This is a genomic window from Pseudomonas sp. 3MA1, assembly GCF_029237275.1.
Taxonomy (GTDB): domain Bacteria; phylum Pseudomonadota; class Gammaproteobacteria; order Pseudomonadales; family Pseudomonadaceae; genus Aquipseudomonas; species Aquipseudomonas fluorescens_AP.
Genome location: NZ_JAACFX010000007.1, coordinates 341,053 through 382,323 on the forward strand (window position 1 = coordinate 341,053; position 41,271 = coordinate 382,323).

At 64.8% G+C, this 41,271-nt stretch carries 34 protein-coding genes, 1 rRNA gene and 1 pseudogene (1 of these 36 only partly in view); 15 read left to right on the top strand and 21 right to left on the bottom strand.

The genetic code is table 11. From position 1 onward, the window contains the following. The 5 genes from GWQ44_RS20505 to GWQ44_RS20525 form a co-directional block, all read right to left on the bottom strand. Positions 1-472: the start of a gluconate:H+ symporter gene (locus GWQ44_RS20505; protein WP_103740536.1), read on the bottom strand. 878 nt of this gene lie to the left of the window's left edge; 472 of the gene's 1,350 nt are visible here — the first part of the coding sequence; the start codon lies at positions 470-472; its stop codon lies beyond the left edge, outside the window. A gap of 215 nt (positions 473-687) precedes the next feature. Beyond that, positions 688-2,133 carry a SulP family inorganic anion transporter gene (locus GWQ44_RS20510; RefSeq protein WP_199009458.1) on the bottom strand — a complete coding sequence of 482 codons (1,446 nt, stop codon included), beginning with the start codon at positions 2,131-2,133 and terminating at the stop codon, positions 688-690. A 212-nt stretch (positions 2,134-2,345) separates the two neighbouring features. Then, positions 2,346-4,013 (bottom strand): gamma-glutamyltransferase, encoded by a 1,668-nt coding sequence (gene ggt, locus GWQ44_RS20515; protein ID WP_275928163.1) that lies wholly within the window; start codon positions 4,011-4,013, stop codon positions 2,346-2,348. Between the two features lie 246 nt (positions 4,014-4,259). Next, entirely contained in the window at positions 4,260-5,171 is a 912-nt protein-coding gene (locus GWQ44_RS20520) for a LysR family transcriptional regulator (protein WP_275928164.1), read from the bottom strand. 74 nt (positions 5,172-5,245) lie between these two features. Then, on the bottom strand, positions 5,246-5,836 hold the full coding sequence (locus GWQ44_RS20525) for an NAD(P)H-dependent oxidoreductase (protein WP_275928165.1): 591 nt from the start codon (positions 5,834-5,836) through the stop codon (positions 5,246-5,248). A gap of 205 nt (positions 5,837-6,041) precedes the next feature. On the opposite strand from GWQ44_RS20525, the gene GWQ44_RS20530 reads away from it, so the two are divergent. Then, positions 6,042-6,356 (top strand): putative quinol monooxygenase, encoded by a 315-nt coding sequence (locus GWQ44_RS20530; RefSeq protein ID WP_179598298.1) that lies wholly within the window; start codon positions 6,042-6,044, stop codon positions 6,354-6,356. 9 nt (positions 6,357-6,365) lie between these two features. Here the strand turns inward: GWQ44_RS20530 and GWQ44_RS20535 are convergent, their stop codons facing one another. Further along, positions 6,366-7,130 carry a sulfite exporter TauE/SafE family protein gene (locus GWQ44_RS20535; RefSeq protein ID WP_275928166.1) on the bottom strand — a complete coding sequence of 255 codons (765 nt, stop codon included), beginning with the start codon at positions 7,128-7,130 and terminating at the stop codon, positions 6,366-6,368. A 239-nt stretch (positions 7,131-7,369) separates the two neighbouring features. On the opposite strand from GWQ44_RS20535, the gene GWQ44_RS20540 reads away from it, so the two are divergent. The 3 genes from GWQ44_RS20540 (at position 7,370) to GWQ44_RS20550 (ending at position 9,319) form a co-directional block, all read left to right on the top strand. Then, positions 7,370-8,251 carry a LysR substrate-binding domain-containing protein gene (locus GWQ44_RS20540; RefSeq protein ID WP_275928167.1) on the top strand — a complete coding sequence of 294 codons (882 nt, stop codon included), beginning with the start codon at positions 7,370-7,372 and terminating at the stop codon, positions 8,249-8,251. Between the two features lie 56 nt (positions 8,252-8,307). Next, the gene (locus GWQ44_RS20545) at positions 8,308-8,883 is read left to right on the top strand and encodes an NAD(P)H-dependent oxidoreductase (protein WP_275928168.1); all 576 of its coding nucleotides are present in this window, start codon (positions 8,308-8,310) and stop codon (positions 8,881-8,883) included. Between the two features lie 64 nt (positions 8,884-8,947). After that, complete coding sequence (locus GWQ44_RS20550) at positions 8,948-9,319, top strand: MerR family transcriptional regulator (RefSeq protein WP_016964413.1); 372 nt, start codon at positions 8,948-8,950, stop codon at positions 9,317-9,319. Here the strand turns inward: GWQ44_RS20550 and GWQ44_RS20555 are convergent. After that, positions 9,316-10,744 (bottom strand): annotated as a pseudogene (locus GWQ44_RS20555) (amino acid permease). The gene GWQ44_RS20550 and the pseudogene GWQ44_RS20555 overlap by 4 nt on opposite strands. A 110-nt stretch (positions 10,745-10,854) precedes the next feature. Further along, positions 10,855-12,105, bottom strand: coding sequence for a kynureninase (gene kynU / locus GWQ44_RS20560; RefSeq protein WP_275928169.1), 1,251 nt, complete (start codon positions 12,103-12,105; stop codon positions 10,855-10,857). 188 nt (positions 12,106-12,293) lie between these two features. Here kynU and GWQ44_RS20565 point away from each other — a divergent pair, with 188 nt between their 5' ends. Beyond that, on the top strand, positions 12,294-12,767 hold the full coding sequence (locus GWQ44_RS20565; protein WP_016964416.1) for an Lrp/AsnC family transcriptional regulator: 474 nt from the start codon (positions 12,294-12,296) through the stop codon (positions 12,765-12,767). Positions 12,768-12,773: 6 nt separating this feature from the next. Here the strand turns inward: GWQ44_RS20565 and GWQ44_RS20570 are convergent, their stop codons facing one another. After that, complete coding sequence (locus GWQ44_RS20570) at positions 12,774-13,787, bottom strand: helix-turn-helix domain-containing protein (RefSeq protein WP_047301592.1); 1,014 nt, start codon at positions 13,785-13,787, stop codon at positions 12,774-12,776. A 338-nt stretch (positions 13,788-14,125) separates the two neighbouring features. On the opposite strand from GWQ44_RS20570, the gene antA reads away from it, so the two are divergent. The 5 genes from antA to GWQ44_RS20595 all read left to right on the top strand — a co-directional run bounded on the left by antA (position 14,126) and on the right by GWQ44_RS20595 (position 19,920). Next, entirely contained in the window at positions 14,126-15,514 is a 1,389-nt protein-coding gene (antA, locus tag GWQ44_RS20575; protein WP_275928170.1) for an anthranilate 1,2-dioxygenase large subunit, read from the top strand. 2 nt (positions 15,515-15,516) lie between these two features. Continuing rightward, complete coding sequence (gene antB / locus GWQ44_RS20580; protein ID WP_275928171.1) at positions 15,517-16,008, top strand: anthranilate 1,2-dioxygenase small subunit; 492 nt, start codon at positions 15,517-15,519, stop codon at positions 16,006-16,008. Positions 16,009-16,026: 18 nt separating this feature from the next. Beyond that, on the top strand, positions 16,027-17,049 hold the full coding sequence (antC, locus tag GWQ44_RS20585; RefSeq protein WP_047301588.1) for an anthranilate 1,2-dioxygenase electron transfer component AntC: 1,023 nt from the start codon (positions 16,027-16,029) through the stop codon (positions 17,047-17,049). Positions 17,050-17,128: 79 nt separating this feature from the next. After that, positions 17,129-18,529 (top strand): amino acid permease, encoded by a 1,401-nt coding sequence (locus GWQ44_RS20590; protein WP_016964421.1) that lies wholly within the window; start codon positions 17,129-17,131, stop codon positions 18,527-18,529. Between the two features lie 182 nt (positions 18,530-18,711). Further along, positions 18,712-19,920: a benzoate/H(+) symporter BenE family transporter gene (locus GWQ44_RS20595; protein ID WP_275928172.1), complete on the top strand. Its 1,209-nt coding sequence runs from the start codon at positions 18,712-18,714 to the stop codon at positions 19,918-19,920. 14 nt (positions 19,921-19,934) lie between these two features. Here the strand turns inward: GWQ44_RS20595 and GWQ44_RS20600 are convergent, their stop codons facing one another. The 3 genes from GWQ44_RS20600 to kynB form a co-directional block, all read right to left on the bottom strand. Beyond that, on the bottom strand, positions 19,935-21,434 hold the full coding sequence (locus GWQ44_RS20600; RefSeq protein WP_275928173.1) for a PLP-dependent aminotransferase family protein: 1,500 nt from the start codon (positions 21,432-21,434) through the stop codon (positions 19,935-19,937). A gap of 317 nt (positions 21,435-21,751) precedes the next feature. Next, entirely contained in the window at positions 21,752-22,603 is an 852-nt protein-coding gene (kynA, locus tag GWQ44_RS20605) for a tryptophan 2,3-dioxygenase (RefSeq protein ID WP_016965441.1), read from the bottom strand. 106 nt (positions 22,604-22,709) lie between these two features. Then, positions 22,710-23,351, bottom strand: a complete 642-nt coding sequence (kynB, locus tag GWQ44_RS20610) for an arylformamidase (RefSeq protein WP_103742426.1) — start codon at positions 23,349-23,351, stop codon at positions 22,710-22,712. A gap of 296 nt (positions 23,352-23,647) precedes the next feature. On the opposite strand from kynB, the gene GWQ44_RS20615 reads away from it, so the two are divergent. From GWQ44_RS20615 to GWQ44_RS20625, 3 genes are all read left to right on the top strand, one after another. After that, positions 23,648-23,992, top strand: coding sequence for a cupin domain-containing protein (locus tag GWQ44_RS20615; RefSeq protein ID WP_016965439.1), 345 nt, complete (start codon positions 23,648-23,650; stop codon positions 23,990-23,992). A gap of 125 nt (positions 23,993-24,117) precedes the next feature. Further along, positions 24,118-24,603 carry an antitoxin Xre/MbcA/ParS toxin-binding domain-containing protein gene (locus tag GWQ44_RS20620; protein WP_047301581.1) on the top strand — a complete coding sequence of 162 codons (486 nt, stop codon included), beginning with the start codon at positions 24,118-24,120 and terminating at the stop codon, positions 24,601-24,603. After that, positions 24,600-25,118, top strand: coding sequence for an RES domain-containing protein (locus GWQ44_RS20625; RefSeq protein WP_016965437.1), 519 nt, complete (start codon positions 24,600-24,602; stop codon positions 25,116-25,118). The genes GWQ44_RS20620 and GWQ44_RS20625 overlap by 4 nt, the downstream gene beginning before the upstream one ends. A gap of 151 nt (positions 25,119-25,269) precedes the next feature. Here GWQ44_RS20625 and mmsB read toward each other — a convergent pair whose 3' ends face one another. Next, on the bottom strand, positions 25,270-26,157 hold the full coding sequence (gene mmsB / locus GWQ44_RS20630) for a 3-hydroxyisobutyrate dehydrogenase (RefSeq protein ID WP_275928174.1): 888 nt from the start codon (positions 26,155-26,157) through the stop codon (positions 25,270-25,272). A gap of 10 nt (positions 26,158-26,167) precedes the next feature. Continuing rightward, a complete protein-coding gene (locus tag GWQ44_RS20635; RefSeq protein WP_016965435.1) occupies positions 26,168-27,694 on the bottom strand; it encodes a CoA-acylating methylmalonate-semialdehyde dehydrogenase in 1,527 nt (508 codons plus the stop codon). Positions 27,695-27,842: 148 nt separating this feature from the next. On the opposite strand from GWQ44_RS20635, the gene GWQ44_RS20640 reads away from it, so the two are divergent. Then, positions 27,843-28,793, top strand: a complete 951-nt coding sequence (locus GWQ44_RS20640; protein ID WP_275928175.1) for a LysR family transcriptional regulator — start codon at positions 27,843-27,845, stop codon at positions 28,791-28,793. Between the two features lie 38 nt (positions 28,794-28,831). Beyond that, complete coding sequence (locus GWQ44_RS20645; RefSeq protein ID WP_041115802.1) at positions 28,832-29,269, top strand: hypothetical protein; 438 nt, start codon at positions 28,832-28,834, stop codon at positions 29,267-29,269. Positions 29,270-29,306: 37 nt separating this feature from the next. On the opposite strand, the gene GWQ44_RS20650 is transcribed toward GWQ44_RS20645, so the two are convergent. From GWQ44_RS20650 to rrf, 7 genes are all read right to left on the bottom strand, one after another. Then, positions 29,307-29,801 carry an OmpA family protein gene (locus tag GWQ44_RS20650; protein ID WP_042941316.1) on the bottom strand — a complete coding sequence of 165 codons (495 nt, stop codon included), beginning with the start codon at positions 29,799-29,801 and terminating at the stop codon, positions 29,307-29,309. A gap of 14 nt (positions 29,802-29,815) precedes the next feature. Further along, positions 29,816-31,084: a diguanylate cyclase gene (locus GWQ44_RS20655; protein WP_275928176.1), complete on the bottom strand. Its 1,269-nt coding sequence runs from the start codon at positions 31,082-31,084 to the stop codon at positions 29,816-29,818. After that, on the bottom strand, positions 31,081-31,662 hold the full coding sequence (locus tag GWQ44_RS20660) for a YfiR family protein (protein ID WP_199009494.1): 582 nt from the start codon (positions 31,660-31,662) through the stop codon (positions 31,081-31,083). Before GWQ44_RS20660 ends, GWQ44_RS20655 begins: the two co-directional genes overlap by 4 nt. Positions 31,663-31,778: 116 nt before the next feature. Next, complete coding sequence (recD, locus tag GWQ44_RS20665; RefSeq protein ID WP_275928177.1) at positions 31,779-33,860, bottom strand: exodeoxyribonuclease V subunit alpha; 2,082 nt, start codon at positions 33,858-33,860, stop codon at positions 31,779-31,781. Continuing rightward, positions 33,857-37,549 carry an exodeoxyribonuclease V subunit beta gene (recB, locus tag GWQ44_RS20670; RefSeq protein WP_275928178.1) on the bottom strand — a complete coding sequence of 1,231 codons (3,693 nt, stop codon included), beginning with the start codon at positions 37,547-37,549 and terminating at the stop codon, positions 33,857-33,859. Before recB ends, recD begins: the two co-directional genes overlap by 4 nt. Next, entirely contained in the window at positions 37,546-40,998 is a 3,453-nt protein-coding gene (gene recC / locus GWQ44_RS20675) for an exodeoxyribonuclease V subunit gamma (RefSeq protein ID WP_275928179.1), read from the bottom strand. Before recC ends, recB begins: the two co-directional genes overlap by 4 nt. Positions 40,999-41,163: 165 nt before the next feature. Next, positions 41,164-41,271: ribosomal RNA gene (gene rrf, locus GWQ44_RS20680) — 5S ribosomal RNA — on the bottom strand; the annotation flags it as partial.

The following is a 41,271-nucleotide window of genomic DNA, read 5'->3' on the forward strand; positions in this document are numbered from 1 at the left end:
GGACCACCGACAGCCCAGCGACCATGGGCAGGCCCACCATCAGCAGCGACACCCCGACCCGACGGGCCACGGTGAAGGCGATGGGGATAAGCAACACAAAGCCCACTTCGAAAAACAACGGCAGGCCCACCAGGAAGGCAATGCACACCATGGCCCAGTGCGCGTTGCGCTCGCCGAAACGATCGATCAGGGTCCGCGCCACCTGTTCGGCGCCGCCGGATTCGGCCATCAGCTTGCCGAGCATGGTGCCCAGGGCCACCACCAGGGCGATGTGGCCCAGGGTCTTGCCAACCCCGGCTTCATAGGCGCCCACCACCCCGGACGGCGGCATGCCGGCCATCAGCGCCAGGCCAATGGACACCAGGGTGATGACAATAAAGGGGTTGAGCCGGTAGCGGGCGATCAACACGATCAACGCAATGATGGCGACTGCGGCGTAGCCCAGCAGCCAAAAACCCGATGCGGGAGCCATGGGACCCTCCTTGAAGACAGCGTCACTTCGAATGGTTGTGAAACGCTTTAATCACTTAAGGAGGCGGGTTTCAAACCCAGTGAAACTCATTTTCGTAAAGAGACAGGCTTTGTCGTGAACAGCTAAGCAAAAGCGCGAGCGATGAAAATCGGTAGTGGGTATTTTCATCCCTGCTCACTGAAAAACGGGCGAGCGTTGGCGCTCGCCCACTGGCCTCAGTCGTGTTGCACCCGGGCTCGTTTCAGTAGCGTCTTGCACCGCTCCGACAGGTGCAGCACCCGCAACTGCTTGCCGGCCTTGGCATAACGTTCGCGCAAGGTCTTCAGCGCGGCGATGGCCGAGTAATCGACAAAGCTCAGGTGACGACAGTCGATGGTCACCTGCTGCGGATCGCCCGCCGGGTCGAACTGGTTGAGAAACGGCGTGGTGGAGGCGAAGAACAAGGTGCCATGCAGCTGATAGCGCTTGCTGCCATCGGCCTCCAGGTGAGCATCGGCGTACAGCTCGCGGGCCTGCTGCCAGGCGAAGTTCAGCGCCGCGATCACAATGCCGCAGAACACCGCCATGGCCAGGTCGGTGAACACCGTGATCACGCTCACCGCGAGGATCACCAGCACGTCGTTGAGCGGCACCTTGCGGATCACCCGCAACGAGGCCCAGGCAAAGGTCTGCTGTGACACCACGAACATCACCCCCACCAGCGCCGCCAGGGGAATGCGCTCGATCAGCGGTGAAAGAAACAGCACGAACAGCAGGATCAGCCCACCGGCCACCACCCCGGACAAGCGCCCGCGACCGCCGGAACTGAGGTTGATCACGGTCTGCCCGATCATCGCGCAGCCGCCCATGCCGCCGAACATCCCCGACACCATGTTGGCCGCCCCCAGGGCCACGCATTCACGGTCCGGATGGCCGCGGCTCTCGGTGATTTCATCGGTGAGGTTGAGGGTCAGCAGGGTTTCCAGCAGGCCGACCATGGCCATCAGCAGCGCGTAGGGCGCGACGATCGAAAGCGTCTCCAGGCTCCACGGCACCTGGGGCAAGGCCAGGCGCGGCAGACCGCCGGCGATGTGCGCCATGTCGCCCAGGGTGCGGGTCGGCAGGTCCAGCAGGTACACCAGCAAACCGACGCCGAGGATTGCCACCAACGCCGGCGGCACGGCGCGGGTCAGGCGCGGCAGCAGATAGACGATGGCCATGGTCAATGCCACCAGCCCGGCCATCAGGTACAGCGGCTGGCCGCTGAGCCAGTGTTCGCCGCTCTTGAAATGCTCCAGCTGAGCCAGGGCGATGACGATCGCCAGACCGTTGACGAAGCCCAGCATCACCGGGTACGGCACCATGCGCACCAGCTTGCCCAGGCGCAGCAGGCCAAACACCACCATGACCAGCCCGCCCAGCAGCACCGTGGCCAGCAGGTACTGCACGCCGTGCTGCACCACCAGGGCGACGATCACCACCGCCATGGAGCCGGCCGCGCCGGAAACCATGCCCGGCCGCCCGCCGAACAGCGCGGTCAGGGTGCAGATGAAGAAGGCGCCGTACAGGCCCATCAACGGGTTGAGGTGGGCCACCAGGGCGAAGGCGATGCATTCGGGGAGCAAGGCAAAGGAGGTGGTGAGTCCGGCCAGGACATCGGCGCGCAGACGTTTTGCTTTCATGATTGACCTGATAGACGGACCGGCAGGCGCGGCCCTGGGAAGAGCGGAAAGAAGGCGGGGAATGTTACGGAATTGAGCCATCGACGACCAGCCGGCCGTCGGCGCCTGCACAACGAAGGTAGGAGCTGGCTTGCCAGCGAAGGCGCCTTCGCGGCTGGCGCAAGACCCGGAGGCCTCTTCGCCGGCAAGCCGGCTCCTACAGGGGGCTGCGGTTACTTGACGACCTTGCCGACACCACGGCCACGGGGGTCGGAAGCGGTTTCAAGCGCGGTGCCATTGACCCGGATCGCCTGGATATCGCCCATCTCCCAGCCCTGGTCTTCCAGGGTGTAGCCCATGGCTTTGAGCTCATCGGCGACCTTGCCGGTCAGCGGCGCATAGGCGTCGTAGTAGATCGTGTCCTTGGGCAGCAACTGGTGATGCACGCGCTGCGCGGCCACGGCCTTTTCCAGGGGCAGGTGGTAGTCGTAGAGGTTGTTCAGCACCTGGAAGATCGAGGTGAAGATCCGCGAACCACCGGGGGTGCCCAGCACCAGGGTGACCTTGCCATCGCGGGTCACCAGGCTCGGGCTCATGGACGACAGCATGCGCTTGCCCGGGGCGATGGCGTTGGCATCGCCACCCACCACGCCGAAGGCGTTGGCTACGCCGGGCTTGGCACTGAAGTCATCCATCTCATCGTTGAGCAGGAAGCCCGCGCCCTTGACCACCACGCCACTGCCGTAATCCCAGTTCAGGGTATAGGTGTTGCTCACCGCGTTGCCCTGGGCATCGACGATGGAGAAGTGGGTGGTCTGGTGCCGCTCAAGCCCGGGACGCACGTTCTCGGTGGCCGAGATGGCATTCGGGTTGACCTCGGCGGCGCGTTTTTTCAGATAGGCCGGGTCGGTCAGTTGCTTGACCGGCACCTCGGAGAACGCCGGGTCGCCCAGGTAGTCGGCGCGGTCGGCGAACACGCGTTTTTCGATTTCCGCCAGCAGGTGAATGTACTTGGCCGAGTTCAGCTCGACGCCCTTGAAGTCCGCCGCGCGTTCTTCCTTGATGCTGATCAGCTGCGCCAGGGCCACCCCGCCGGAGCTGGGTGGCGGCGCGGTGTACAGGGTGTTGCCACGAAAGGTCACTTGCAGCGGCTGGCGCCACTGGACCTTGTAGTCCTGCAGGTCCTGCTTGGTGATCAGGCCCTTGTCGGCCTGCATCTGCGCCACCAGCAAGTCGGCGGTCTTGCCGCTGTAGAACTCCTTGGCGCCCTGGTCGGCGATGCGCTCCAGGGTCGCGGCCAGCTCCGGCTGGCGGAAGGTCTCGCCGGGCTTCATGCTGCCGAAGTAGTCGCCGAAGTTGGTGCTGCCGTTGAACAGCTTCAACGCATCCTCGCGGTACTGGTACTGCTTGTCGGCCACCTTGAAGCCGTTCTTGGCATAACCCACGGCCGGGGTGATCAGCTCGCTCCAGGGCAACTTGCCGAACTTCTGGTGCGCCTCCCACAGGCCCATCACCGTGCCCGGCACCCCGGCGGCGCGGGCGCCCACCAGGCTGAGGTTCTCGATCACCTCGCCCTTTTCATTCAAGTACATGTCCCGGGTCGCGGCCTTGGGCGCGGTTTCCCGGTAGTCGAGGAAGTACGGCTTGCCGTCGATGTACATCGTCATGAACCCGCCGCCGCCGATATTGCCGGCCTCGGGGTAGGTCACCGCCAGGGTGAACGCGGTGGCCACCGCGGCGTCCACGGCGTTGCCGCCTTTCTTCAGGATTTGCGCCGCGACATCAGCACCGTACTGGTTGGGCGCGGCCACCGCGCCGCCTTCCAGGGTCACGGCCAAGGCCGAGCTGCTGGCGGCGATGGCGGCCGTCAGGGCCAGGGTCTTGAACAACAGAATGCGCATAAGGTCCTTCCTTTTCTTGTTATCGAACGGCAAGAACATAGGCCCGGGATCGCGGTTTGAGCAATCGTCAATTGCAGTACGCCCGTACCAACCCACAGACATAAATGACCGTAGGAGCTGGCTTGCCAGCGAAGGCGATTTCAAGACTTGTGCAAAACCTGGGGGCCCCTTCGCCGGCAAGCCGGCTCCTACAAGGGATAGGTTGCCAGGCGGAGCCGATGCAACCGGGGCATCGGCGCGGGGCCTTCAGCCCTGGAACTCGGGATTGGCGTAGTCCGCCAGCTTGCCCTGGATGAAATCCAGGAAGCACTGGATGCGCAGGGCCAGTTGCGAGTTGCGGTAGTACACCGCGTTGATCGGCTGGCGATAGCCGCTGTTGAACGAGGCCAGCACCGGTTGCAGGCGCCCGGCGCGGATGTCGTCAATGGTCATGAAATGCGACAGGCAGGCAATCCCCTGGCCCTCCAGCGCCAGGTGGCGCAGGGTCTCGCCGCTGGAGGCGCTGATGCCCGGCTGGATCTGCCAGCGGTCGCCGTGCACATGGCGCAGCGGCCAGTGGTTGAGGGTTTCGGTCTGGGTGAAGCCGAGCAAGGTGTGATCGGCCAGATCGGCCACGCTCTGCGGGGTGCCGTGGCGGGCCAGGTAGTCGGGGCTGGCCAGAATGTGCAGCGGGCTGCAGCCCAGGGAGCGGGCATGCAGGGTCGAGTCCGCCAGCACGCCGATGCGGATGGCGATGTCGGTGCTCTGCTCCAGCAGGTCGATGATCAAGTCGTTGCTGTTGAGCTCCAGCTGGATATCCGGGTACAGGCGACGGAACTCGGCCACATGGGGAACGATGGCGTGCAGCATGAAGGGCGATGCGGCGTTGATCCGCAAACGCCCGGACGGGGTGCGCTGGCGCGAGGACAGGCGCTCTTCGAGCTCGTCCATCTGGTCGAGGATCAGCTTGGCCTGCTCGAAGAAGTAGCGCCCTTCTTCGGTCAGGTCCATGCGCCGCGTGGTGCGGTTGATCAGCGTGGTGTCGAGCTTGGCCTCCAGCCGCGACAAGCTACGGCTGACCGCCGAAGGGGTCTGGGCCAATTGCTCAGCGGCGGCGGAAATCGAACCGCACTCGATGACGCAGACGAAGACTTGCAACTCGTCGGATCGGGCTTTCACGGGAGTCCTTTATCAGCGGTGGTGGCCCCCGCAAAACCAGAGGCCGGCCTCAAGGCGCTCAATAGTAGCCGGATTCAGCCCTGCAGATTGAACACCGCCTTGAGGTGCTGCGCATAACGCTGCACATCGCCTTCGATGTTCGGGCGCTTCATCACGTCGACGCAGAGGAAAGTCGGCAAAGCGCTCATGCCGAGGAACTGGTTGGCCTTGTGGAACGGGAAGTACACCGCGTCCACGCCCTTGGCTTCGAAGAAGTCGGCCGGGTCGTCGAAGGCCTGCTGCGGCGCGTTCCAGGTCAGCGACAGCATGTACTGCTTGCCCTGGATCAGGCCGCCGCTGCCGTATTTCTGCGAGGCGTCGGAACGGGTCCGGCCATCGCTGGCGTAGAGGCTGCCATGGCCTTCGGTGAAGACTTCGTCGATGTACTTCTTGACGATCCACGGTGCGCCCATCCACCAGCCGGGCATCTGGTAGATGATCACGTCGGCCCAGAGAAACTTCGCCACTTCTTCCTGGATGTCATACCCCTCGTCGATATGGGTGACCTTGACCTCCAGGCCACCGCGATCCAGCACCGCCAGGGCGGTGTCGTGCAAGGTGGCGTTGTAACGGCCATCGGAGTGGGCGAACTGTTTGGCGCCATTGAGCAGCAGTACTTTTTTCATGATCCGGCCTCATCGGGGGGACAACCCATCGCGCATCGGCAGCGGCGGGCTGTGCAGGTTGCAAACGATGGCGGCAGGTTAATCAGGCCGGGGCCGGAGAATAAGCCCGGGTTGCTCAAAATACATTTGACTAAAACGCACGAATCGACGACCGATCTTTGCCTTAGAATTTTCAGCACCGTCCCCGTCAATGAGTGTTTTGCGCATGTCCACGCCCCAGGCCTTTATCCTTCACGCCAAGACCCGTCCCGAGCGCGCCGACGCCTTCCAGGCGTTCTTCCTGAGCCATGTCGCCGCTAGCCGCGCCGAAGCCGGCTGCATCGAATACCACATGCTGCGGGACCGGGAAGACCCGAGCCTGTTCATCTTCTATGAGGTCTGGGCCTCTCAAGAGGCGCTGGATATCCACTCCGGCCTGCCGCACATGCGGCAGTTTCTCGACGCGCGCATGGACTACCTGGAGCGCGACTTCGAGATCCGCGCCATCGACATGCTCAGCCCGGCCGCGGCTGGCCGCTGAGCCAAAGGTCTAGCCGCTGATCAGCAGGTGCCCGCCCAGCAGGGCCAGGCCGATAAAGAACACCCGCTTGAACAGCAAGGCGCTGATGCGCTGGCGCAACCATTGCCCCAGCCACAGGCCCAACAGCGCCGGGGCCAGGGTCAGCAAGGAAGCCCCCAGCTCTGCGCTACCCAGGGCGCTACGCCACAGCAGGCCGGCGGCCAGGGCCAGGGTCGACACGGTGAACGACAGGCCCAGGGCCTGCACCAACTGATCCCTGTTCAAGCCCAGGGCCTGCAGATAAGGCACCGCCGGGATCACGAACACCCCGGTGGCCGAAGTGATGACCCCGGTGACCAGCCCGCATAGCGGCGCCAACCAACGCTCCTGGGCCGGCGACACGCGCAGGGTCGGCAACAGCAGGCCGCTCAGGGCATACAGCAGCAACGCCGCGCCCAACCCCCGCACCACCCAATGCCCGCCCTCGATGCCCAGCCACAATGAACCGGCGGCCGTGCCGACGAAGATCGCCAGCAACATCGGCCACAGGCGCTTGAGCAAGGCCGGCAGGTGCCCGCCAAAGGCCAGTTGCCAGAGATTGGTCAGGGTCGCCGGAATGATCAGCAAGGCCGCAGCCTGCGCCGGAGCCATAGCCAGCCCCAGCAGCCCCATGGCGATGGTGGGCAGGCCGAGGCCGATCACCCCCTTGACCATGCCGGCCAGCAGGAATGTGCCGATGACCAGCAAAGAAAGGGTCATTCCGAGATTCTGGTAAAACGCGAGAGAGCTGTTCATGGGCCTATCCTGCGCCCTGCACGCCGCGCTGAAAATCTGCCATATACTGAGCCAGCCTCTTGCCAGGCAATAGGCACATGCAAAAACCTATTGCCCGCCACCGCCGTAGGCGCTGGCTTGCCAGCGAAGGCGCGCTCAGGCCCGATGCAAAATCCGAAGGCCGCTTCGCCGGCAAGCCGGCTCCTACAAAAACATCTGCACGGCCTCCGTAAGAGACCCCGTTCGCCGAGGGATGCCCCATGCACTTCGATCTGATCGACCTGCGCCTGTACCTGAATATTCTGGAAGCCGGCAATATCACCGCCGGCGCCGCTCGCAGCCACTTGTCCCTGGCCGCCGCCAGCGCTCGGATCCGCGCCATGGAGGCCTCCCTGGGCATCGAGTTCCTCGAACGCGGGCGCCGCGGCATCCGCCCGACGGCCGCGGGCAAGGCCCTGGCCCAACATGCCCGGACGCTGTTGCTGTACGCCGAACACCTGCAACAGGACCTCGCCGAATACGCCAAGGGAATCAAGGGCCAGGTGCGCTTGCTGTGCAACACCACGGCCCTCAGCGAATACCTGCCGGAGCTGCTGGCGGACTTCCTGCACAGCCATCCGCAGGTCGACATCGAATTGCAGGAACTGCCCAGCCAGCGTATCACCCACGCCCTGCGCCAGGGCGCGGCGGACCTGGGGATCGTCTCCGACGCGGTCGACACCCAGGGCCTGATGACCCGGCCTTTCCGTGATGATCCGCTGGTCCTGGTGATGCCCCAGGATCACCCGCTGAGCCTGCAGCCCAACCCCAGCTTCAACGACACCCTGGCCCACGACTACGTTGGCCTGGCCAGCCATAGCGCCCTGGCGGTGTACCTGGAGGAACAGGCCCTGCACCTGGGACGACGCATGCAATTGCGCGTCCGCGCCGAGGGTTTCGACGCGCAGCTGCGCATGGTCGCCCATGGCGCCGGGCTGGCGCTGGTGCCCCTGGCCGCCCTGCAGCGCAACCGTCACCTGCCGTTGCAGTCCCGCCCGCTAAGCGAAGCCTGGGCCCGGCGCCGGTTGCTGTTGTGCGCTCGTGACTTCGCAACGCTGCCGCTGTATGCCCAAGGTTTGTGCGCGGCACTGCTGCCGCCTTGACTCTCCCCTTAGGGGCAGACTTTAGCCTTGGGGTTTATCCCTCAAGGACCACGGCAATGAGCAAACGCATCCTGGTGATTCTCGGCCACCCCTCGCGCCACAGCCTGTGCGCGGCATTGAGCGAGCGCTATGTGAAGGCGGCACAGGAAGCCGGGCATGACGTGCGCCAGCTCAGGCTCGGCGACCTGCGCTTCGATCCGGTGCTGCGCGAAGGCTACCGGCAGATCCAGCCTCTGGAGGAAGACCTGCAACGGGCCCAGGCCGACATCCTCTGGGCCGAGCACCTGACCTGGGTCTTCCCCATCTGGTGGGGCGGGATTCCGGCGCTGATGAAGGGCTTTCTCGACCGCGTGCTGCTGCCGGGCTTCGCCTTCAAGTACCGCCCCGGCAAGGCCTTTCCCGAGCAACTGTTCAAGGGCCGCACCGCCCACCTGATGGTGACCATGGACACCCCGCCCTGGTATTTCCGCTGGTTCTACCGCATGCCCGGTTTGCAGCAGATGCGCCGCACCACCCTGGCCTTCTGCGGCATCAAGCCGTTGCGCACCCTGACCTTTGGCCCGGTGCTGGACGCCAGCGAAGAACGCAGGGCCGATTGGCTGATGCAGGCGCAGTACCTTGCCAGGCAGTGAAAGCGCCGGATAATGCGCAACGCCGTCCACCGCCCGACGGCCCGGTACTGGAAAAGGAGCCTTCATGTACATCGGCCAAGCCGCGCAACTGTCCGGAACCACGGTCAAGAGCATCCGTCATTACGAAGCCATCGGCCTGTTGCCCGAAGCGCCACGCCAGGGTCGCTACCGCCTGTATGACGCGCAGAGCGTCGAGCAGCTGATGTTCATCAAGTGCGCGCAGCAGTTGGGTTTCAAGCTCAAGGAATTGCAGCAGGTGTTCGCCACGCACCAGGGCCAGGCCTTTCCCTGGGACCGCGCGCAGGCCGCCCTGGCGCAAAAGAGGCGCGAGCTGCAACAGCAGATCGATGATTTGCAGCAGTTGCAGGGCCGGCTCGAAGTCTTCGAAACCCGCCTGCAACAGGCCCGCGAGGAATGCCCCCTGGACAGCCTCTAGGGCGACCCGGGGGGCACGGCCTCAGACCTCGGACAACCCGGCCACCGTCCTCGGCTTACGGAAGCACAGGTAGTAGACCAGGGTCAGCAACAGCAGGAAGGGCACGCCGAACACCAGGGTCATCTTGAACGCCTCGGTGAAGAAGGTGGTGATCATCACCGCCCCCATCAGCACCAGCCCCAGCAGGGTGCTGTAGGGAAACAGGCGCATGCGGAACGACAGCTGCTGCTCGCCGTGGCGCTGGTGATAGCGGCGGAAGCAGTAGTGGGTGAGGAAGATCATGAACCAGGTGAAGATCGCGCCGAACATCGAGATCGCCATCATCAGGGTGAACGAGCTTTCCGGGTACAGCACGTTGACCAGGGTCGCCAGGGCGATGCCGGAGCTGGACAGCAGCAGGGCATTGAGCGGAATCCCGCTCTTGCTCAGGGCGCCCATGGACTTGGGTGCGTAACCGGCGCGGGACAGGCTGAACATCATCCGCGTGGTGATGTAGAGCTGGCTGTTCATCGCCGACAGCGCGGCGATCAGGATCACGAAGTTCATCACCCCGGTGGCCCCGGGAATGCCGATGGTCTGCATCACCGTGACGAACGGGCTCTGGGCCTTGCCGGCCTGGACCCAGGGCACGATCGCCAGCATCAGCGCCAGGGTCAGCAGGTAGAACACCACCAGGCGCACGATGGTCGCGCGAAACGCCTGCTTCACCGCGCGCTGCGGGTCCTTGGCCTCCCCCGCCGCCACCGCGATCATCTCCACGCTCAGGTAACTGAAGATCGACACGATCACCGCGATCCACATGCCCTCGAAGCCATTGGGAAAGAAGCCGCCGTGGGCGCTGTAGTTGTGCAGCCCGTAGTCCGGGTTGCCGGAGCCGAACACCACGTACACCGCGAGGATGATGAAGCCGACGATGGCGGCGATCTTGATGGTGGAGAACCAGTATTCGAAGTTGCCGAAGGTCTTCACGCTGATGGCGTTGAGCAGGATCAGCACGCTGGAGAAGGAGATGATCCACACCCATTCCGGAACGTTGGCGAACCAGTACTTCATGTACATGGCGATGGCCGTGACTTCGGCGCCCACCGCCAGAACGATGGCCGCCCAGTAGGCGTAGCGCACCAGGAAACCGGCCAGCGGGCTGACGTAGAACTCGGCATAGGCGCCGAAGGAACCGGAGGTGGAATGGGCCACGGTCATTTCCGCCAGGCAGCCCATGAGGATCAGGGTGATCAGCGCACCGATGGCGTAGCTCAGCAGCACGCTGGGGCCGGCATAGCCGATGGCATAGGCGCTGCCCATGAACAGCCCGGTGCCGATGGCCCCGCCGATGGCGATCATGCTCATCTGGCCGGCGGTCAGCTGGCGCCTGAGGCCGTGCTCGCGATTGGAAATCGCTTCGAAACCCTTGTTGGAGGTGGTCACTTTGAGTGCCTCTTTATTGTTGTGTGCACGTATGAATCGTTGTGACGGCCCGTCCTTGTGCCGCTGGCCTGGCCGCCGCACAGGGCGGCAACCAGGAGGTGAAGCGCGTCTCAGGTCACGCTGTGACGCACCTGGAACTGCGCCTGGGCCCAGGTTTTCTGATCAAGGATTTCACCGAGAATCTGCACCGCGTCCCAGACCTCACTGAAGCGGGTGTACAGCGGGGTGAAGCCGAAACGCATGATCCGTGGCTCGCGATAATCGCCGATCACGCCCCGGGCAATCAGGGCCTGGATCACCGCGTAGCCTTCGGGGTGTTCGAAGCTCACGTGGCTGCCGCGCTTGGCGTGGTCACGCGGGGTCACCAGCTTCAGGTCGTGACCGGCGCAGCGCTGCTCCACCAGCTCGATGAACAGGTCGGTGAGGGCCAGGGACTTGCGCCGCAGGCTCTGCATGTCGGTCTGTTCGAAGACTTCCAGGCCGCACTCGACCATGGCCAGCGAGGTGATCGGCTGGGTGCCGCACAGGTAGCGCGCGATACCGCTGGCGGCTTCGTAGCGGGTGGCCATGTCGAACTGCCGGGCATGGCCGAACCAGCCGGACAGTGGCTGGGTCACCAGGTTGCACAGGGCCGGTGCGACCCAGGCGAAGGCTTGCGAACCAGGGCCGCCATTGAGGTACTTGTAGGTGCAGCCGATGGCGTAGTCGGCGCCGCTGCGAGTCAGCTCCACCGGCACCGCGCCGGCCGAGTGGGCCAGGTCCCAGATGCTCAGGGCGCCGGCTTCGTGGATCAGCGAGGTGACGGCCTGCATGTCGTGCATGTAGCCGGTCTTGTAGTTGACGTGGGTGAGCATCACCACCGCCACGTCCTGGTCGATCGCCGCCGGCAGTTGGTCCGGGCTGTCCACCAGGCGCAGGGAATAGCCCTGCTCAAGCATCTGGGTCAGGCCCTCGGCGATGTACAGGTCGGAAGGGAAGTTGCTGCTTTCGGAAACGATCACCCGCCGTTCGGGGGCGCGTTCGGCCTGCACCCGCAAGGCCGCGCTGAGCACCTTGAACAGGTTGATGGTGGTGGTGTCGGTGATCACCACTTCGCCGCTGCCGGCGCCGATCAGCGGGGCCAGGCGGTCCCCCAGGCGCTGGGACAGATCACGCCAGCCGGCGCTGTTCCAGCTGCGGATCAGGCCGTCGCCCCACTCCTGCTCGATCACTTGCCGGGCCCGCTCCAGGGCGGCCACGGGGCGCGCACCCAGGGAGTTGCCATCGAGGTAGATCACCCCCTCGGGCAAGGCAAACTGTTGGCGCAGCGGCGCCAGTGGGTCCTGTTCATCGAGACGCAGGCAGTGGTTTTTATCGATCATTGGAAGTCCTGTCTTGGTCAAGGTCATGTACGCCTGGCACGGGCCGGGCACGGGGTCTGGGCGACCCGCAAACCCAGGAAATAATGGACGAAGCCAGCTAGAATTTTCGTGCAAAGTGCAGCGCGCTACCGTACTAATCTCGAATAAAATTCTAATCCTTCAATAAAAAACGCGGATTTATGCCAGCCATGACCCTCGACTCCACCGACCTGCGCATCCTCTACTTCCTGCAACAGGATGGACGTATCAGCAACCAGGAACTGGCGGAGAAAGTCGCCCTCTCGCCCTCGGCCTGCCTGCGCCGCCTGCGCATGCTCGAAGGCGACGGGATCATCAGCGGCTACCGCGCCCAGCTCAATGCCGAGCGCCTGGGGATCGAACTGGAAGCCATCGTCCACGTGTCCCTGCGCCAGGACGTCGAAGGCTGGCACGAGACGTTTATCGGCAAGGTCCAGCAATGGCCGGAAGTGGTGGCCGCCTACGTGATCACCGGCGCCAGCAACTACGTGCTGCGGGTGCAGGCGCGCAACCTCAAGCACTTCTCGGATTTCATCGTCAATCACCTGAACCGCGCGTCGGGGGTCACCGACATCCGCTCGGAAATCGTCCTGCAGAAGATCAAGGAGCAGGACGGTCTGCTGGATCTGGTGCTGCGCAAGTAGTCCGCCCTAGAAACCCACCGGGCGCCGTGCCGGATGGCGCTGCGCGGTGGCGCTGGGCGCCTCGTCGAACAGCTTGCGGTACTCGGCGGAAAAACGCCCCAGGTGAGTGAACCCCCAGCCCAGGGCGATCTCGGAAATATTGCGCGCCGCGCCGTGTTCGAGAATTTCCTGGCGCACGCCGTTGAGCCGATGGCGCTTGAGATAGGCCATGGGCGACAGGGCGAAGTATTTGCGAAAGGCCTCGAACAGCTTGAAGCGCGAGACACCGGCGGCGGCTTCCAGGTCCTCCAGGTGCACCGCTTCACGGGCATGCTCGTGCAGGTACTGGCGGGCTCGCACCAGGTAATGCGGCAGCTTGACCCCGAGCATCGCCCGCAGCTCGCTGGAATAGTTGTTGGGCTGGGCCAGGATCAGGCCCTTGATCAGCGAGCTTTCTATTTCCCGGGTAAAGGCCAGCTGTTCATAGAGCTCGTTGCCCTGGTTCAGTTCGCCGATAAAGTGCTGGGCCATGCGCCACCAGGCCGCGGTGGCCCCCTGCCGCGCGTCCATCGCCGCTTCGAAGCGCAGCGGCTGCTCCACCGGGCGTTGCAGCAGGGCCTCCAGGGCTTCGCTCATGGCCGGCCGGGAAATCACCACCTGCAGCTTGCGACAGTCGCCGGAGATGGCCAGCACCTGGCTTTCGTTGGGGGCAATGATCACCCCCTGGTCAGGGTCCGAACGCAGCAGCCGACCGTCCTTGCTCAGTTCCTGTTCGCCGCACAGGGGCAGGCTCAGGCTGTAGCTGCTGAAGCGCTCGGTGTCCTCGATATCGACGATCACATCAGTGCCGTACTCGATGATGCCCAGGGTCGTGGAGCGCGACCTGAGCACGTTGGCACTGTGGTGAAAACGGATCCGTTCGGGGGTCGCGGTTTCCAGGCGGTGCGGTCCACAGATACCCGACATCCAGCTCCTGGCCCCTTCGAGGTCATAGCGATCGATACGAATCTCGCGAAACAGCCCATCAGCCTTGCTATTCATCACGGCGCACCCACGGCAATTGTTATTCAGCGCGCTCTGACGGCGCGTCTTGTGTGACAGGGCAAGTTTTGCGCCAGCCGGCAACGCTGCCAACCCAGTGGATAGCAATCGCCCACTAAGTGGATAACCCGACCCCATCGTCCTCATCCGGCTGGGCTCACAGTAGCCGATCGGCGCCCCGGGATGCAGCCGTCGATCGCCGATCCGCGCAAAGGTGGGTCGCAACTACCCAGGCAATTTTATGGATGGCCTTGGCCGACTAAGCGGATAGCCACCGGCGCCCCGCACTCTCTCTAATGACTGCACCCGATTGACCTGAATAAAAAAGGTACCGACTCATGAGTGGTGCAAGAAGCGTCGAGCAGTGGCAAGACTTCATCCACGGCTGCCTGGATTTCCGCCCCGCGGACGGGGTGTTCCGGATCACCCGGGAGATGTTCACCGAACCCGAGCTGTTCGATCTGGAGATGGAACTGATCTTCGAGAAGAACTGGATCTACGCCTGTCACGAAAGCGAACTGCCCAACAACCACGACTTCATCACTATGCGCGCCGGGCGCCAGCCGATGATCATCACCCGCGACGGCGAGGGCCGGCTCAATGCCCTGATCAACGCCTGCCAGCACCGCGGCACCACCCTGACCCGGGTCGGCAAGGGCAACCAGTCGACCTTCACCTGCCCGTTCCACGCCTGGTGCTACAAGAGCGACGGGCGCCTGGTGAAGGTCAAGGCGCCGGGGGAATACGACGAAGGCTTCGACAAGGCCACCCGCGGCCTTAAAAAGGCCCGCATCGACAGCTACAAGGGCTTTGTCTTCATCAGCCTGGACGTGGCCGCCGACAACAGCCTGGAAGACTTCCTCGGCGATGCGCGGATCTTCTTCGACATGATGGTCGCCCAGTCGCCCAACGGTGAGCTGGAGGTGCTGCCGGGCAAGTCCGCCTACACCTACGACGGCAACTGGAAGCTGCAGAACGAGAACGGCCTGGACGGTTATCACGTCAGCACCGTGCACTACAACTACGTGGCCACGGTGCAGCACCGCCAGCAGGTCAACCGTGACAACGGCACCGGCAGCAGCGCCACCCTCGACTACAGCAAGCTCGGCGCCGGCGACGCCAGCACCGACGACGGCTGGTTCGCCTTCGAGAACGGCCACAGCGTGCTGTTCAGCGAGATGCCCAACCCGGCAGTGCGTTCCGGCTACGCCAGCATCATGCCGCGCCTGGTACAGGAGCACGGCCAGGCCAAGGCCGAGTGGATGATGCACCGCCTGCGCAACCTGAACATCTACCCCAGCCTGTTCTTCCTCGACCAGATCAGCTCCCAGCTGCGAATCATCCGCCCCATCGCCTGGAACAAGACCGAGATCATCAGCCAGTGCATCGGGGTCAAGGGCGAGAGCGACGCCGACCGGGAAAACCGCATCCGCCAGTTCGAGGATTTCTTCAACGTCTCGGGCATGGGCACGCCGGACGACCTGGTGGAGTTCCGCGAGGCCCAGCGCGGCTTCCAGGGACGCCTGGAGCGCTGGAGCGATGTCTCGCGCGGCCATCACCGCTGGGCCACCGGCCCCACCGCCAACAGCGAGAACCTGGGCATCCAGCCGGCCATGACCGGCACCGAGATCACCCACGAGGGGCTGTACGTCAACCAGCACCGCAACTGGCAGAAATTCCTCCTCGACGGCCTGCAGCGCCAGTCCCTGAAACTGCGTGAGGTATGAACATGAATGCGCAATTGCAGTACCAGATCGAGCAATTCTTCTATCGCAAGTGCGAACTCTGCGACGCCCAGGACTGGGACGCCTACCTGCAGCTGTTCGCCGCGGACAGCGAGTTCCACCTGCCGCAATGGGACTCGGAACACGTCTACACCCGGGACCCGAAACGCGAGATGTCGCTGATCTACTACGCCAACCGTTCGGGGCTGGAAGACCGGGTGTTCCGCCTGCGCACCGGCAAGGCGGCCTCGACCATTCCCATGCCGCGCACCCTGCACATGGTCAGCAACCTGCGCATCGCCGAGGGCGACAACGGGCTGCTGCAGGTGCGCCTGAACTGGCACACGCTGTTCTACCGCCTGGCCACCTCCGAGGACTTCTACGGTCACGCCACCTACGACCTCAAGCCCCATGGCGACAGCTGGCTGATCCAGCGCAAGCACGTGCTGCTGCTCAACGACACGATCAACTCGGTGCTCGACTTCTACCACCTCTGACTCGACGGACATCTCTTCATGACGCACAAGGTCGCGTTCAGCTTTGCCGACGGCAAGACCCTGTTCTTCCCGGTCAAGGCCAATGAAATACTGCTCGACGCCGCCCTGCGCAACGGCATCAAGATCCCCCTGGACTGCCGCGAAGGGGTCTGCGGCACCTGCCAGGGCCGTTGCGAATCGGGCCTGTACAGCCAGGACTATGTGGACGAGGAAGCCCTCTCGCCCCAGGACCTGGAGCAACGCAAGATGCTCACCTGCCAGACCCGGGTGCAGTCGGATGCGGCGTTCTACTTCGACTTCGATTCCAGCCTGTGCCACAGCGCCGATCCGCTGCGGCGTACCGGCTCGGTGATCGACGTGCGCCAGGTGTCGGACAGCACCGCGATCCTGCACCTGGACCTGGGCAGCAGCGAGGCGCCGCTGGAGTTTCTTCCCGGCCAGTACGCGCGCCTGCGGATTCCCGGCACCGACAGCAGCCGCGCCTACTCCTTCGCCAACCGGCCGGGGGCGGACAACCAGTTGCTGTTCCTGATCCGCCTGCTGCCCGACGGGGTGATGAGCAACTACATTCGCGAGCGTTGCCTGGTGGGCGACAGCATCGAGCTGGAGGCGCCGCTGGGGGCCTTCTATCTGCGCCAGATCAGCCGGCCGCTGCTGCTGGTGGCCGGCGGCACCGGGCTGTCGGCACTGCTGGCGATGCTCGAACAGATCGTCGAGCAGGGCTGCCAGCAACCGGTGCACCTGTATTACGGCGTGCGCCAGAGTGCCGATCTGTGCGAACTGGAGCGCATCCAGGCCCTGGGCCAGCGCCTGCCGGGGTTCCGCTTCACCCCGGTGATCAGCGACCCCGACCCGGACTGGTCGGGCAAGCGCGGCTACATCACTGAACACTTCGACAGCAGCGAACTGCGGGACAACGACACCGACTTGTATGTCTGCGGACCGCCACCGATGGTCGATTCGATCCGAATCTGGCTGCAAGAACAGCAACTTAACCGCGTTCAGCTGTATTACGAGCGGTTCACCGAGAGTAATATCTGATCCCGTCAGCATTGAGCCGCGATCGGTCCCGTTCACCCTGGGATCGGTCCTGATAACAACTAGAAGAGAGCGCACATTAGTGGATCAAACCTTGCAACAAGGTGAACTCAAGCGTGGCTTGAAGAATCGCCATATTCAGTTGATCGCCCTGGGCGGGGCGATCGGCACCGGACTCTTCCTCGGCTCGGCCGGGGTGCTCAAGTCCGCCGGACCCTCGATGATCCTCGGCTATGCGATTGCCGGGTTCATTGCCTTCCTGATCATGCGCCAGTTGGGGGAAATGATCGTCGAAGAGCCGGTGGCCGGCTCCTTCAGCCACTTCGCCCACAAGTACTGGGGCGGTTACTTCGGCTTTCTCGCCGGCTGGAACTACTGGGTGCTGTATGTCCTGGTGGGCATGGCCGAGCTCACCGCGGTGGGCAAGTACGTGCAGTTCTGGTGGCCGGAAATCCCCACCTGGGTCAGTGCGGCGGTGTTCTTCGTACTGGTCAACCTGATCAACATGATGAACGTGAAGTTCTTCGGCGAGGCCGAGTTCTGGTTCGCCATCATCAAGGTGGTGGCCATCGTCGGCATGATCGTCCTCGGCTGCTACATGCTGTTCAGCGGCAGCGGCGGCAGCCAGGCGTCGGTGAGCAACCTCTGGTCCCACGGCGGTTTCTTCCCCAACGGCGGCACCGGCCTGCTGATGGCCATGGCCTTCATCATGTTCTCCTTCGGTGGCCTGGAGCTGGTGGGCATCACCGCCGCCGAAGCCGCCGAGCCGCGCAAAGTGATTCCCAAGGCCATCAACCAGGTGGTGTACCGGGTGCTGATCTTCTACGTCGGCGCCCTGGCCGTGCTGCTGTCGCTGTACCCGTGGGACGAACTGCTGGTGAGCCTGAACGCCGGCGGCGACGCCTACAGCAGCAGCCCCTTCGTGAAGATCTTCTCGCTGATCGGCAGTGATGCGGCGGCGCAGATCCTCAACTTCGTGGTCCTGACCGCGGCGCTGTCGGTGTACAACAGCGGCGTGTACTGTAACAGCCGCATGCTCTTCGGCCTGGCCGAACAGGGCGACGCACCCAAGGCGCTGATGAAGCTCAACAAGCAGGGCGTGCCGATCCTGGCCCTGGGCATTTCCGCCCTCATCACCCTGCTCTGCGTACTGGTCAACTACCTGGCGCCCCATGAAGCGCTGGAGTTGCTGTTCGCCCTGGTGGTGGCTGCGCTGATGATCAACTGGGCACTGATCAGCCTGACCCACCTGCGCTTTCGCAAGGCCATGGCCGAGCAAAACGTGGTGCCGTCGTTCAAGGCCTTCTGGTCGCCATTGAGCAACTACCTGTGCCTGGCGTTCATGCTGATGATCGTCGGCGTGATGTGGATGATCCCGGGCATCCGCGCCTCGGTGTATGCGATTCCGGTGTGGGTCCTGGTGATCTGGGGCTTCTACCGCCTGAGTCATGCACGCAAGGCCGGGCAGCCCGCCCTGCACTAAGCCACGCGCTTGCAGCCCCCGAAGCCCGGCCTGAATCAAGGCCGGGCTTTTTTGTCGGCGGCCGTCAAGCGGTCTGCCAACACTGGCCAATGTGGCCTGAAATAACAGTCCGCTTTCTTCCTAGAATCGACTCCCTCTCGGCACCTGAGCCTGGGAGCCTGTTTCTGGATGGAGAGCGGCTGATGAACAGAACGGCGACAAGCCTGCGCTGGACCGATGTTTTCTCGCCCACCGTGGCGGCGCTGATTTCAGTGCTGGTGAACTACGGCGGGACCTTTGTCCTGGTGTTCCAGGCCGCCGAGCTGGCGCGGCTGTCAGCGGCCCAGACCGCGTCCTGGGTCTGGGCGGTGTCGGTCGGTGTCGGCCTGACCGGGCTGTGGCTGAGCCTGCGTTACAAGGCGCCGATCATCACCGCCTGGTCCACCCCCGGCGCGGCCTTTCTGGCCACGGTGATGCCGTTCACGCCCTATGCCGAGGTGATCGGCGCCTACCTGATCTCGGCCCTGGGGTTCATCATCCTCGGCGGCTCCGGGGCCTTCGACAAACTGGTGCGGATGATCCCCAAGGGCATTGCCGCCGGCCTGCTGGCGGGCATTCTGTTGCAGTTCGGGATCAACGCCTTTGGCGGCGCCAGCGCCGATCCGCTGCTGGTGATCGTGCTGCTGGTGGCCTACACCTTGCTGCGGCGTTTCACTTCGCGCTTTGCCGTGGTGGGCATCCTGGTCATCGGCCTGGGGCTGCTCATCGCTCAGCAGCGGATCGACTTTTCGGCAGTGAACTTGAGCCTGGCGGTGCCGGTATTCACAGCGCCGCAGTTCTCCCTGCAGGCCTTGCTCGGAGTGGCGCTGCCGCTGTTCGTCATCACCCTCACCGGCCAGTACATGCCCGGCATGCTGGTGTTGCGCAATGACGGCTACAGCACCAGCGCCAACCCAGTGCTCACGGTCACCGGGCTGGGTTCGCTGCTGATGGCACCGTTCGGCGCCCACGCCTTCAACGTGGCGGCGATTACCGCGGCGATCTGTACTGGCAAGGACGCCCATCCTGACCCGAAAAAACGCTACATCGCCGGTATCGCCTGCGGGCTGTTCTATATCTTGGTGGGCACCTTCGGCGTGACCCTGGCCAGCCTGTTCATGGTGCTGCCCAAGACCTTTGTCAGCACTCTGGCGGGCCTGGCGCTATTGGGGGCCATCGGCGGCAGCCTGGCCAATGCCATGGCCGACGCGGCGACCCGGGAAACTGCGCTGATCACCTTCCTCGCCACCGCGGCCAACGTCACCCTGCTCGGGGTCGGCGGCGCCTTCTGGGGGCTGGTGGCCGGCTTGACCGCGCACCTGCTGATTCATGGCCGGGCCACTCTGTTGACCGCCCCTGCCGTCAAACCCTGAAGACCAACGCCTGGCTAGGCCTTTCGCAGGGCCTGGGCCAGGCGCGCCATGGTCGTTTCGATTTCATGGGCGCTGAGCGAGGCGTAGCCCAGCAACCAGCCTGGCTGCTTGTGCTCCCCGGCATACAGTCGGCTGAGCCCTGGTAACTGGATGCCGACCCTGGCGGCTCGTTGCTGGGTCAAGGCTTCGCTCCAGCCGGGCTCCAGCAGGCAAGGAATCTGCAACCCGCCCGGTGGCGGCAAGGCCACGGCGATGCCCTGCAAATGCCGGCCTATGGCATCGAGCATGGCTTGCCGACGCTCGGCGTAGAGCTTGCGCATGGCCCGCACATGGGCGTTGTAGTGCCCCTCCTCCATGAACCGCGCCAGGGTCAGCTGGAGGATCTGCGGCGTGTGCCCGTCCATGATGCTGCGGGCCGCGCTGAAGGCGCTCACCAGTTCGCTGGGCAAGGCCATGTAACCCATGCGCAGGCCCGGATAGAGGGTCTTGCTGAAGGTGCCGATGTAAAGGGTGCGCTGATACGGGTCCAGGCCCTGGACACAGGCGGTGGGCAAACCGTCGTAGTGGAACTCGCTGTCGTAGTCGTCCTCGATGATCCACTTCTCCTGCTCGGCAGCCCAGCGGGTCAACTCCAGCCGGCGCTCCAGGGACAGGGTGGCGCCCGTGGGGTACTGATGGGACGGCGTCACATAGACACAGCGGGCGCCACTGCGGTCGGCGCGCAGCAGGTCGGTGCGAATGCCCTGGCTGTCGACATCGATGGGCACGATCCGCGCCTCGGCGGCCTCGAATGCCTTGCGCGCGCCGAAGTAGCCCGGGTTCTCCAACAGGATCGGCTTACCGGCGTCCACCAGCAGTTGCGCGCACAGAAACAGCGCCTGGCGGGTACTGCTCAGCACCAGGATCTGCTCGGCCTGCACCTTGGCTCCGCGTTCCAGGTTCAGGTAGGCGGCAATCGCCTTGCGCAGGGGCAGCGCGCCCTGGGGATCGCCATGCAGCAGTACATTGGCGCGGTAATCCTTCGAGGCCTGGCGTTGCAGGCGCTCCCAGACATCCAGCGGGAAGCTGCGGGTTTCCGGCAGCCCGGTGGCAAAGGCGGTGACGGCCTGCTGATCGCTGACGCCGCCCCTTTGCAGCAGCAGCGCGCCACGCCGGCTCAAGCCCGCACCGGGCGCTCGACTCTTCCCCGGCTGGCCCTGCAACTGCTGGCGGCGGCGGACCGAGCCGCGCAACTGGGCGCCGATGGTTTCACACACATAACTCCCCGAGCCCTCGCGACGCTGGATAAATCCGTCGCGCTGCAACTGCACATAGGCGTTTTCCACGGTGTCCCGGGAGACTGCCAGCGACTTGGCCAGGGCCCGACTGGCCGGCAGCTTGACCCCAGGCCCCAGGGCGCCATCGAGGATCAGGCCACGCAAGGCCCGCTGAATGCGCTGGTGCAGGTCCAGCGGGCGGAACTCAGGGTCGCTGAGGCGCATCTTGAGGGTTTCAAGCTCGAAGGTCCGGGACATGTGGTCTGCCTGTTCAAATGAAAGTAGCGCACAAGGGGCGGCCACTTTAGCTGCACAGCGGCCCTCGCGTCAGCTGTTGCAACCTTCGCTGTCGGCGAACGAAGAATGTGGCGAGGGAGCTTGCTCCCGTTCGATTGCGCAGCAATCGCAAAGCCTGCTGGCGCGGGATGCCTTAGGACCTTCACAGGCCGTGGGTGGGGGCGCTGCGCACCCCAGCGGGAGCAAGCTCCCTCGCCACAGGGCAATGGACAAGCCCAATAAAAACGGCGCGGCCCCAAGATGAGGACGCGCCGTTTTTTGTTAAGTGAACAGGGCGATCAGAGCGAGGAGCGCACCCGCCACAGTTCAGGGAACAGCACGGTGTCGAGCATCTTGCGCAAATAGCCGACGCCTTCGGTGCCGCCGGTGCCGGGCTGGAAGCCGATGATGCGCTCCACGGTGGTCACGTGGCGGAAGCGCCACTGGCGGAACGAGTCCTCCAGGTCGATGAATTTCTCCGCCAGCTGGTACAGGTCCCAATAGGCCGAAGGGTTGGCGTATACCTCGCGCCAGGCGGCCTCCACCGACGGGTCATGCTGGGTCGTGGTGGTGCTCTGCAACGCCAGCCGCGCGGGGTCGATGCTCAAGCCGCTGCGGGCCATCAGGGCGATCGCCTCGTCATACATCGACGGGGTGGCAATCGACTCCTCCAGGGATTGCAGCAGCTCGGGGCGATGGGCGTGAGGCCGCAGCAGGGCCGCGCTCTTGTTGCCGAGGATGAATTCGATTTCCCGGTACTGGAACGACTGGAAGCCCGAGGACTGGCCCAGGTACGGGCGGATCGACTTGTACTCGGACGGCGTCATGGTCGCCAGCACGGCCCAGGCGTGCACCAGTTGGTCGAAGATCCGCGACACCCGCGCCAGCATCTTGAACGCCGGGGGCAGCTGGCCCTGGCGCACCTGCTCGCGGGCGGCCTTGAGCTCGTGCAGCATCAGCTTCATCCACAGCTCCGAGGTCTGGTGCTGGATGATGAACAGCATCTCGTTGTGGTCCGGCGACAGCGGGTGCTGGGCACTGAGGATGCGCCCCAGGTCCAGGTAGTCGCCGTAGCTCATGGAGTCGGAGAAATTCAGCTCGGCGTTATGCCATTCATCCGGTGGGTTGCTTGAAAAAGGACATTGGCTCATGGCGTGGGCTCCTCGCCTCAGGCAGCGGTTGCCGCCCGCAGGCTGCGCACCCCGGACTCGGGGCGCACAACGGCGCGGGCGGCCAGCTGTGTATTTATTGTAGGAATCAATCGGCCAGGGGGCGCAGGATCGCCCGCACCGGACTGGCGTCCAGGTGAGCGAAGCGCAGTGGCAGGGCAATCAGTTCGTAGTCACCTTCGGCCACCTCATCCAGGACTATCCCCTCAAGGATCGCCATGCCGTGGCGAGCCACGGCGTTGTGGGCCTCCATGGTCTTGGACTGCTGCGGGTCGAGGGACGGGGTGTCGATGCCGATCAGGCGCACGCCGAGGCTGGCCAGCAGCTCGACGGTGGCCGGGGCGACGGCGGTGAAGTCCGGATCCCAGGTGCTCAGTGGCGCCTGTGGATAAGTGCGCAGCAAGACTCGCGCAGGCACGTTGTCCAGGCGCCCGAGCAAGGCTTCGGGCTGCACCAGGGCGCCGCTGCCCAGGCAATGCAGGACCCGGCACGGGCCCATGTAGACATCCAGCGGCACGTCGCCGATGGGCAGGCCGTCCGGCCGGTAATGCAGGGGCGCATCGACATGGGCGCCGGTGTGGGGCGACAGGGTCACCCGCCCGACATTCACCGGGCACTCGGGCCCGAACTGCCAGACGCGCTCCTCCTGGAACGGTGTATCTCCCGGCCAGGTCGGGGTCGCGGTACTCAAGGGCGGGCTGATATCCCACCAGCGTGGTGTCTTTTCCATTCGTGCGGCTCTCGGTCACTCCGGACTGAATGATACGAGCGATACCACTGAAGTTTCTTGCGAAATAACTCGGCTCTCGTCAGATATTTCGCAAATCCTGCTAATAAAGCGAGCTTCGCCAACCGAATCTTGCAACCCCTTCAGCCCCTTTCGGGCCGAACCGGCAGCGACCCGCGCGACAGCCACCGCAGAGGACGGTAGCGCTTCTGGATACCCCGAGGTCGAGAACAGACATCCCGCGCCATGCCAGGCGCTATAGGGTGCGTCTTCAGTTCTCTGCCCGCTAGGAGCACAGCATGTCGCAACCCATCACCGTTCTGCGCGATACCCATCCGCTGCCCGTTCTCGACGCCTGCAAGTGGGAAAAACTCGAAGGCGATCCGCACACCGTCAACCTCAACGCCTACACCAGCGAGGACGGCAGCAAGATCATGGGCACCTGGATCTGCACCCCAGGCAAGTGGCGAGTGGCCTATGAAAAGTGGGAGTACTGCCATTTCCAGGAAGGCTACTGCGTGATCACCCCGGACGGCCGCGATCCCATCCACCTGCGTGCCGGCGATATCTTCGTGGTGGAACCCGGAATGAAAGGCACCTGGGAAGTGCTGGAAACCGTGCGCAAGTACTTCGTCTTCGCCTGACCCCTGCACACCCGCCGGGAGCCCGCGCAATCCGGGCTCCTTGGCCACGGCGACCATTCAACTCAACGCACCCCGCCAAATGTCTATATAATCCCTGCCAAATGGCAAAGGCAGGAGCAGCACCCATGGTTGCACTGACAGACACCGGCCTGTCCCCCAAGCGGCGGGGCAAGCTGGTATTGAAAGAACAGTCTTCGGACATCCTCCTGGGTGGCCGGGCACGCTTTGACGACCGCATCTCGATCTATCGCCTGACCGAGGAAGGCATCCCGCTGACGGCGATCATCAAGTTCGTCTCCTCGGTGCCCATGCTCAAGGACGAACAGGTCCTGGCCAAGATCATCGGCCTCTCCGAACGCACCCTGCACCGCCGCCTGAAAACCCCGGACGAGCCCCTGAACCCGGAGCAGAGCGCCCGCGCGGTGCGCTTTGCCCAGGTGCTGGCCAAGGCCCAGGAGGTCTTCGGCAGCAGTGAAGAGGCCCAGGAGTGGATGGCCAAGCCGGTGATGGGCCTCGATGGCCACAAACCGGTGGACCTGCTGACTAACCCCATCGGCTTCGAACTGGTGGACGAGTTCCTCACCCGCCTGGAATACGGGGTCTATCAGTGATCAGTGCGCCCGGCAGCAGTGCGATTCACTTCTGGCGACTGGACGCCGCCCGCCACGCCGACAGCTGGGACAGTGGCATCGGCGCCGAGCTGTGCGGCGGTCGCTGGAACTCCAAAGGGGTCAAGGCCGTGTACGGCAGCGCCGATCCGGCCACGGCGATTCTCGAAGTGGCGGTGCACAAGGGCTTTGCCGCCCTGGACAGCGTGCCCCATGTGCTCACCGGCGCCTTGATCCAGGATCCATCGGCAATCTACCGGATCGATGAGCACAGCATTCCCAATCCCAACTGGCTGGTGCCGGGCATTCCCAGCGCCGGTCAGCAGAAGTTTGCCGACCAGTTGCTGGCCGAGCATCCGTTCGTGCTGGTGCCTTCCTCGGTGTCGCGCCACAGCTGGAACATGCTGATCAATCCGTTGCTGGCCAAAGGGCTGTACCAGGTGGTTATCCAGGAACGCTTCGGCCTCGACACCCGCCTCAACCCTCCCCCGCGCAGCATGGCCGGCCGCCCGAACTGAGGCGAAAAAAAGCGGGAACCTGCCCGACGCAGGTTCCCGCAAACGCCCCGGCTGAAGGGGCTGCGTTCAATACCAAGCTTCGCCAGACTCGGAATCGCTGCGGCCCTTCGGGCCGTTCGCAGCCTGCGGCAGCGGCTACACAATCTTTGCCTTACTGCGGCTTGCGGAAGCTGTTGACGATGGCCGAGAAGTCCTTGCCGCCTTCCCCGCGCAGGCTCATGGCCTGGTACAGCTGCTGGGCCACGGCGCCGAGCACCACCGGCTGATGCGCCTGACGCGCGGCCTCGGTGGCCAGCCCCAGGTCCTTGAGCATCAGCTCGGCACCAAAGCCGCCGGTGTAGCCGCGGGATGCCGGGGCGGTTTCAATCACACCCGGCCAGGGGTTGTAGGTATCGGAACTCCAGCAACGGCCGGTGGAGCTGTTGATGATCCCCGCCAGCACCTGGGTGTCGATTCCCAGGGCATCGCCCAAGGCCATGGCTTCGCTGACGCCGATCATCGAGATGCCCAGCAGCAGGTTGTTGCAGATCTTGGCGATCTGCCCGGTGCCCACTTCGCCGCAATGCACGATGTTGCGCCCCATCTGCGCCAGCACCGGTTGCAGGGTGGCGAACAGCTCGGCGCTGGCGCCGACCATGAAGGTCAGGGTGCCGGCCTGGGCGCCACCGGTGCCGCCGGACACCGGCGCATCGGCCATGGCCACGCCTTGCCTGGCGGCAGCGGCGGCCACTTCGCGGGCGGTCTGCGGGTCGATGGTGCTGCAGTCCACTGCCGGCACGCCGCTGGCGATTCCCGCCAGCACCCCGTCTTCACCCAGCCACACACTGCGCACATGGGCCGCGGCGGGGAGCATGCTGATCACCAATTCAGCGCCTTCGGCGGCGGCCTTGGGCGAGGCACTGATGCGCCCGCCCAATTGCGCCAGCTCGGCCAGCACGCTCTGGTTGAGGTCGAACAGGTTCAACTGGTGGCCAGCCTTGATCAGGTTGCGGGCCATGGGCGCGCCCATGTTGCCCAGGCCGATAAATGCAATGTTCATGTCAGGCTCCTCAACGCAGGCTGATGGTGGTGTTCACACCGTCGTTGACGCTGTCGTCGTCGAACCAGCGGGCGGTGACGGTCTTGGTCTGAGTGTAGAACTGCACCACTTGCTTGCCGTACGGGCCCAGGTCGCCGAGCTTGGAGCCGCGGGAACCAGTGAAGCTGAAGAACGGCACCGGCACCGGAATCGGGATGTTGATGCCGACCTGGCCGACGTCGATTTCGCTCTGGAACTTGCGCGCCGCCGCCCCGCTCTGGGTGAACAGGCCGGTGCCGTTGCCGAAGGGGTTGGCGTTGACCAGGGCAATGGCCTGGTCCAGGGTGTCGACCTCCAGCACCACCAGCACCGGGCCGAAGATTTCCTGGGTGTAAATCTGCATATCGGTGGTCACCCCGGAGAACAGGGTCGGGCCGATGAAGTTGCCCTGCTCGTAGCCCGGGACCTGGATGTCGCGGCCATCGAGTTCCAGCTTGGCGCCTTCTTTCACGCCACTTTCGATCAGCTCCAGAATCCGCGCCTTGGCGCGCTTGGACACCACCGGGCCGACATCGGTGCCCGGCTCGCTGCCGGCGTTGACCTTGAGCTTCTGCGCCAGGGCCTTGAGGTCCGGCAGCCATTGTTTCGCCGCGCCCACCAGCACCACCACCGAGGTGGCCATGCACCGCTGACCAGCCGCGCCGAAGCCGGCGCCCACCAGGGCATTGAGGGTCTGTTCGCGGTTGGCGTCGGGCAGCACCACGGCGTGGTTCTTGGCGCCCATCATCGATTGCACGCGCTTGCCGTGCTTGCCCGCCAGGTCATAGACGTGGGTGCCGACCGCGGTCGAACCGACGAAGGACACGGCCTTGATGTCCTTGTGGGTGCACAGCGCATCCACCACGTCCTTGCCACCGTGCACCACGTTGAGCACGCCGGCCGGGACACCGGCTTCCACCGCCAGCTCCACCAGCAGCATGGTGGACAGCGGGTCCTGCTCGGACGGCTTGAGAACGAAGGTGTTGCCGCAGGCGATGGCCATCGGGAACATCCACAGCGGGATCATCGCCGGGAAGTTGAACGGGGTGATCCCGGCGCACACGCCGATCGGCTGGCGCAGGGTGTAGGTGTCCACGCCGCCGGCAACGTTCTCGGCGAATTCGCCCATCTGCAGGGTGCCGATGGAGCAGGCATGTTCCACCACTTCCAGGCCACGGAAGATGTCGCCCTCGGCGTCGGCGAGGGTCTTGCCCTGCTCGGCGCTGAGGACCGCGGCAATGCGCTTGGAATGCTCACGGATCAAGGCCTGGAGCTTGAGCATGATGCGCATCCGCGCGCCGATCGGGGTCAGTTTCCAGGTCTGGAAGGCACGTTGGGCCGCAGCGATCGCGGCGTCGACTTCAGCGGCCGTGGCAAAGGGCACCTTGGCCAGCACTTCCTGGGTCGCCGGGTTGACGATGTCATGCCATTCCTGGCTCTGGGACTGGACCCATTCACCGTCGATCAGCAATTTGACCTGTTGCAGGGTGGTGCCGTCGGGCTTGAGGGATGCGTTCATGGGGTCTCCTGACTTCTTGAGTTCTTATGCAGGGAACCAAGGCGGGCAAGCGCCTTGAAAGAGGGGCTGTCGCGAGTTGGTGTCGGACGGTTTTTGGAGTATAGATGTGCAAATTCCTAATAAGAACGCACATAAAATCCGGTCCAACATGCAAAAAAACATCACCTCGCTGAGCACCCTGAACTGGGACGACCTGAAGTTTTTCCTCGAAGTGGCGCGCACCCGCAAGGCCAGCAGCGCGGCCAAGCGCCTGGCGGTGGACTACACCACGGTGTCGCGGCGCATCGGTTCGCTGGAAACCGCCCTGGGCACCCTGCTGTTCGAAAAGTCCCGCACCAACGGCTTCGTCCTCACCGCCGAGGGCCAGCGCCTGCTGGGGTATGCCGAGTCGATCGAGAGCACGCTGCACATGGCCTGCGAGCAGGTTTCGGGCTCCGGGGTGGCGTTGTCCGGGCATGTGCGCATAGGCTGCACCGAAGGCTTCGGCAGCTTCTTCGTCACCCCGCAGTTGAGCCATTTCCTCGATGCCTACCCGGCGATCTCGGTGGATATCCTGCCGCTGCCGCACTTCATCAGCCTGTCCAAGCGCGAGGCGGACATCGTCATCGCCCTGGAGCGCCCGGAACACGGCCCCTACGTGTGCTGCAAGCTGTGCGACTACCGCCTGCAGTTGTACGCCACCCAGGAATACCTCGACCGCCACCCGCCGATCCGCCGCCCGAGCGACCTGGGGGAGCATCAATTCATCAGCTATGTGGATGACCTGGCGTTCAGTTCCGAGCTGCTGTACCTGGGCAATGTGGTGCCCGGGGCCAGCGCCAACCTGCGCAGCACCAGCGTCATCGCCCAGTACGTGGCGGCGCAGCAGGGCCGCTCGCTGGCGATCCTGCCGTGCTTCCTGGCGGCCCAGGACCCGCGGCTGCTGCCGGTATTGCCCAAGGAGATCAACCTGACCCGGCAATTCTGGATGTACTGCCGTGAGGACCTCAGGAAGTTGAAGCGGATCACCCTGTTGTGGGATTACATCCGCGAGGTGACGGAGCAGAATCGCCCGCTGCTCATGGGGGACAGCCGCAGCATGCTGTTCGCCGCCCCCTGACGCTTTACCTGCTCATGGATCGAACTGGATACCCGAAGATGAAAAAACTCAGCCGGCGCGGCTCGCTCACCCTTGGCGCAGTGGTTCTCGGCGCCTCGCTGTGGCCCGCTTCGCAATGGTGGGAAAAGGGCCTGGCGACGGCCCGCGGCGCCCCCCGCATCAGCCCCAACGGGTGCTACAGGGTTCAGGTATTCAGGCCGTTCTGGGTCCTGCCCGGCAGATTCCACACCCAGTACCACCCGGACCCGGAGCAGGCTCCCAACGAGAACCCGCACTGGGAGCTGCCGGCGTTTTTCCGTTTGTATGACCAGCGCAATGGCCAATGGCTTGGCGACAGCCAGATCTATGACCTGGTCGTCGACGGGGGCCCCTTGCAGTGGGGCATGAAAGGAGACCCGCGGGTGTCCGCGGCCATGATCGACATCGGCCCCAACGCGCCGGATTGCATCGGCGACCAGCCGGCCAAAGGGCGCTAGCGGCTGCCGGGGGTAGCCGCCAGCCGGGCAATGCCGATCAGTCGGCGATCACCACGATCGACACCCGGCGGTTTTCGGTGCGTCCGGCGGCGGTGCTGTTGGAGGCCACCGGCTCGCTGCTGCCCAGGCCGCGCAACTGGATGTTTTCTTCACGCATGCCGACCTGGGTCAGCACCTTGACCACGCTCTTGGCCCGGCGCACGGAGAGCTGCACGTTGTAGGGTTCCTTGCCCGAGGCGTCGGTGTGGCCATCGACCCGGACCTTCTGGATATCCACGCTGAGCAAGGCCTTGCCGATGCGCTGGACGATCTCGGTGCTGGCCTGGTTCAGGGTTTCCACATCGCTGCCAAACAGCACCTTGCCCGACAGGCCGAAGGCCCAGCCTTCATCCGTCAGTTCGAAGCCCTCCTGTTTCAGAACCGCGATCTGTTTCGGGGTCAGACCTTTGGGCGGCACGCTCTGGCAGCCAGCCAGGGCCAGCAGGGCCATGAATACCAGGGTACTGAACAGTCGAACCGAACGTTGCGTCATTGAGAACAAGGGAATTAGCTCCTGTTTTGAACCTGAACGATTGGGGGCTCCGCCCCCACTGTGTATTGCCCGCCTCGCGAACCGCGCTTGGCTTGGTACATGGCCTTGTCGGCGGCGTTCAACAGGCTGCCGGGCGTCAGGCCATGATCCGGGTACAGGGCAATGCCGATGCTCAGCGACGTCATGATCGACAGGTTGCCAGGCAGCTGGATCGGCATTTCCATGCTGTTGATGATTTTGTCGGCAATGCGCTGGGCGTCTTCGACCCGGTGCAGCGGCGTCAGCAGCACGGCGAATTCATCCCCGCCCAGACGCGCGACCAGATCCTCCTCACGCAGTTGCGCGCGAATCCGCGTGGCCACCGCCACCAGCACCGCATCGCCGGCGGCATGACCGAAGTTGTCGTTGATCTCCTTGAAGCGGTCGCTGTCGAGAAACAGCACCGCCATGCGCTCGTTGAGCTTGCTGGCGCTGCGCAGTGCGCGGATCAGCCGGCCCTCGAAAAACGCCCGGTTGGGCAGACCGGTCAGGCTGTCGTGGCTGGCCTGGTGCGCCAGGGTTTCATTCTCGCTTTGCAGATGGGTCTGCCAGGCTTCCAGCTCATCAAGCAGGGCATTGAAGTCGTTGCCCAGGTTGTCCAGCTCGGCGATCTGCGCCGGCGGCACCCGCTGATCGAAGGCCCGCTCGCGCCGGGCCGCGTGAGCCACTTCCGCCAGGCTGCGCAAGGGGCCGGTGATGCCCCGCAGTTGCCGACGCGCCAAGTACAGCGACACCCAGGCACTCAGCGCGGTGCACAGCACGATGCCCACCAGACCGCTGAACAGAAAGCGCAACAGGCTGCCGCCATGGCCGGTGACATTGACCGTGCCGACTTCGCGGTTCTGATGCAGGATCGGCAAGCTGATGGGCTTTTCCAGGAACGCGCTGGCGACGTGCATCTCCAGGTTGGTCAGCAGGCCGCTCTCCGGACGTTGCCAACTGGCCAGCAGGCGGCCCTGGATGTCATAGACCTTGGCATCGGCCACCTCTTCGGTGGAGGCGATCAGGGCCAGGGCCTCGGTGGCCACCACACTGTCGTTGAACACCACCGCGGCTTCCACGGTGTAGCTGATGGACCGGGCGATCAGGTGCAGGTTGTGATCGGCATAGACCCGCAACGCCAGGACCCCGAGAAAGGTCAGGGACAGGCTGGCCATGCAGATCGCCAACAGCGCGACGATCAGGTGGCCGCGACCTATGACCGACCGCAGGGTGGGGCGGGCCTTGGGCTTGAACCACTTCATGGGGCCGCCGGACGACGACGAGACAATTGCAGCACGCTGGGATGAATCTTCACCCCACTGCGGGCCACCGAGTCCAGATTGACCTCGAACGACACCTGATTGTCGCTGACCCGCAGGCAGAACAGGCTGCCCACGGTGCACTGGTCGCCGCCCTCGCTGATGCTCAGCACGGGTTGGCCGATCAGCGAGTTGAACAGCCGGTTACGCTCTTCTGTGCTCAATTTGCCGACGTACACCGAGTCGCACTCACTGGCCAGGGCCGGGCTGCTGGCCAGCAACCGGCGCACCAGCACGGGGCGACCGGTGGCCTGTGTCGTGCCCTTGAGCAGGTCATCGGTGTATTCGGTGGGACCCACCACGCACAACCGCAGCTCTGCGGGCTCCACCGGCCAGCGCGCGTAGCTGAGGATCCCCAGCACCACTTGCGTCACCGCCTTGGCCCGCTGCTCGGCCAGGCTGGTCGGGGTTGAAGGCTCTGACTGCGCCACGGCGCACAGACTGAACAGGCAAAGCATGGTCGACAGTACACACTGTCTCCACCGCAAACTGCGCTCTGTCCTCAAGACAGCCACGTCCATGCAGGGATTCTCGTTGAATTTCACGGAAATGATGCCGCAACGATAGCACAGCCCGGGAAAATGCAGCGAGGCCAGCGCCCCGAAACGGTGCCGGGCTCCAGACTCGGACATCGGCGTCAGTCCAGCTCCAGCATCAACCCGCTGAGGCGCTTGACCTTGCGCCGCACCGCCTCTTCGAACACCCCGGCGCGGGGCTCGATCAGGCTGAACCAGTCCTTGGCCCGAGTGATGCCCGTATAGATCAACTCCTTGGTCAGCACCGGGTTCAAGGCATCGGGCAAGATCAGCGCCGTATGGGCGAACTCCGAGCCCTGGGACTTGTGCACCGTCATGGCATAGACCGTCTCCACATCATTGAGCCGGCTCGGCAGCACCAGGCGCACCCCGCCCTGGCCATCGTTACGCGGGAAGGCAACCCGCAGCACCTGCCTCCCCGGCTCCTGGCCCTCGGCTTCCGGCAGTTTCAGGGCGATGCCGATATCGCCGTTCATCAGCCCCAGGCCATAGTCGTTGCGGGTCATCAGCACCGGGCGGCCTTCGTACCACAGCTGGTCGCTGTCGATCAGCCGGGCCTTGAACAGCGCCTGGGTGATGCGCAGGTTCAGGCCTTCGACGCCCCAGGGCCCCTTGCGCACCGCGCAGAGCAACTGGAAACGGTCGAAGGCCAGCAACACATTGCGCGCCCATTCGGTCCAACGCCGGTCTTCCAGGGGCGTGTCGGCGGCGGGACGCTGGCTGCGCAGCACTTGCAAGTAGTGCCGGTAACCTTGCGGTCCCTCGCCATGCCCCTCCAGCAGCAGACGCTCCAGCGCCCGGTCCTGCTCGCCCTTGAGGCTCAGGCCATACAGGTCGGCATGGCTGCGGGCCGCCAGCAGGCGCCGGGCCTCATCGGCCTGCTGCTGGTTGACCCAACGCGCCAGCTGGCCAATGCCGCTGCCTTCGCCGAAACGCCGGGAGTGACGCAGCATCACCACCTGCTGCGCCAGGGGATGCTGGTGCCCGCTGTCCTCCTGCAGGCCGCTGGCACCGAGGTGTTCACCGCTGACCGCTTCCAGCCAGGCGCGCGTCTGCGGGTTGTACCAGCCGGCCTCGGCATCGCGGCACAGGTCCCCGAGCACGGCACCCGCCTCCACCGAGGCCAGCTGGTCCTTGTCCCCCAGCAGCACCAGACGCGCGTGGATGGGCAAGGCATCCAGCAGATTGGCCATCATTTCCAGGTCGATCATCGACGCTTCGTCCACCACCAGCACATCCAGCGGCAGAGGGTTGCCGGCGTGATGGCGGAAATGCCGGGTGCCCGGACGATTGCCCAGCAAACGGTGCACCGTGGTCACTTCACTGGGGATCTTCTCGCGCACTTCATCGGCCACCGACAGGGAGCGCACCTGCAGGCTGATGGACTCGGTAAGGCGCGCCGCGGCCTTGCCGGTGGGCGCCGCCAGACGAATGCGCAGCGGTTTGCGGGCGTCCACCGCCGGGCCCTGGAGCAGGGCCAGCAGGCGCACCACCGTGGTGGTCTTGCCGGTGCCGGGGCCGCCGGTGATGATGCTGAACGCGCCACGGGTGGCCAGGGCGCAGGCGAGTTTCTGCCAGTCGATGGGCCCCGCCGCCTTGGCCGGACCGAACAGCCCGTCGAGGCGCTGCGCGAGGTTTTCCGGGGTGGCCTCGGTCAACGCCAGGCGTTGGCGCAGGGCGTTGTCGATGCGCCGTTCATAGGCCCAGTAGCGTCGCAGGTACAGGCGCTTGCCGGACAGCACCAGCGGCCGCTGGCGGGATGCGTCGCCGTGATCCGCCGCCAGGGCCACCAGCCGGCTGCCGGCCAGGACCTTGCACCACTGGGCGCCTTCGAGCCCCGCCAGGACCTGGGAGGGCAGCACCGGGGCGCCACTTGGCGAATCCCCTTCCGGTGGCAGGGACAGGGCGAAATCCGGCTCCTTGAGGGTTTCGAACAGGTCCAGGCAGACATGCCCATGCCCCAGCTGGTGACTGGTCAGGGCCGCGGCCATCAGCACCAGCGGATCGCAGCCCGGGTCCAGCTCATGCAGAAAGCCGACAAAGGCCTTGTCCAGGGAACGCAGCCAGCCGCGCTCGACCCAGCGCTCGAGCAACAGCAGCAGGTCCTGGGCACGGGTCAGGGGGGCCAGCTCGAACGGCGCATCAGGCATCTCGGTCGAGGAGGCGAACAGATCCGGGGTCATAGCAGCACTCCCTGCTCCCAGGCGGGCTCGGCCTTGGGCGGCTCGGGCTGGCCCTGGAACATGCGGTCCAGGCGCTCGATCAACTGCCGCGGCGGCCGGGCGAAATACGCGCCTCGGCTCGCCGAGCGACTGCCGCGCAGGAACAGGTACAGGGCACCGCCGATGTGCCGGTCATAGTCGTAGTCCGCCAGCCGGGCCTTGAGCTGGCGGTGCAGGGCCAGCAGGTACAGCACGTATTGCAGGTCGTAGCGGTTGTCGAGAATCGATTGTTCCATGGCCTGCTCGGTGTAGGCGGCGTCGTCCGCGCCCAGCCAGTTGGATTTGTAGTCGGCCACGTAATAGCGGCCCTGATGTTCGAACGTCAGGTCGATAAAGCCCTTGAACATGCCGTTGAGCAGCACCGGCTCGGCGGTGACCCGCGCCGCGCCCTGGTGGGTCTGCTCACGCACCCATTGGTCCAGCTTGAGCACGTCGACCTTGTGGCTGGCGAACCAGAACTCCATTTCGACTCGGTACTGGGTCAGTTGCCCCAGTACCACCGGCGGCTGTCCGTCTCCCAGCGGCAAGGGAACTTGCAGCAGGTGCTGCAGCCAGTCACTGAGGGTCGGGATCCAGCCCTGCCAGCCGCGGCGATTGCAACGGCGGGCGATGGCGTCGCCGATCTGCTCCGGGGTTGCGGTAAAGCCCTCCTCCCCCGCCCACTCCAGCAGACCATGAAGGAAGGTGCCGGGGTTCGGTCCCCGGGGAAAGCGGTGGATATCGCCACCACTGGCGGCGACTTCACGCGGGGCTTCGGGATCGAGCCGCTCATCATCGAAGAGTTTCTGCGCCTGGGGATTTTCCGGGGCTTCGGTGCTGCCGGCGCCCAGGGTGTCGCTGATGCGCAGGGCGCTGTAGGAGGCGATCCACCAGTTCTCCGCCGCGCGTCGAACCGGGATCAGCGGCTCCAGCAGGCTGGCGTCGTTGCGCGGCGGATGAAAACGCTGCTCATTGGCGGCCGGCAGTTCGCCCACGCCGATGGCATCACAGCCTTGCTGCAGGTCCAGCAGCCAGCGCAGCAACCCCTTGGACTCGTCGAGCCGGGCACCACCGCCCAGCAGGTAGCCCAGGGCCGAGAGGTGCAGCACTGAGCTGTTGTGATTGCCGCGCTTGAGGTCGGCCACCCCCAGCCAGCAGGCATGCTGGGCCCGGGTCAGGGCCACGTAGAGCAGCCGCAGGTCTTCCGCCAGGCGTTCTTCGTCCGCTTGCGCGATCAGCTCCGGGGTCGGTCGCAGGCTGACCTGGGGCTTGCCTGCGGCATCGTGGTAATGCAGGGGCAGGCGGCTGCCATCCACCGGCTTGGTGGAGCAGATGAAGGGCAGGAACACCAAGGGGTATTCCAGGCCCTTGGACTTGTGGATGGTCACCACCTTGACCAGTTGCTCGTCGCTTTCCAGGCGCAGGATCTGCTCCTCCGCGGCCTGCCCGGACAGCGCCAGGTGCTCGGCCAGATGGCGGATCAAGGCTTGCTCGCCATCCAATTCCGCGGCGTTCTGCTGCAACAGTTCGGACAGGTGCAACAGGTTGGTCAGCACCCGCTCGCCATCGCTGCGGGCCATCAACGCCTGGGGCAACTGGAAGTCGTGGAGCAGGCGGCGCAGCATCGGCAGCACGCCCTGGCTGCGCCAGATCGCCCGGTATCCGCGAAACTGCATGACCCGGGCTTCCCAGGCCAACTCGTCCTGGTTCAGCCGCTCCAGTTCCAGCAGGGACAGGTTCAGGGTCAGGGACGCCAGGGCCGCCCGCAGCGGACGCTCCACATCCGGCTCGGCACAGGCCTTGAGCCACACCAGCAGGTCCCGGGCTTCCTGGGCGGCGAACACCGAGTCCTTGTCCGACAGGTACACACTGCGCACCCCACGAGCCGCCAGCTCACCACGCACCGCCTGGGCCTCCTTGCCATCGCGGACCAGGATGGCGATATCTGCCGGCAACAGCCCCTTGAGGGCTTGCTGCTCACGGACAAAACCGCTGCGGCCCTGCTGACCGCCAACGAGCAGCTCGACAATCGCACTGGCACAAGCCGCCGCCTGCTGCTGACGATACTGAGCCCCGGACAGCGGCTGCTCGGCAGGCAGATGCCAGAAGTTCAGCGCCGGCAGCGCTTGACCGTCGACCTGCAACTGCTCCTTGCGCCCCTGGGCTGCCACCGCCAGGAACGGCACCGGGTTCCGGCCGTCGTCTTCGCGAAACAGAAAGGCCCCGCGCCCCTGCGGGCGCTGTTCGGCCTGCAGGAACACATGGTTGACCGCGCGGACCATGGCCTGGCTGGAACGGAAGTTGGTGCCCAGGGTGTGCAGGCGCCCGGTGGTGGCCTGGCGGGCCCGCAGGTAGGTGTAGATATCGGCGCCACGGAAGGCGTAGATCGCCTGCTTGGGGTCGCCGATCAGAAACAGTCCGGTCTCGGGGTCGTTGGCCTCGATGCGGTAGATGCTTTCGAAGATCCGGTATTGCACCGGGTCGGTGTCCTGGAACTCGTCGATCAGGGCCACCGGGAACTGCTCGCGGATCAGGGTCGCCAGGCGCTCGCCGCCATCGCTGTGCAGGGCGCTGTCCAGACGCAGCAGCATGTCGTCAAAACCCATCTCGGCACGACGGCGCTTCTCTTCTTCAAAGCGCTCACCGACCCACTGCGCGGCGTGCTGCAGGACCGCGGCGTCGGGGCTGGGCAACGCCTCGAGGCTGGCCTTGAGCCCGGCCATGGCTTCAAGCGCCGGGTGCTGCGGCACCTCTCCCTTCCAGGCTTCGCTCATGCCGTCCGGGGTCAGGCGGGTGAAGCCGGTGCCGATGTCCAACGCCTCAACGGACGCGTCTTCGGCCCAGGCGCTGATCTTTTCAAACCAGGGTTCGAAGAAGCGCGCCTGCAGCTTGCGGCCGTCGACGCTCTTGCTGGCCACGCCTTGCAGGCAGATGTCACGCAGCTCCCCCGCCCACAGCCGCCAGGGTGCCTTGAGTTGCACCAGGGCTTCCCGGCGCTCCTGCAGGCAGGCCTCGATCAACTCGCTGGGCGTCTGCGCCGAGGGCTGACGCTGCTCGCTGCCGAACAGCGCGCGAACCCGCGGCAGCAGTTGGGCCGGGCCGACCCAGTTGGCGCGTACCCAGTTCAGCGCATCGCCCTGCATCGGGTAGCAGAACAGCCGCCAGTAATCGCGCAGCACCTGCCCCAGCAAATCGCTGTGGTCGGTTTCCAGGGTCTGGGTGAACAGACTGCCGCTGTCGAAGGCGTGCTCGCGGAGCATGCGCTGGCACCAGCTGTGGATGGTGGAGACGGCGGCCTCGTCCATCCACTGAGCGGCGATGTCCAGGCGATTGGCGCAGGCGGCCCACTGTTCGGCGGGGTATTGCGCGCGCAGCTCGACGATCAGGCTGTCGGGGGCACTGATCTCGTCGCGGAAGAAACGCGCGGCCTCCGCCAGGCGGGTACGGATGCGCTCGCGCAGCTCCTTGGTCGCGGCGTCGGTGAAGGTCACCACCAGAATCTGCGGCGGCAGCAGTTCGCGGCCAAAGCCTGCGGACTCGCCGCCGTGGCCCAGCACCAGGCGCAGGTACAGCGCGGAGATGGTGAAGGTCTTGCCGGTGCCGGCGCTGGCTTCGATCAACTGGCTGCCGCGCAGGGGAAAGGCCAGGGCCAGAGGGGCTTGTTGACTCATTGCACAGCCTCCTCGCCAAGGGCGGAACGCCAGGGGGCGTCCAGCAGGGGGCGATAGAGCGTTTCGGCCCAGCCGCTGAACGTCTCATCGGCGATCAGCGCGTTGTAATCGGCAAATTGCCGGGCCAGGGCCGGAGTCTCCCGGCGCTCGCCCTCGCTGTTCTGGCCGTCACCATCGTAAGCCTTGCGGGCCGCGGCGGCGGCTTTGTCCGGATCGCTCTGCCCGAGCCAGACAAAGGCGGTCTTGACCGCCACCGGCAGCGGCTGGCGCATGCCCGCCTGCCAGGCCAGCAGCAGGTTGCCGAGAATCGCCCGGGCCTGTTGCTGCTCCAGCGGCGCCAGCAACAGGCTGTCATCGCTGGCCACCAGCGCGGTGGTCAGGGAGTAGCCGCTGGCACAGGCCAGCAGGTGGTTGATCCAGGGTTTGATCAGGCGGTGCCATTTGCGGGTCTTGATCGAGCCGATGCCGTTGGCGATGGTGGTCACCGCCAACAGCCCGCCATCTGCCCGCTCATGCAGGCTGCTCAACCAGCCTTCCACACGCACGCCCTGGAGTTCCAGGCTGACCGGCAAGGCGCTGGTCAGCGGTGTCGGCCACAGGTCCAGCAGTTGCCGGTAGCGCTGCAACAGGTCCGGCAACGGCTCCATGAGCTCGCGTTGCAGGCACTCGCCAAAACCGGCCATGGGCAGCAGGCCGCTGGCTTGCAGGCGCTGCGCCTGGGCCTGCAGGGCCTGCTCCGGATGCGCGGCATCACTCAGTGCCGCCTCCAGCAAACTGTCGCTGAGGCTGTAGCGTTGCAGGGCATCGAGAACGAAGGGCTCCTCGTCCGCCAGCGGCGCGTCCATGGCTTCGAAAAACACCTTGAGGCGTTGGCTGAAAAAATGCCGTACCGGGTGCCGCAGAAAGTCCTGCAACTGAGCCAGGCTCAGGGGTTCATCCTGGACATAGGGTTCAAGGGGCTGGACGCTCATGCTGGGTTCGTGAGCCTGGTGCAGGACCTGCCATTCCCGGGCATAGCTGAACAGCGTGTCGCTGTCGTGGAAGTAGCGGGCACTGAAAGGTTGCAGCGGGTGCTCCTGGGTCAGGGCTTCGAGCAACGATGAGTGTTCGTCCAGCAGCCGCCAGCCGCCGGCCAGGTGATCGCGCAGTTGGCCGATCAGCACCGAGGCGGGCCGTTCGCTGTTGTCGCGAATACTGCGGCCGACCCAACTGATGTACAGCTGGTCCCGGGCCGAGAGCAGGGCTTCGAGCAGCAGGTAGCGGTCATCCTCGCGCCGTGAACGGTCGCCAGGGCGGTAGTCGCTGCCCATCAGGTCGAAGTCCAATGGCGGCTGGGCCCGTGGGTAATCGCCGTCGTTCATGCCCAGCAGACACACCAGCTTGAAGGGGATGGCCCGCATCGGCATCAGCGTGCAGAAGTTCACCGCGCCGGCGAGAAAGCGCTGGGACAGGCGGCCCTGATCCAGGCCAGCCAGCCAGGCTTCGCGCACCACGGTCAGGGGCAACTGATCTTGCAGGCCGACGGATTCGCAGGTTTCCAGCCAGGTTTCCCGCAGGTCTTCCAGCTGGCCCAACAGGTAGTCGTCGTGCTCGGTGGCGGCCAGGAAGAACTGCTCAAGCAATTGCTGCAGGCGCTCGCCCCATTGCGCCGGCACCGCCGGCTCGGTGAGTTGCTGGTAGGCCATCTGCAAGGCATCCAGCAGCGCCACCAAGGGACCGATCAGCGCCGCATCCAGGCCGCCGATCTCGTCATAGGGCTCGATGCCGTCGCAGGCATCGGAGCGGCCGACGGCGTACCCCAGGAGCATGCGCCGCAGCCCGAAACGCCAGCTGTTTTGCTCCAGTTCCTCGGGCAGCCCCAACTCCGCCCGCTGCTGGGCATTCATGCCCCAGCGGATACCGGCCCCTTCGATCCAGCGATGCAGGGTCGGCAGGTCGGCTTCGTCGACACCAAAACGGGCGCGCAGCGCAGGGACGTCGAGCAGATCGAGGATCTCGCTGACCGGAAAGCGGCTGTCCGGCAGTTTCAGCAGGTGCTCGACGGCAATCAGCAGCGGGTCGCGGCCACGCTGGCCCTGGTCGGTGAGGGTGAAAGGGATGAAGCGGCGGTCATCACGTTCCAGTTGGCCGAATACCGCGCGGATGTGCGGGGCGTAGCTGTCGATGTCGGGGACCATGACGATCACATCGCGTGGCCGCAGGTCGGGTTCGGCACTGAAGCGCGCCAACAGCTGGTCGTGGAGGATTTCCACTTCCCGTTGCGCGCTGTGGGCAATGTGAAAACGGATCGACTGATCCTGCTGCAAATCGACGGCGGGCCAACGTTCACGGGTTTCGTTGAGGGGGCGCAGTTCGAGGATGTCGTCCTGCAACTGCTGGAGCATGGTGCGCGGTTCGCTCTCGCTGAACAGGTCGATGCGCCCATCGCGAAAAGCCGCGCGGTAACTGTTGGGATCGTCGTAGCTGTCCAGCAGATTGATGTAGTCACGGCCCTGTTTGCCCCAGGCGGCCAGTAACGGATGGGCGTGCTGGTGCAGGGTCTGCGGATCCAGGGCCAGGGGCATGCCGGCTTTGCGCGCCTGACGTTTGTATTGATGGCGGAGCAGATCCTTGTCGGCAACGATGTCCGCCCAGTGATGGCGACAGGGGTTGTGCACGCAGAGCAGGACCTGGCTGAAACGTGCCAGTCCGGCCAAGGCTTCCAGGGCCTGGGCCGGCAATGAAGAAATGCCGAAAACGATCACCCGGGATGGCAAGCCAGCGGGGGGCTGGTCGAGGCTGTTGATCCGTTCGATAAAGCGCTGGTGGACTCCGGCTCGACTCTGGGCCATGCCCTCGGTGCCGACATCCACAAGCAGGGCACGCCACAGTTCGGCTTGCCAGCAGTTGGCTGGGGTCAGGGCCTTGGCTTCGCCGCGAACGTTGCGCAATTGATGGCGCCCTGCTGACCAGTCTTCCAGCCAGTCGGCTCGGTAGACCTGATATTGGTCGAACAGGTCCGCCAGACGTTCCGCCAGTTGATAGCGCTTACGCAGATCGCTGTCGTGGGTCAGAAAGCGTTGCAGGGGTTCGAAATGGGGCTTGTCGATCAGCTCCGGCAGCAAGCGCATCAGGCGCCAGGTCAGCGGGGCTTTATCCAGCAGGGATTTGGGCGGGATTTCGTCTCGACCCAGGACCAGACGGTAGAGCTGCCACATGAAGCTGCCGGGCAATTGCACATCGATCGCCGCGGCAATACCACAGCCGCCGGAGTCGTCCTCTTCGGGATCTTCGGCCAGGGCCAGCTTCAACCATTGGGCGATGCCATTGCTCTGCACCAGGGCGATTTCATTTTCCAGGGGAGCCAGCGGGTAACGCCGCATCCAGCTCACCACCAGACTGCGCAACTCGTCCAGGCGGTTACCGTGAACCACCATAAAACCGGGGGTGAGGGACGAGGCGTCCGGCATAAAGGCTTCCTTGGAGAATGCAAAAAGCTAGGCCGGAACCTTAGCACTGTCGCGGGGCGCTGGCAGCCGCAGTCTCGTGCCCGTCGCCTGAACCAGCGGCACAGCTTTTCTGCGACGCAAAAACAAAACCCCAACTGCTTTCGCAGTTGGGGTTTCGGAATTTAATCTTGACGATGACCTACTCTCACATGGGGAAACCCCACACTACCATCGGCGATGCATCGTTTCACTTCTGAGTTCGGGATGGGATCAGGTGGTTCCAACGCTCTATGG

Excerpts from the sequence above, each read along its gene's own strand:
- kynA (WP_016965441.1), bottom strand. The coding sequence starts at position 22,603 with ATGAGCCAATGTCCTTTTTCAAGCAACCCACCGGATGAATGGCATAAC.
- mmsB (WP_275928174.1), bottom strand. The coding sequence starts at position 26,157 with ATGAACATTGCATTTATCGGCCTGGGCAACATGGGCGCGCCCATGGCC.
- recB (WP_275928178.1), bottom strand. The coding sequence starts at position 37,549 with ATGAGTCAACAAGCCCCTCTGGCCCTGGCCTTTCCCCTGCGCGGCAGC.
- GWQ44_RS20640 (WP_275928175.1), top strand. The coding sequence starts at position 27,843 with ATGCAAAAAAACATCACCTCGCTGAGCACCCTGAACTGGGACGACCTG.
- GWQ44_RS20510 (WP_199009458.1), bottom strand. The coding sequence starts at position 2,133 with ATGAAAGCAAAACGTCTGCGCGCCGATGTCCTGGCCGGACTCACCACC.
- GWQ44_RS20565 (WP_016964416.1), top strand. The coding sequence starts at position 12,294 with ATGACCCTCGACTCCACCGACCTGCGCATCCTCTACTTCCTGCAACAG.
- GWQ44_RS20615 (WP_016965439.1), top strand. The coding sequence starts at position 23,648 with ATGTCGCAACCCATCACCGTTCTGCGCGATACCCATCCGCTGCCCGTT.
- GWQ44_RS20595 (WP_275928172.1), top strand. The coding sequence starts at position 18,712 with ATGAACAGAACGGCGACAAGCCTGCGCTGGACCGATGTTTTCTCGCCC.
- ggt (WP_275928163.1), bottom strand. The coding sequence starts at position 4,013 with ATGCGCATTCTGTTGTTCAAGACCCTGGCCCTGACGGCCGCCATCGCC.
- GWQ44_RS20530 (WP_179598298.1), top strand. The coding sequence starts at position 6,042 with ATGTCCACGCCCCAGGCCTTTATCCTTCACGCCAAGACCCGTCCCGAG.
- kynB (WP_103742426.1), bottom strand. The coding sequence starts at position 23,351 with ATGGAAAAGACACCACGCTGGTGGGATATCAGCCCGCCCTTGAGTACC.
- GWQ44_RS20550 (WP_016964413.1), top strand. The coding sequence starts at position 8,948 with ATGTACATCGGCCAAGCCGCGCAACTGTCCGGAACCACGGTCAAGAGC.
- recD (WP_275928177.1), bottom strand. The coding sequence starts at position 33,860 with ATGACCCCGGATCTGTTCGCCTCCTCGACCGAGATGCCTGATGCGCCG.
- antC (WP_047301588.1), top strand. The coding sequence starts at position 16,027 with ATGACGCACAAGGTCGCGTTCAGCTTTGCCGACGGCAAGACCCTGTTC.
- kynU (WP_275928169.1), bottom strand. The coding sequence starts at position 12,105 with ATGATCGATAAAAACCACTGCCTGCGTCTCGATGAACAGGACCCACTG.
- GWQ44_RS20660 (WP_199009494.1), bottom strand. The coding sequence starts at position 31,662 with ATGGACGTGGCTGTCTTGAGGACAGAGCGCAGTTTGCGGTGGAGACAG.
- GWQ44_RS20540 (WP_275928167.1), top strand. The coding sequence starts at position 7,370 with ATGCACTTCGATCTGATCGACCTGCGCCTGTACCTGAATATTCTGGAA.
- GWQ44_RS20570 (WP_047301592.1), bottom strand. The coding sequence starts at position 13,787 with ATGAATAGCAAGGCTGATGGGCTGTTTCGCGAGATTCGTATCGATCGC.
- GWQ44_RS20535 (WP_275928166.1), bottom strand. The coding sequence starts at position 7,130 with ATGAACAGCTCTCTCGCGTTTTACCAGAATCTCGGAATGACCCTTTCT.
- GWQ44_RS20525 (WP_275928165.1), bottom strand. The coding sequence starts at position 5,836 with ATGAAAAAAGTACTGCTGCTCAATGGCGCCAAACAGTTCGCCCACTCC.
- GWQ44_RS20635 (WP_016965435.1), bottom strand. The coding sequence starts at position 27,694 with ATGAACGCATCCCTCAAGCCCGACGGCACCACCCTGCAACAGGTCAAA.
- GWQ44_RS20655 (WP_275928176.1), bottom strand. The coding sequence starts at position 31,084 with ATGAAGTGGTTCAAGCCCAAGGCCCGCCCCACCCTGCGGTCGGTCATA.
- GWQ44_RS20620 (WP_047301581.1), top strand. The coding sequence starts at position 24,118 with ATGGTTGCACTGACAGACACCGGCCTGTCCCCCAAGCGGCGGGGCAAG.
- recC (WP_275928179.1), bottom strand. The coding sequence starts at position 40,998 with ATGCCGGACGCCTCGTCCCTCACCCCCGGTTTTATGGTGGTTCACGGT.
- GWQ44_RS20545 (WP_275928168.1), top strand. The coding sequence starts at position 8,308 with ATGAGCAAACGCATCCTGGTGATTCTCGGCCACCCCTCGCGCCACAGC.
- antB (WP_275928171.1), top strand. The coding sequence starts at position 15,517 with ATGAATGCGCAATTGCAGTACCAGATCGAGCAATTCTTCTATCGCAAG.
- GWQ44_RS20650 (WP_042941316.1), bottom strand. The coding sequence starts at position 29,801 with ATGACGCAACGTTCGGTTCGACTGTTCAGTACCCTGGTATTCATGGCC.
- GWQ44_RS20600 (WP_275928173.1), bottom strand. The coding sequence starts at position 21,434 with ATGTCCCGGACCTTCGAGCTTGAAACCCTCAAGATGCGCCTCAGCGAC.
- antA (WP_275928170.1), top strand. The coding sequence starts at position 14,126 with ATGAGTGGTGCAAGAAGCGTCGAGCAGTGGCAAGACTTCATCCACGGC.
- GWQ44_RS20645 (WP_041115802.1), top strand. The coding sequence starts at position 28,832 with ATGAAAAAACTCAGCCGGCGCGGCTCGCTCACCCTTGGCGCAGTGGTT.